Source organism: Mycobacterium sp. SMC-4 (genome assembly GCF_050205565.1).
Taxonomy (GTDB): domain Bacteria; phylum Actinomycetota; class Actinomycetes; order Mycobacteriales; family Mycobacteriaceae; genus Mycobacterium.
On sequence record NZ_JBNMQU010000005.1, the window covers coordinates 288,357 to 336,067 of the forward strand.

The following is a 47,711-nucleotide window of genomic DNA, read 5'->3' on the forward strand; positions in this document are numbered from 1 at the left end:
GCGCAGCGCAGTCTTCCGCGTCAGGCGGCGTCGAAGGTGACGAGGTCGATGTTGAGTCGGCCTTCGAGGAGGCTGAGTTTTCGGCGGACTGGTGGTCCGGGTAGTGGTGGGGCGGTGGAGTGGTAGACCGCGCCGGTGGGGGTGCGGAATACGGCGGTGTGTTCGCCGTTGTTGATTTCGGTACGGACGTGCCAGCCGGGAGCTTCTTTGGCGTAGTTGCAGGCTTCGCAGAGCCCTTCTCCATTGAGGGCGTTGGTCGGTCCGCCGTTGCGGGCGGGGGTGGCGTGGTCGTGGTGGCGGATGGGTGCGTTGCAGTACGGGGTACGGCAGGTCTGATCCCGTAATTCGATGAAGCGGGCCAGGCCTTTGGGGAAGATGCGCGCCTTCGACTCCATGGCGACCAGTTGTCCGGTGCCGGGGTGGTGGTAGAGGCGGCGCAGGGTGGCTTTGGTGTTCTCGTCGAGGGCGGCGTCGCGGATCAGTTTGCGTAGCACGGTGGCTGGGGCGGGGCCGTAGCCGGTGACCCAGCCGGGGCAGTCGTCCTCGCCGAACAGTGTGGTGTCGGCGAGCACCAGGTTCAGCGTCATCGGTATCGGCGCCTCTGCGGGTCGGCCGGTGACGCGTTGGTAGATGGTCTCGGCCATGATCTGGCCGCGTGGGCGGCCGTCGAAGGTCATGTCGGCTTCGCGCTTGCAGGCGGCGTAGATGCCCACGCTTTGGGCCATCGGCAGGCGCACGGTGACTTCGGCCATGGTGTCGGAGACCGGGCGCACCCGCACACCCGGGTCTTTGACAGCGCGGCGGCCGCGTTCGACGACTGCGGCGGCATCGAGGTGGGCGGTGATCTTTTTGGCTTCGGCTTCGACGCGGGCATCGCCCCAGCCGAGCAGCCTCGACGGATCACCGCAGAGCTGTTGGTCGAGTTGGCGGCGGTGCTCGAGGCTCAGGCAGGCTGATGCGCGCACGACCAGGGTGGCCCGCCATTCGGAGAGCACCCCGGATTCCAATGCCGCCAGGGTGTAGGGCATTTCGTGGACCAGGGCTTTGGCGAACCCGAGGTGCTGGCCGCCGCGCACCGGCGCCTCGCGGCGGGCCAGGGCGATCTCGGTGGTCAACCCCTTCCCGCGTTTGGCTTTGGGAACGTCGTCGGCGTCTTCACGGGCGGCGCGTTTGGCCGCCCACAACGCCGTGGCGCGGGCTTGCATCGCAGCCGCCCGGGCCTTGAGGGTCTCGAGACCTTCGACCACTGCACGCAGCTCAGCCTCGCCGGCAGCGTCCGAGACATCGAACAAACTTTCGAACACGCCACTGATGTTAATCAGCGCCACCGACAAGGATGGAGGACCTCGCTGTCGAGCCGGGTTCGAGCCGGCGGTAACTTTGCTCAATGCTCTCGATGACGACGTGCCGATGACGTGGGCGCTTCTGGGCTGCGCGATCGTGTGCGAGGTGGCGGCCACATTGTCTCTCAAAGGCTCACAAACGATGCCGGTTCTCTATGGCGTAGTCGTCGCCGGGTACATCGCCTCGTTCGTGTTCTTGGCGCTGGTCCTCCGGCGCGGGATGGCCTTGGGCGTCGCATACGGCATCTGGGGTGCAAGCGGGGTGGCGTTGACGGCACTTCTGTCGGCACTGCTCTTCGGGGAGGCCCTGACCGCCATGACGGGTATCGGTCTGGGCTTCATCATCGCCGGCGTTCTGCTCGTCGAGTCGGGGGCGCGCAATCACACCACCACCAACGGTCGATAGCGCATGGCCTACCTACTCCTGACCTCTGCGATCCTCACGGAAATCGTTGCCACCCTTGCACTTCGGGTCGCCGCAACCCGACGGCCGGTGTTCTACGTCGTCGTGATCATCGGTTACGTGGCGGCGTTCGCGATGCTCGCGGCATCGTTGCGCCACGGGATGCCGCTTGGAGTCGCTTACGGAATCTGGACGGCTGCCGGGGTGGCTCTGACGGCTGTCGCCTCGCGCGTGCTGTTCAGTGAACCGCTCACCGCCAAGATGGTCAGCGGCATCGCGCTCATCGGCGTCGGCGTCCTGCTCGTCGAAACTGGTGGCATGCACTGACGCGGCCCGTATTATCCGCAAACTTCGGCCCGACGCCACTTTGTTGCAACACGATTCGGCATCCATACGATCACCGTTGTATTGATCTGCTGTACTAATTTGCTGATCTTGTGCCAGCGTGTTTGCGTGCGCAGTCTTCGATCGGCTCGGGTGCTCGGTGCCGCGGCGATGTCGGCTGTACTCGTCGTCCTCGCGACCGTCCAAGCTCCCGTCGTCGTGGCCGCCGCGTGCCCAGACGTCGAGGTGGTCTTCGCCAGAGGGACAAGTTCGCGGGCGGGGCTCGGCAGCGTCGGCAAGGCGTTCGTCGATTCCCTGAAGTGGAAGCTGCTCGGCAAGAAGGTTTCGGTCTACGCCGTGAATTATCCCGCCAGCTGGAACTTTTCGAAGTCCACCTCTCAGGGCGCACTCGACGCCAACAAGCACGTGCAATACGTCGCAGGTATGTGTCCGGAGACGAAAATCGTCCTCGGCGGCATGTCCCAGGGCGCCGGCGTGATCGACCTCATTCTGATCGGCAACAGGACGATCTGGTTTTTCCGTCCGGCGCCGTTGCCCGATTCCATGGTCAAGCATGTCGCAGCGGTGGCCGTCTTCGGCAACCCGGCCCGCGACATCTACGGTGGCGGGCCGCTGACGTCAATGAGCCCGCTGTACGGACACAAGGCGATCGATTTGTGCGCAGACGGCGATCCGTATTGCTCCAGGGGGCGAAACTTCTTTGCCCACTTCGCCTATACGCGTAACGGTATGACGGATGAAGCCGCCACCTTCGCCGCGCGGCGAGTTCTGGGCAAAGACACCTGAGTTGCTCGTGACCGACGAGACTCTGCGCGGTATCGGTTGGACAACCATCCAACGGCGGTCGATCGCAGACAAGATACGTTCTGTCCGGGGCGGGGCAGGTGAAGGAGAGTCAAAGAAAAGTCATGGCACGCAACGCCTCTCGTAGCGCAACGACGGCCCTTGCAGCCGGCGTCGTGGGTCCCCTGCTGATCTGGTGCGGGCCTGTGGCGGCCGAACCCAGCCCGGGCGTGCCGTGCCTGGACCTTGTGCAGCACCTGGCAGCCGAGCCGCCCAGTATCCCGGATCCCCTCGGAACTGCCGCGAACGTCATCGACGGGATCGTCCCGACGCAACCGCCGAGCCTGCCGTCCATCCCGGTCGCAGAGGTGGCTCATGGCGTCGCCGCCATGGCGGCCCCCGGCCCGCTACCCGACGGCGTGGTGTCCGCAGCAGCGCTGGAGGCGGCGCCGCTCGTCCATGCCGCCGGAGGCCCGCCCGCACCGATGGCAGTCGCTCCCGTACCGGCCGCGCTTCCGCCGGTGCCCGCCGTGCTTCCGCCCGTGCCTGCGGTGCCCGCCGTGCTTCCGCCCGCGCCGGCAGTGTCTGCCGCGCCGGTCGCAGCTCCCGTCGTACCCGAGGCGCTCGTGGTTCCGCCCGCTCCAGCCGCGGAGGCGGCAGCGCCGGTCGTCGAGGCCGCTGCCCCCGCACCACCGGTCATCGAAGTTGCTCCCGCCGACGCCGTCGCTGCGCTGCCCGCTGAACCTGTTGTCCCACAGGCGGTTCCGGTGGCCGAGACCGATTCGGTCATCGAAGCAGGCGCGGTCATCGTCGACGAACAGGTGGCAGCCGTCGTACCCGAGGTCGCGCCGGTGTTGCACGCCGCAGGCGGGCCAGGCGTGGTCGCTGCACCCGGGCCGGTCGTTCCGGTGGTGCCTGCCGGAACTCCGGCCGTGCCGGTACCTGCCATACCTCTGGGCGACGTTCTTCCAGCCATACCGTTCCTGCCGGCGAAACTACCGATGCCGACTGACCTCGTCTGTGAGGGCACTGCCTGGTCGGCAGGCGTGGACGATGCCGAGGTGTCCGATGCCTCGTCTCCGGCGTCACGGCATGAGCAGTGGTGACTGCCCCCTCCAATGTCGTTGCTGCAAAGGGATGTACCCCTCGTCCCGCGCGGGCGGGACAGGTGAGGTTGACGTCACAGCACCTATCTCTTGCAGCAACGATGGCATCTTGGTGTGGTGATTCGTGCCCATGCCCGCGTGATACCGGGTTAATGTCTCGGGTGGCCTTTGAACTGACACTGGGAGGATATGGATGAGCGCCTATCAAACCGTGGTGGTTGGTACGGACGGATCTGATTCGTCGTTGCGTGCCGTCGACCGCGCGGGTCAGATTGCTGCCGGCGCGAACGCGAGGCTCGTCATCGCGACGGCCTACTTCCCGCAGGGCGAGGATCAGCGCGCCGCTGATGTGCTCAAGGACGAGGGCTACAAGATGTCGGGCAATGCCCCGATCTACGCGATCCTGCGCGAAGCCCGCGACCGCGCGAAGGCGGCCGGCGCACAGAACATCGAAGAGAAGGCTGTCGTCGGCGCACCCGTCGACGCGCTGGTCGACCTGGCCGAGGAGGTCAAAGCAGACCTCCTCGTCGTCGGCAACGTCGGGCTGAGCACGATCGCGGGGCGCCTGTTGGGATCTGTGCCGGCGAACGTGGCGCGGCGGTCCAAGACGGACGTGCTCATCGTGCACACGTCCTGATCGAAGATCTGAGCGGAAGGACCCTGGGTCGGTGACCGACCCAGGGTCCTTCGCTATCAGGTGTTGGAGGCCTTCGCGATGGCGGTGATGGCGGCGTCCAGCGTGGCGTTGAACTCCTCGTCACTCTGCTGGGCGGTCAGGCCCTCGGTGAGCGCGCGCGAGAAGCTCGCGATCACACCCTGGTTGGCGGCCAGCTTCTCGCAGGCCTCCTCCCGGCTGTAACCGCCCGACAGGGCCACCACACGCAGAACCTTCGGATGGTCGACCAGCTCTCGGTACAGGTTGGTCTCCGTCGGCAACGTCAGCTTGAGCATGACGGCCTGATCGTCATCGAGGCTGTTGACACCCTTGAGCAGGGCGGCCTTCAGCTGCTCTTCGGCCTTCGCCTTCTCCGGGCTGTGGATGTCGACCTCGGGTTCGATGATCGGTACCAGGCCCGCGCCGAGGATCTGTCGACCGATCTCGAACTGCTGGTCGACCACGGCTTCGAGACCGTCGCCGGGCAGCTTGATGACCGAACGCATCTTGGTGCCGAAGACGCCCTTGTCCCGCGCTCGGCCCAGCAGGTCGTCGAGGCCCGGGATGGGCTTCATCACCTGTGCGCCGTCCTTCTCCTCGGCAAGCCCTTTGTCGACCTTCAGGAACGGCACGATCTTCTTGACATCCCACAGGTACTCGGCGGTGGGCCGGCCCTCGACCTCACGGTCCATCGTGTCCTCGAACAGGATGGCGCCGAGAACGCGCTCGCCGTCGAAGCTCGGGCTGGTGATGATGCGGGTGCGCATCTCGTGCACGAGGTCGAACATCTCCGCATCGCTGGAGTACGCATCCTCGGCGATGCCGTAGAGCTTCAGCGCCTTGGGCGTGCTGCCGCCGCTCTGATCGAGCGCGGCAATGAAGCCGGCACCGCTCTGCGCCTTCTTGAACTGATCGCTACTCATGTTCCCTTCCTGACTACCTCGTCACCATTGACTCACCAGCCACGCTCGCGCCATTCGCCCAGATGCGGGCGCTCGGTCCCGAGTGTGGTGTCGTCGCCGTGTCCTGGATACACCACGGTCTGATCTGCGAACACATCGAACACCCTGCTGGTGACATCACCCAGCAGCTGCTCGAAGTCGCCTTCTTTCCAGGTCTTTCCGACGCCGCCGGGAAACAGGCAGTCGCCGGTGAACAGATGCACCCGGTCGTCGGTCGCCGGGCCGCTCAACGCCAATGCCACCGAGCCGGGGGTGTGCCCGCGGAGATGGATGACGTCGAAGCGCAGCGCCCCGATATCGACAGTGTCTCCGCCGGTCAGCACCGTGTCCGGAGCGACGGGCAGAGGTCCGGCGTCCAGCGGGTGCGCAGCGGTGGGCGCCCCGGTCGAGCGCACCACCTCTTCCAGCGCCAGCCAGTGGTCCTGGTGCTGATGGCTGGTCACGATCAGAGACAGTTTGGGCGCGTGCTCCTCGATCAGGCTCAACAAGATCGCCGGATCGTTGGCCGCGTCGATGAGCAAGGTCTCACCCGTCTGGGAACAGGTCACCAGGTACGCGTTGTTGTCCATGGGGCCCACCGACACCTTGATGATCGACGCACCGGGAAGGGTGCGTCGGGCCGCAGTCTGCGGCTCGACGTGGCCCGTGTAGTTGTCGTCGACTGTCGTCATGATCGTCACGTTACTTTGCCTGGTAAAGCGCGTGGAGACACCATCGGTGAAACGTGATGGAACCGTCGGCGGGCAACGTGTCGGCGGGCTTGTCGGTGGGCACACCTAGCATGGTTTCTGAATTGCGTCCCGGTTGCACTCCGGACGCTATGGGCATGACTTGAAAGGACATCGTTGGCTGACCGCCTGATTGTCAAGGGTGCCCGGGAGCACAACCTTCGTGGCGTCGATCTGGACCTGCCGCGCGACGCGATGATCGTGTTCACCGGGCTCTCGGGCTCCGGTAAATCATCGCTGGCGTTCGACACCATCTTCGCCGAAGGGCAGCGCCGCTACGTCGAGTCGTTGTCGGCATACGCTCGCCAGTTCCTCGGGCAGATGGACAAACCCGACGTCGACTTCATCGAAGGGCTCTCGCCCGCGGTGTCGATCGACCAGAAGTCCACCAACCGCAACCCGCGGTCCACGGTGGGCACCATCACCGAGGTTTACGACTACCTGCGCCTGCTGTACGCCCGCGCGGGCACGCCGCACTGCCCTGTCTGCGGCGAGCGCATCGCCCGGCAGACGCCGCAGCAGATCGTCGACCAGGTCCTGGCCATGGACGAAGGACTGCGCTTCCAGGTTCTCGCGCCGGTGGTGCGCACCCGCAAGGGCGAGTTCGTCGACCTCTTCGAGAAGCTCAACACGCAGGGCTACAGCCGTGTGCGGGTCGACGGGGTGGTGCACTCGCTGACGGACCCGCCGAAGCTCAAGAAGCAGGAGAAGCACGACATCGAGGTGGTCGTCGACCGCCTGACCGTCAAGTCCAGCGCCAAGCAGCGGCTGACCGACTCGGTGGAGACGGCGCTGAACCTCGCCGACGGCATCGTCGTCCTCGAGTTCGTCGACCGCGACGACGACCATCCGCACCGCGAACAGCGGTTCTCGGAAAAGCTGGCCTGCCCGAACGGGCACCCGCTGGCCGTCGACGATCTCGAGCCGCGTTCGTTCTCGTTCAACTCGCCGTACGGCGCATGTCCTGAATGTCTGGGCCTCGGCATCAAGAAAGAGGTCGACGCGGACCTGGTCATCCCGGACCCCGACCTCACCCTCGCCGAGGGCGCGATCGCACCATGGGCGATGGGGCACACCGCCGAGTACTTCACCCGGATGCTGTCCGGTCTCGGCGACCAACTCGGCTTCGATGTGAACACGCCGTGGAAGAAGCTCCCCGCCAAGGCTCGGCGCGCCATTCTCGAGGGCTGCGACGAGCAGGTCCATGTGCGCTACAAGAACCGCTACGGGCGCACCCGGTCGTACTACGCGGACTTCGAAGGCGTGATGGCCTACCTGCATCGCCGCATGGAGCAGACCGACTCCGAGCAGATGAAAGAGCGGCTCGAGGGCTACATGCGCGACGTGCCGTGCCCCGAATGCGACGGCACCCGGCTCAAGCCCGAGATCCTCGCCGTGACGATGACGGCCGGATCCTTCGGTGCCAAGTCCATCGCCGAAGTCGCCGAGTTGTCCATCGCCGAGTGCGCCCAGTTCCTCAACGCGCTGACGCTCGGGCCGCGGGAAGCCGCGATCGCGGGGCAGGTTCTCAAGGAGATCCAGTCGCGGCTGGGCTTCCTGCTCGACGTCGGACTCGATTACCTCTCGCTGTCTCGTGCGGCGGGCACGCTGTCAGGTGGTGAGGCGCAACGCATCCGGTTGGCCACCCAGATCGGGTCGGGACTGGTCGGGGTGCTCTACGTCCTCGACGAGCCCTCCATCGGGCTGCACCAGCGCGACAACCGCCGGTTGATCGACACGCTGGTGCGGTTGCGCGACCTCGGCAACACCCTGATCGTGGTCGAGCACGACCTCGACACCATCGCCCATGCCGACTGGGTGGTCGACATCGGCCCAGCAGCCGGTGAACACGGCGGTCAGATCGTGCACAGCGGAACCTACGCCGACCTCCTGAAGAACCCGGAATCCATTACGGGCGCCTATCTTTCGGGCAAGGAGGAAATCGAGGTCCCCGCGATGCGGCGGGTCGTCGACAAGAAGCGTCAGTTGACCGTCGTCGGTGCGCGCGAGCACAACCTGCGCGGCATCGATGTCGCGTTCCCGCTCGGCGTGCTCACCTCGGTGACGGGTGTGTCGGGCTCGGGGAAGTCCACTCTGGTCAACGACATCCTCGCATCGGTGCTGGCGAACAAGCTCAACGGCGCGCGGTTGGTGCCGGGTCGTCACACCCGGATCAACGGACTCGACCAGCTGGACAAGCTGGTGCGGGTCGACCAGTCGCCGATCGGGCGGACCCCGCGGTCGAACCCGGCCACCTACACCGGGGTGTTCGACAAGATCCGCACGCTGTTCGCCGCCACCACCGAGGCCAAGGTCCGCGGCTACCAGCCCGGCCGGTTCTCGTTCAACGTCAAAGGCGGCCGCTGCGAGGCGTGCTCGGGCGACGGCACCATCAAAATCGAGATGAACTTCCTGCCGGACGTGTACGTCCCGTGCGAGGTCTGCCACGGCGCGCGGTACAACCGCGAAACCCTCGAGGTGCACTACAAGGGCAAGACCATCGCCGAGGTGCTGGACATGTCGATCGAAGAGGCCGCGGAGTTCTTCGCGCCCATCAGTTCGATTCACCGGTACCTCAAGACGCTGGTCGACGTCGGACTCGGGTACGTGCGACTCGGGCAGCCGGCACCGACGCTGTCGGGTGGCGAGGCTCAACGCGTGAAGCTGGCTTCCGAACTGCAGAAGCGTTCGACAGGACGGACCATCTACATCCTCGACGAGCCCACCACAGGTCTACACTTCGAGGACATCCGCAAGCTGCTCACCGTCATCAACGGCCTTGTGGACAAAGGCAATACGGTCATCGTCATCGAACACAACCTCGATGTCATCAAGACTTCCGACTGGATCATCGACATGGGTCCCGAGGGCGGATCTGGCGGTGGCACCGTGGTGGCGACCGGTACTCCGGAGGAAGTCGCGGCCAGCCCCGACAGCTACACCGGCCACTTCCTGGCCGAGACGTTGGGGATGGCTCGGCCGACGCTGAAGTCGAAGCCGAAGTCGCGTAGCCGCAACAAGGTCAGCGCCTGAAGTCGGGTCATCTGCAGGCCGGCGACGGGAACCGCGGATTCACCCGCACCCCAGCCAACCATTCGGTCAGCGCGTCGGCTTGCCGCGAAAGCGCGGTGCGCGCACGGCCGTTGATGTCTTCGAGCAGCAGCAATTCCACCCGCCCGTCGGTGTCCTGCCGCCATGCGCCGACGATGCGGCCGTCCACCCACACCGTCGGACCCGCGTTGCCGTTGCGGTCGAACACCGCCTCGCGATGTTCGCCCAGATACCAGTCGCGGTCGAACCAGCCCATCGTGGTCACGTCCAATCCTGGCAGCAGCGCACACCACGGCTCCGCAGCGGAACCGGGATCTTCGTCACCGGGCAGCACGTAGCCGGCCGTCCCCTCCATGTCGACCTCGACGGCCTCCACGTCGGCCAGCGCCTGCCGCGCCCAGCCGAGGGTGTTGCCGAACCACCATTTGACGTCGGTCACCGTCGCCGGTCCGAACGTCCACAGCCACCGCCGGACCAATTCAGCGCGGGCCTGCTCGGGGCCGACCGGGTCAGCCGGAGGCAGCCACTGCTCGGCGGACACCCACCGCGGTCGTGACGCGGTCCAGCCGCCGTCGTTGGGTCCACGGGCGATCACGCCGCGGGCGGCCAGGACCGTCAGCACCCGTGGCGCCAGGTGCGCCTGCCCGCCGTACGACTTACCGGGTGCGGGGTCGTGTGTTCCGGCCAACTCCGGCAGCGTCTCCCGAAGTTGACGCGCCGTGGAGGGTCCCTGTCGCTGCAGATGGCCCACGACCGCCGCGGCCGCGGTCTCCAGCCAGGCCGCCCCGTCGCCCCCCACCCCCGATTTCTCGACGTCGGCGACAAGTCGACGCGTCTCGTTGGCCGCCACCCGGTCGCTGGCCGCCACCTGCACCGCAGCGAAATCCTCCGCGCGGATCGTCCACAGCGTCCGGCGCATCGCAAGCTGCTTGACCAGTGAACGCCGTTCGTAGAGAGCGTCATTCAGATCCGAGACCGCGAATCCGGGCAGTCGCGCCCACAGCGACAGATACGGCGTGGCCGGGTCAGTCCCATGCAGGCCCACCAGCGAACCGGTCACCGACTCGACCGACGCGCCGGTGGTGGCGGCGTCAGGAACCAGATGATGGCGCCGGGCCAGCCGGGCGCGTCGCTGCTCCACCGTGAATCGCTGCACGGCACGACGGTAGCCGTGGGGACCGACAGGACATGGCCTGTTACCGATCACCTTCGGACATCGACTTACGGATCTGGGCGAGCTTCTCGGCGGCTGCACGCTGCCGCGCGTCGTACTGCTCCTCGACGCCGCGGCCCTCCGGCGTCTCGGAGGCCAGTTCTGCCGATCCGATCGCGGTACCGAAGCGGGTCTCGATCTTCTCGCGCACCGCATCGAACGTCGGTACCCCGTCGGCGGTGTAACCGGTCTCTTCCGGCGGGACCGGTTGGGGCTGGGGTGTCACTTCCTCGGGCATGAAACCACGCTACTGCGCACGCGCTACCGCGGCTTGGCCAGCGGGAACGGCAGCGTCTCGCGGATCGAGCGTCCCGTGATCAACATGACCACCCGGTCGACGCCCATACCGAGACCGCCCGTCGGAGGCATGGCGTACTCCATGGCCTGAAGGAAGTCCTCGTCGAGCTCCATGGCTTCCGGATCACCGCCGGCGGCCAGCAGCGACTGCTCCTGCAGGCGCCGCCGCTGCTCCACCGGATCGGTGAGCTCGCTGTAGGCGGTGCCCAGCTCGACGCCCCAGGCGACCAGGTCCCACCGTTCCGCGACACCGGCGATGCTGCGATGCGGCCGGGTCAGCGGCGAGACCGAGGTCGGGAAGTCCTTGTAGAACGTCGGCTCCTGGGTCTGGTCCTCGACAAGGTGCTCGTAGAGCTCGAGCACCACCGCTCCGGCGTCCCAGTGCGTCAGGTACCCGACTCCGACCGCGTCGCACAGTCGGCGCAGCGTCGCGAGGTCGGTGTCGGGGCCGATGTGCTCGCCGAGCGCCTCTGACACCGCGTCGTGGACCGTCTTGACCGCCCACTGCCCGGAGATGTCGACCGGTTCGAGGACACCGTCGTCGCGTGGACGCAGGAACACCTGGGCGCCGTTGGCGGCCAGCGCCGCGTTCTGGATCAGTTCCCGACAGCCGTCGATCCAGACGTGGTAATCAGCGTGCGCCTGATAGGCCTCCAGCAACGTGAACTCGGGATTGTGGCTGAAGTCGACACCTTCGTTGCGGAACGCGCGGCCCAATTCGAAGACGCGCTCGACACCACCGACGCACAACCGCTTCAGATACAGCTCCGGCGCAATGCGCAGATAGAGGTCCAGGTCGTAGGCGTTGATGTGGGTCAGGAACGGGCGGGCATTGGCGCCGCCGTGGATCTGCTGCAGGATCGGCGTCTCGACTTCGAGAAAGCCCTTGCCCACCAGTGTTTCCCGGATGGCGTGCAGGACACCGCTGCGGGCTCTGATCAGGTCGCGGGCATCGGTGTTGACGGCCAGGTCGACGTAGCGGGCGCGCACCCGGGCCTCCTGATCGGTCAGCCCCTTCCACTTGTCCGGCAGGGGGCGCAGGCACTTGCCGATCAGGCGCCACCGGGTCGACAGCAGCGACCAGACCCCGGATCGGCTGTGGCCCATCGTCCCCGTGGCCTCGACGAGGTCCCCGAGATCGATCGCGCCGGTGAAATCCGCGGCTGTGCCGTCGGCGAGCAACGAGTTGTCGAGCACCAGCTGGATTTCGCCCGACCAGTCCCGCAGCTGTACGAACAAGACGCCGCCGTAGTCGCGCAGCCGTAACACCCGACCGGCGACCGTGACGACCGTGCCATCCGGTGAGGCGAGGGCTTGCGCCACGGTGTGACTCGGCGGCGCACCGACGGGATAGGCATCGATCCCGTTGTCCTGCAACGTCTTCAGCTTTGCCATCCGGACCCGAACCTGTTCGGGCAGCCGTGGGGTGTGGTCGCCGGGGGACTGGTCGTGGATCGTCGTGGCGTCCGGTGCGGTGCCGTCGCTGTGCAGCATGCCAGTGGCCACCAGAGCGCCCGGCGCCGACACGTGCCGACCCGTGTGGGGTTGTTCGTGGCGCCGCGAGAACGGCAGCACCAGAAAGCCTTCGGCGATCACCGACGCGACGCCGACACGCGGCAGCTCGCGGGTGTCCTCGTAGCAGGCGTACCGCGGCACCCACTCCGGCTGGTACTTCATGTTGGACCGGTACAGCGTCTCGAGTTGCCACCACCGGGAGAAGAACACCAACAGCCAACGCCACAACCGCGCGACCGGGCCGGCGCCCAGCTGGGCACCCTGTTCGAAGGCCGAGCGGAACATCGCGAAGTTCAGCGACACCCGCGTGATACCGATGTCCTCGGCCTGCAGACACAGCTCACTGACCATCAACTCGACGGTGCCGTTGGGGGATTGAGGGGAGCGTCTCATCAGGTCGAGCGACGCCCCGGTGGTGCCCCACGGCACCAGGGACAGCATCGCCACGACGTCGTCGCCGACGACCGCCTCGACCAGCAGACAGTCGCCGTCTGCGGGGTCGCCGAGCCGACCCAACGCCATGGAGAAGCCGCGCTCGTCGGCGGTGTCCCGCCATTCGTCGGCGCGCCGGATCACGGCGGCCATCTCGTCGTCGCTCAACATGCGGTGCCGACGTACCCGGACCTCGACACCGGCCCGCCGGGCGCGGGTGACGGCTTGCCGCACCGCCCGCATGTCCGGCCCGGAAAGTCGGAAGTCGTTGGTGTGCAGGATCGCTTCGTCACCGAGCTGCAGCGCACTGAGCCCGGCGCCGCTGAACGCCTGGGCTCCGACCGCCGAAGCTCCCATGACTCCCGGTGCCCACCCGTAGCGCTGACACAGCTGCAGCCACGCGTCGATCGCAGACGGCCACGCCGTCGGATCGCCGACCGGGTCGCCGCTGGCCAGACACACCCCGACCTCGACGCGGTAGGTGACCGCGGCGCGCCCGTTGGCGGCGAACACGACCGCCTTGTCCCGGCGCGTGGCGAAGTAGCCCAGCGAATCGTTCTTGCCGAACGCCTCGAGCAGACCGCGAATCGCCGACTCGTCCTCTCCGGTGAGGGCGTTGGCCGCGCGCTGCGACTGGAACAGCACGATCGCCGCGGTCATCAGCGCCAGTGCGCCGAACAGCCCGAGCAGGGCATTGACGAACACGTGCGGTTCGCCGCTGAACGAGTCCGCGTCGACGCCGGCGAAGGCGCTGACCCTGTTCAGGGCGTACCAGAAGCGGTACGGGCGTGCCAGCGTTCCGGGAAACACCTCCAGCAATGCCCAGCCGACGAGGGTCCCCAGCCCCATCCCGGCGACCAGCACCAGCGCGGCCTTCAGGAGCGCACCGCGCCGCACCCTGGCCCAGAACTGCCGACGGGCCAAGAGCAGGAACACGATCGCGGCGAGGTGGAAGCTCAGGCCGATCAGCTCTCCGACCTGCTGTGGCCCGCTATCCGCGGCTCTGAACAGTCCGTCGACGTTCCAGATGCCGGCACCGACGAAGTAGCCGACGAGGATCCACCACGCGATCCGTTTACGGGCGGCCAGCGCGGCAGCCAGCAACGCCAACACGAACGCCCACGCGAAACTGGTGTCGGGAAAGTTGAAGATGTAGTCGTCGACGAACTCGCGCGGCACCCTGATCACCGACCGCACGAGCGGTGAGATGCTCGCCAACAGTGACAGCGTCGCGATGACGCCGACAATCCAGCCGGCCGCAGTCGGCACCCATCGATACCTGGACGACGTCGGGCGTGCCGGGGCGGCCGTGATGTGTGTCATAGGCCGCGACACTATTCGCGAAGTCGGCTCGAAGCCCGGCTACCAGACCGGGCCGGTGTACTTCTCCCCGGGACCTTTGCCCGGCTCGTCGGGGGCCGCGCTGGATTCGCGGAAGGCGAGCTGCAGGGTCTTGAGTCCGTCCCGGACCGGTCCGGCGTGCGGGCCGAGATACTCGGCGGACGCGGTGACGAGCCCGGCCAGAGCCGTGATCAGGCGTCGGGCCTCGTCGAGGTCGCGGTGAGGGCTGTCGTCGGGGTCCTCAGCGGACAGTCCGAGCTTCTCGGCGGCCGCGCTCATCAGCATCACGGCGGCCCGGGTGATCACCTCGACGGCGGGGACGTCGGCGAGTTCGCGGACGGGTGGCGGGTCCGCCGATTCGGCGTGTGCAGGAACATCGGTCATAGCTGCTAGACTTGCACGCGCGACCGCCCCGGCGAACGCTGGGCGCACAAGTGGAGTCCCGCTCCCACCGCTGGCCGATGATGATCCAAGGTACAGCGGTCCGGTCACAGGCATCCTGTGATGCCTGTCCTGGTCGGCACCGGGCCCTGCATGACGCAGGGCTTCCTGCTCTTGGTAGCAGCGTGCCGTGGCGTGGGGACTCCTGAGGACAGAAACATAGGAGGCCCCATCAGCACTGAGACCCGCGTCAACGAGCGCATTCGCGTACCTGAGGTTCGCCTGATCGGACCAGGCGGTGAACAGGTAGGCATCGTGCGCATCGAAGATGCCCTCCGCGTCGCCGCGGATGCTGATCTCGATCTCGTCGAAGTAGCTCCGAACGCCAGACCACCGGTCTGCAAGATCATGGACTACGGCAAGTACAAGTACGAGACAGCCCAGAAGGCGCGCGAGTCTCGCAAGAACCAGCAGCAGACCGTCGTCAAAGAGCAGAAGCTGCGTCCCAAGATCGACCCGCACGACTACGAGACCAAAAAGGGTCACGTCATCCGCTTCCTGGAGGCGGGGTCGAAGGTCAAGGTGACGATCATGTTCCGCGGACGCGAGCAGTCGCGGCCGGAACTGGGCTTCCGCCTCCTGCAGCGCCTGGGTGCCGACGTGGCCGAGTACGGCTTCGTCGAGACGTCCGCCAAGCAGGACGGACGCAACATGACGATGGTGCTGGCCCCGCACCGCGGCGCGAAGACTCGTGCCAAGGCGGCGCATGATGCCGACACGCCGTCCCGTGGATCCGGAGACGCGCAGGCCGACAACCAGACCGACTCACAGAACTAGAGGAAACATGCCCAAGGCGAAGACCCACAGCGGCGCTTCGAAGCGGTTCCGCAAGACCGGGACCGGAAAGATCGTGCGCCAGAAGGCCAACCGTAGGCACCTGCTGGAGCACAAGCCGTCCACCCGCACGCGTCGGCTCGCCGGCCGCACCACGGTGTCGGGCAATGACACCAAGCGCATCTCCAAGATGCTGAACGGCTGACGGCCACACTCCGCCAAAGCCGTCGTGACGGATAGTCCAGACGGCTCGAACTGACCCGTACGAGATAGGAACAACCCATGGCACGCGTGAAGCGCGCAGTCAACGCGCAGAAGAAGCGGCGCACAATCCTCAAGGCTTCCAAGGGCTACCGGGGCCAGCGGTCGCGCCTGTACCGCAAGGCCAAGGAGCAGCAGCTGCACTCCCTGACCTATGCCTACCGCGACCGCAAGGCGCGCAAGGGCGACTTCCGCAAGCTGTGGATCACCCGTATCAACGCCGCGGCTCGGGCCAACGGCATCACCTACAACCGGTTGATCCAGGGCCTCAAGGCCGCCGGGGTGGAGGTCGACCGCAAGAACCTCGCCGAGATCGCGGTCAGCGACGCCGCCGCGTTCACCGCGTTGGTCGAGGTCGCCAAGGCCGCGTTGCCCGAGGATGTCAACGCCCCGTCGGGCGAGGCTGCCTGACCCTCACCGAGCGATCTGCCCGGGTGGTCGCAGCGGTCAAGCTGCACCGCCACACCGGGCGCCGCCGCGCCGCACGCTTCCTCGCCGAGGGTCCCAACCTCGTCGAGGCAGCGTTGCGGCGCGGACTTGTTTCAGAGGTCTTCGCGACCGAGACCGCCGCGGAGCGCTTCGACGCGTTGCTGCGCGACGCGCCCGTCGAACTGGTCACCGAGCGCGCCGCAAAAGCGCTGTCGGACACGGTGACACCGGTCGGTCTGGTCGCGGTGTGCTCGATGCCTGAGGTGGACTTGACCACCGTGCTCGCCGGATCCCCGAAGCTGGTCGCCGTACCGGTCGGCACCTCCGAACCCGGCAACGCCGGCACGATCATCCGGGTCGCCGATGCGATGGGTGCTGACGCGGTCGTACTTGCCGGACCCAGCGTCGACCCGTACAACGGCAAATGCCTGCGCGCCTCGGCGGGGAGCATCTTCTCGATACCGGTGGTCAGCGAGGCCGACCCCGACGCCGTCATCACGCAGCTGCGTACGGCCGGAATGCAGGTCATGGCAACCGTTCTCGACGGCGACGTGAGTCTCGATGATGCCGACCTGGCGCCGCGGACCGCGTGGCTGTTCGGTTCGGAAGCCCACGGCCTGCCGACCGCCCTGGCCCACGCCGCCGACCACCGGGTCCACATACCGATGGCAGGCGGCGCCGAGAGTCTGAACATCGCCTCGGCTGCCGCGATCTGTCTGTACCAGAGCGCCCGGGCGCACCGACGCGCCGGTCGTTGATCGCTGCTCACAGCATGCCTGCTGCAATTAGCTGAATTCGCTGGCGCACGTGAGATTTCCGTGCGGAGGGGCCGCGCAAGTCGCCGAACCCGTGGCGCCGGGGCACCCGGAGCTTTCGTTCCTGGGGAACGAATAGCATCCGAACATGCTGTATGGCAGCATTTTTGGCTTGCCAGCAAACGGGTGCTGAGGCGCGTCGATTGCCCGTGGATTTGCTGGCTGTCCGCTTCAACTGGTGCGCGGCACGGTGTCGAACATGGGGTACGCTGATGAAAAATTAGCCCGCGCATATTCAGCGAATGGGCTGGGGGATCGGTTGTGGCAGGGGGAGCCATGAAGCGTCTGGTTGTGTTCATCAGTGCTGTTCTCGTCGGGTTCTCGCCCGGCATCGCTCACGGCGCCACCGCGCTGCTCATGGGGGGAGTGGGGCCTTTCTCCCAACTCGACGAGACGCAGATGGTCACGGCGCTCGGAGGCCATTTCGCCGAATACGACCAGCGGATCAGCGTGCCGTTTCGAGGTTGGGCGACCTTGCCCGTCGCCATCGAGGCTGGTGCTGACAGCATGGTGTCCGCGATCGTCGCCACGCCTGGCCCGAAGACGATCGGTGGAGTGTCCAAGAGCGCGCCGGTGATCGACGAGGTCCTGCGCCGCCTGATGGAGGATCCGAACCGGCCGCCGCGCGAAGAGCTCGACGCCGTGATCTACGGGTACCCGAACCCCACGGAGCTGGCCCGCAGCGGTGTCCAGTACCGTCCGTTGCCCGAGACTCCTTACGACATTCTGCTCGTCAAAGCTCAATACGACGGTGTCGCCGACTGGCCCGACAATCCGCTGAACTTCCTGGCTGTCCTCAACGCTTTGATGGGCATGGGTCAACTGCATGTCGAAGCGGCGTTCTTCGACATCGACGATGTCCCGAGAATCGCTCCGTACTACACCCAGACCACCAACTCGCTCGGCGGAACCACGACGAGCATCCTGATCCCGACGCCGATCCTGCCGCTGCTGCGGCCGCTCGCGCCCAACGGCGTCGAGACGGACTTCGTCCGGTTCCTCGACTCGGTGTTGCGGCCGGTCATCGATCGGGCCTACAACCGTCCCGCAGTACCGCCATCGGCTTCACAGCGGAGTGCGGTCGGACCGGACCTCGCGGCGCAGGACGCCAGTGGCCAGTCGGTGACCACGACGGTGTCGTCCACCTCCGAAGACGGAAGCATCTCTGCCGCAAGAGAAGTCGCGGTTCCTCGCGTCAAGCGCCGCGAGCTGCGCGACACTGCGCCGCTGGAGTCGCGGGTAGCGACCCGCAGTGCCGACGAGGCCGAGTCATCACCGACGGTTCGGCCCGGGCGCGCCACCGATGACGAACCCGAGAAGTCCGAGAAGACGCGCGGCCCGCGTCCGCAGCGCACGGACCGCGACCGGCGGGCGGCTAGCTGAGCAACCCGCGCGCCACGTGGGTGATCTGCACTTCGTTACTGCCGGCGTAGATCATCAGCGATTTCGCGTCGCGGGCAAGTTGTTCCACGCGGTACTCCGTCATGTACCCGTTGCCGCCGAACAACTGAACGGCCTCCATGGCCACGTCGGTGGCGGCCTGCGAGCAGTACCACTTGATCGCCGACGCCTCCGCCAGAGAGACCGGCTTTCCGGCTTCGGACGCCTCGATGACGCGGAACAGCATGTTGCGCACGTTCATTCGCGCAACCTCCATGTTGGCCAACTTCAGCTGGATCAACTGGAACTGACCGATCTCCTTGCCCCAGAGCGTGCGTGACTTCGCATAGTCGACGCTCAGCCGCAGGCACTCCTCGATGACGCCGAGCGCCATCGCCGCGACACCGATCCGCTCGGCCGAGAAGCTGGATCGGGCGCTGTCCCGGCCGTCGCCGGCGCTGTTGTCCTCGGTCTCGCCGAGCAGTCGGTCCTTGCCCAGCCGGACGTCGTTGAAGAACAGCTCGCCGGTGCGCGACGAGTGGATGCCCATCTTGTGGAACGGCTTGGACTGGACGAAGCCCTCCATGCCCTTGTCGAGCACGAAGGTCAGGACCTTGCGGTCGCGTTTGTCGACAGACGGATCGCCCTCGTCCAACTTGGCGTACACCACGACGACGTCGGCGTCGGGACCGTTGGTGATGAAGGTCTTCTGTCCGTTGAGGATGTAGTCGTCACCATCTCGCGTGACATAGGACTTCATGCCGCCGAACGCATCGGAGCCCGAGTCGGGTTCGGTGATGGCCCACGCGCCGATCTTGTCGTAGGTCACCAGATCAGGAAGCCAACGCTCCTGCTGCGCCAGCGTGCCGCGGCTCATGATGGTCGGGACGGTCAGTCCGAGGCTGACGCCCATCCCGGTGACGACTCCCATGCTCACTCGGCACAGCTCGCTGATGAGCACGAAACCCATTCCCGGCGAACCGCCGCCGCCGAACATGCCGCCGGAGCTCTTGGAGGCCGACTCGTCTCCGGCGCGGAGCCGGTCCAGCCGCTTGTTCAGTGACTCCCGCGCCATGTCGGCAATGCCGAAGGCGGCGAACAACTTTCGGACGATGGGGTAGGGCTCCATCTCGCCGCTTTCCAGCGCATCGAGGTGGGGGCGGATTTCCTTGTCCACGAACTCGCGGACAGCGTCGCGCACGGCGATATCGACGTCAGACCATTCCAGCATGCGTTCAGGCTGCCTTATCGCCCTTCGACGACTTCACACCGGCTAGCGAAAACGTGGTGTGCAGCAGCGACCCGACCCGGTCGAGCAGCGACTTGTGGGGCGGGATGTAGTGGGTGGGGACGTGCCGATGGTCGCGGGGCGGGGCCATGAACGACGGCGCCTCCACCAGCGGCGCGTCCGGTGCGATCTTGCCCTCCGCGCGGCGATAGGCGGCCACCGCACGCGGATGCAGCCGGATCTCGTCCGGCACGGCGACGAAGGCCAACTCCACGAACTTGCCGAACAACCGCAGCAGGATCTCGTCGCCGGGCGTCCACCGCATGCCCGCCTTCTCCCGAACGGCCGGGTCGAACACCCCGGCTGCGATCCACCGCTGCGCGCCGACCATCGGTTTGAACAACTGATCCCACACTGGTGTCGGCATCAGGACGAACTTCGGCTTCGGAATCCGCATCGAGAAGATGTCGAGCGTGGCCTGATTGATCTCGAGCTCTTCGCGGCACTTACGATCCCAGTACTCGCAGAACTCTTCCCACGATTCCGGGACGGGACGCATGCTCATGCCGTACATGCGGTACCACTGCACGTGCTCGTCGAACAGCTGACGTTTTTCGGCCTCGGTGAGTCCACCGCAGAAGTACTCCGCGGTCTTGATGATCAACATGAAGAACGTCGCGTGCGCCCAGTAGAACGTCTCGGGGTTCAGCGCGTGATACCGCCGGCCTTCGCCGTCGGTGCCTTTGATGGTCTTGTGGTAGCTGCGGATCTGCGCCCCGGTCTGCGCGGCCCGGTCGCCGTCGTAGACCACGCCCATGATCGGGTACACCGAGCGCGCCACCCGCTGCAACGGCTCACGCAGCAGGATCGAATGGTCTTCGACGCCGGCGCCGAGTTCGGGATACATGTTCTGGATCGCGCCGATCCACACCCCGAGTATGCCGGTGCGCACGTCGCCGAAGTATTTCCACGTCAGCGAATCCGGCCCCAGCGGGTTGTCGACGGATGAGGTTGCCATCTCCGATGATCGCATCTCTCCAAGCTACTGTTGACAACGGTCGTTGTCCACGAAAAGAGTGGCCTGCCTCACAGGTGTTATGCACCCTCCACAGCCGCGGCACATCGCTGTGACCAGCTTGTTCATTGCCTTCGTGCGGCTGGTTTAGGCTGAGCGGCGTGGATGACGACCCGTCGGATGCGCAGACAGGCGGCCAGCCACCGGGGCCGCTCGCGTGGATCAGGAATGTCAACCACCACTCCGGGGCGGTCTCCCTGCTCCGGCGTGCCCGCAAAGCACTGCCGGGTGATCCAGAGTTCGGCGATCCGCTCTCGGTGGCCGGCGTCGGTGGGCCTGCCGCTGCAGCCAGAGCCGCCGACCGCCTGCTCGAACGCGACGCGGTCACCCGCGAGGTCAGTCTCGGGGCACTGCAGGTGTGGCAGGCGTTGACCGAACGGGTTTCCGGTCGGCCGGCCAACGCCGAGGTCACCCTCGTGTTCACCGACCTGGTCGGATTCTCCTCGTGGTCCCTGACCGCCGGAGACGAAGCCACCCTGCGGCTGTTGCGGCGGATCGCCGCGGTGGTCGAACCGCCGTTGCTCGCCTCCGGTGGCCACATCGTCAAACGGATGGGCGACGGGCTGATGGCGGTGTTCACCGACCCGACCACGGCGGTGCGCTCCGTGCTGAGCGCACGCGAGGCGGTCAAGAACCTCGACGTCGACGGCTACTCACCGCGGATGCGCGTCGGCATCCACACCGGCCGCCCGCAGCGCATCGGTTCGGACTGGCTGGGAATCGACGTCAACCTCGCGGCGCGAGTCATGGAGCGTGCCACGCGCGGCGAGTTGGTGGTTTCGCAGGCCACGCTGGAACGCATCCCGCCGGAGAAGTTCGACGCTCTCGGGGTCACCGCACGCAAGCTGCGGCGGCAGGTGTTCGCACACAAGGCCGACGGAGTGCCCGCCGACTTCACGATGTACCGGCTCAAACCCATCGACGTGTCCTAGAGGCACGCGGCCGACGAAGTGCGCTCGGCGGCATCGCCTATGATCGCCGGGTGGCTGATCAGCCAGTAGACCTCTCAGACGATGCGCTGGCCGAAGCGGTCAGCGCAGCCAAGCGTGCGTTCGCCCAGGCTGCGAACCTCGATGACCTCGCGCGCGCCAAGACCGAACACCTCGGTGACCGCTCGCCGGTGGCGGTGGCACGCCAATCCTTGGGGACACTGCCCAAGGCCGAGCGCGCCGACGCCGGCAAGCGCGTCAACGTCGCGCGCACCGAGACACAGCAGGCCTATGACGAACGACTCGCCCAACTCCGGGCCGAGCGGGACGCCGCGGTGCTGGTCGCCGAGCGCATCGACGTCACGCTTCCGTCGACGCGTCAGCCGGTCGGCGCGCGTCACCCGATCACCATCCTCGCCGAGAACATCGCCGACACCTTCGTCGCGATGGGCTGGGAGCTGGCCGAGGGGCCGGAGGTCGAAACCGAGCAGTTCAACTTCGACGCCTTGAACTTCCCGCCCGACCATCCGGCCCGCAGCGAGCAGGACACCTTCCATGTCGCACCGGACGGGTCCCGGCAGGTGCTGCGCACCCACACGTCCCCGGTGCAGATCCGCGCGCTGCTCGAACGAGAGCTGCCGGTCTACATCATCTCGATCGGGCGAACCTTCCGTACCGACGAACTCGACGCCACTCACACCCCGGTCTTCCATCAGGTCGAGGGTCTGGCTGTGGACAAGGGCCTGACCATGGCGCACCTGCGCGGCACGCTCGACGCGTTCGCGCGCGCCCAATTCGGGCCCCAGGGCCGCACCCGCTTCCGTCCGCACTTCTTCCCGTTCACCGAGCCGTCGGCAGAGGTCGACATCTGGTTTCCGAACAAGAAGGGCGGGCCCGGCTGGGTGGAATGGGGTGGTTGCGGCATGGTCAACCCGAATGTGTTGCGCGCCTGCGGTATCGACCCCGACGTCTATTCAGGTTTCGCCTTCGGCATGGGATTGGAGCGCACCCTGCAGTTCCGCAACGGCATCCCCGACATGCGAGACATGGTCGAGGGTGATGTCCGGTTCTCTCTCCCGTTCGGGGTGGACGCCTGATGCGCCTTCCCTACAGCTGGCTGCGCGACGTGGTCCAGGCCGGTGCCCCCGGCTGGGACGTGCCGGCCGACGAGCTCGAGCAGACTTTCATCCGCATCGGCCACGAGGTCGAGGACGTCATCCGACTCGGTCCCGTCACCGGTCCGCTGACCGTCGGCCGGGTCGAGCAGATCGAGGAACTGACCGAGTTCAAGAAGCCAATCCGTGCGGTGAAGGTGGACGCCGGAGAGTCCGAGCTCCGCGACATCGTCTGCGGTGCAACGAACTTCGCCGTCGGCGACCTCGTCGTCGTCGCGCTGCCCGGCACCGTCCTGCCGGGCGACTTCACGATCGCCACCCGCAAGACCTACGGGCGCGTTTCCGACGGCATGATCTGCTCGGCATCGGAACTCAACCTCGGTACCGATCACTCCGGGATCCTGGTGTTGCCGGCCGGCACCGCCGAACCGGGTGCTTCGGCCGTCGAGGTCCTCGGCCTCGACGACGTGGTGTTCGACCTCGCAGTCACCCCGGACCGCGGTTACTGCCTGTCGGTGCGCGGGATGGCTCGCGAGATCGCCAACGCCTACGACCTCGACTACATAGATCCGGCCTACGATCCGGGTCGAGCCGCGCCGCTGCCCGTGGACGGTGAGGCGTTGCCCGTGACCATCGACAGCGGCACCGGCGTGCTGCGGTTCGGGCTGCGTCCGGTGACCGGTATCGACCCGAAAGCCGTGTCCCCGTGGTGGCTTCAGCGACGGCTGTTGCTCAGCGGGATCCGGGCGATCTCGCCGGCGGTGGACGTGACGAACTACGTGATGCTCGAACTCGGGCATCCGATGCACGCGCACGACCGGTCGCTGATCACCGGCGGATTCCGCGTCCGCTTCGCCGAACCGGGGGAGACCGTGGTCACCCTCGACGACGTCGAGCGCAAACTCGATCCGGCCGACGTGTTGATCGTCGACGACGTCGCCACCGCCGCGATCGGCGGCGTCATGGGCGCCGGCACCACCGAGGTGCGTGAGAGCACCACCGATGTGCTGCTCGAAGCCGCGGTGTGGGACCCGGCTGCGGTGTCGCGCACACAGCGGCGGCTGCGGCTGGCCAGCGAAGCGGGTCGTCGCTATGAGCGCACCGTGGATCCGGCGGTGTCGGTGGCCGCGCTCGACCGCTGCGCCACGCTGCTGGCCGAGATCGCCAGTGGCACAGTTGGATCCGGTCTCACCGACTGGCGCGGGGAGCCGGCGCGGGACAACTGGTCGCCGCCGGCCGTCACGATCCCCGTCGACCTGCCCGATCGCACCGCCGGTGTGGCCTACCCACCCGGGACCACCGAGAAGCGGCTGCGCCAGATCGGCGCCGAGGTGACGGTCGACGGCGATCGGCTCGCCGTCACACCGCCGAGCTGGCGCCCGGACATGCGGCAGCCCGCCGACCTCGTCGAAGAGGTGATGCGACTGGAGGGCCTGGACGTCATCCCGTCGGTGCTTCCCGCTGCGCCCGCCGGCCGGGGCCTGACCGCTGTCCAGAAGCGGCGTCGCGCGATCGGCAAGTCGTTGGCGCTCGGCGGATATGTCGAGATCCTGCCCACGCCGTTCCTGCCGGCCGGGATCTTCGATCAGTGGGGGCTCTCTGCCGACGACCCGCGCCGCAACACCACGCGGGTGCTCAACCCGCTCGAGGCGGACCGTCCGAACTTGGCTACGACGCTGTTGCCGGGGTTGCTGGAGGCGTTGTCCCGCAACGTGTCCCGCGGTGCGGTTGACACCGCGCTGTTCGCGATCGCCCAGGTGGTGGAGCCGACGAGCCAGACCCGGGCCGTCGACCGCATCCCGACAGACCGCCGGCCCACCGACGACGAGATCGCGATCCTGGACGCGTCGCTGCCGCACCAGCCGCAACATGTCGCCGCGGTACTGACCGGTCTGCGCGAGCCCGCCGGCCCCTGGGGCCCGGGCCGCCGCGTGGAGGCCGCCGACGCGTTCGAGGCCGTTCGCATCGTCGGGCGCGCGGCCGGTGTGGACTTCACGTTCCGTGCCGCGGAGTACCTGCCGTGGCATCCGGGGCGATGCGCGCAGGTGCTCATCGGCGACCAGATCGTCGGCCACGCCGGACAGCTGCACCCGGCCGTGGTCGAACGGTCGGGGTTGCCGAAGGGAACCTGCGCGGTCGAGCTCGATCTCGACGCCGTGCCGATCGTCGAGCGGTTGCCTGTGCCGAGCGTGTCACCGTTCCCCGCCGTGTTCCAAGATGTCGCGCTCGTCGTCGACGACGACGTCCCGGCGCAGAGCGTGATCGACGCCGTCCGGTCGGGAGCGGGTGCGCTCCTGGAAGACGCGCGGCTGTTCGACGTCTACACCGGCCCGCAGGTTGGTGAGGGTCGGAAGTCCCTGGCGCTGGCGTTGCGGTTCCGCGCACCGGACCGCACGCTGACCGAGGACGAGGCCAGCGCGGTCCGGGAGGCCGCAGTGGCGGCAGCGGTTGACGCGGTCGGGGCTGTTCAGCGGCGCTGAGCAGACAGGATTCCGGTTGCGCCCTCGGGAAGGTCGTAGCCGGCCGCCGCGGCGTGGGCACGCGCTTGCGCCAGATGGTTTCCTGCAGTAGCGATATCGCCGCGGCAACGCGCCAACAGCGCACGCAACCGGAATTGCGGAACCTTGTGCAGGGCGAAGCCCCGGTCGGCCGGGGTGGCGGCCAGATACTCGATCGCAGTCGCGGCTTCCTCCCAGTCGCCTTCGGCCGAACGCGCCAGCAGCGCTTCGACCAGCACCGTGGTGGCCACTCCCAGGGACAGCACCTCACCAGCAGCGCTCATATCTCGAATACAGCTGCGCACCAACTCGATTGCACCCGGGACATCGCCGCGCTGCGCCATCCGGCGAGCGAGCGCTGGACGCGCCAGCGTCATGGCGTTCATCGTGAACCTGCGCCGGTCGGTGCTCTCGCGAGCTTTGGTCAACAGCTCGACGGCCTCGTCGCCGGGAACGTCTCCGTAGACCAGGACGAGTCCTCTGGCGACCCGGGCGGTCGTGAGCGTGAGCTCGTCACCTGCCTGTTCGGCGAGCTGCAGTGCCTCGGCGGTCTCGCGCATGGCCACCTCGTCGACTCGGCGCGCACCCACCGGTACCGAGAGGATGTACTTGTAGAGCACCGAGCTGACGCGGCTTGTCGGATCCAGGCCGGCCGACATTGCGATCGCGGTGTCACCGTCGGCGCGCCACCCCTGCACACCGGCGCACAGACGGTAGAGACCGCGCATCCGGATGGCGCTCACCAACGACGAACCGAACAGGACGCCTCGCTTGGTCCGGTCTGTGTCCGCAGAGTCGATCGCTCTCTGCACCAGCCGCAGCGCCTCGTCCAGATGACCTACTTCGGACCTGGCGTAGGTGACGGCCAACAGGAGCTCCGCCGTGATGTCCGTGTCCTCCGCGGTGTCGACGAGTGCCATCAGTTCGGGGACAAGGGCCAGCGCGTCTTGGTGGCGGTGCTGACCCGCCAACGCCATGACCATGCCGGCCATCCCGAGTCCGAGTGCCCGGCGGTCTCCGGAGGCTTCGCACAATTGCCGTAACTCGTCGAATCCGGCGTCCTCGATACAGCCCCCCGCACGGTGTGACTCGCTGCAGAGAATGGTCAGCACCGTCGTCAAGCACGCAGAGCGCTGCGGGTCCGAGGACGGCAACGCCGCGGCGGCCGCACGGGCCCGCTGCCACGCCTCCCAGGCGGCCGACCGGTCGCGGCTCCGCAACCACCGCCCGGCGCGCATGTGCCAATCGAAGGCGGTCCGCAGTTCGCCTGCTGCCTGCAGGTGCTCGGCGATCAGCGTTGCGTGGTGATCGGGCTGGTGCGAGTTCGCGCGTTCGATCGCAGAAGCCACCCGCCGATGCATCTCGTTGCGCACCGCTTTGAGCTGCGACTCATAGGCCACGGCACGGATCAACGGGTGCCGGAAGGCGATGTCGGCGGCCGCCTCCGACGAGGTGTGATCGAGGATTTCGGCGTCTCGTAGCTCGTTGATCGTGCTGGACACAGTCTCGTCGTCGTCGACGGCCACGACCTCACGGAGCAGATCAGAACCGAACCGTCCGCCGATCACCGCTGCGGCATAGAGGACCGACTTCGCCCGCGGCCGAAGTCGGTCGATCCTCGCGGCGATGGCCGCCTGCAGGGTGGGCGGCACGGAGATGTCCACGCTGTTCCCGCTGCTTCGGTAGTTCCCGCGCGGGCCTGCGACCACGCCGCGTTCCGCCAGATCCCGCACCATCTCGGTGATGAAGAACGGGTTGCCGCCTGCCGTCCGGACCACGCGGTCGGCCACGCGCCGGACTGAGGGATGGTCACCGAGCAGCTCGGTGGCCAGGGCGACGGCGGACAGCTCCGGCAGCGGCTGCAGCACGACAATCTCCGCCGCCACCCGTCTGAGGATCCCGGTGTATTCGGGCCGGTGAGTCACCAGCAACAGCGACCGGGTTCGTGGAACCGCCTCAGCCGCCGAGGCGAACAAGGCCTCGCTCGCCTCGTCGATCCAGTGCGCGTCCTCGATCACGTAAAGGGTGGGCGACCGTTGCGTCAGCAAGTCTGTGATCAAGAGGGCCAGTCGTCGCGCACGTGCCTCGGGTGTGATCTCCGGCAACGGTGACGCCGACGCGCGGATCCCTACGAGATCTTCGAGCAGGAGCAGATCGTCGGGATCGGCGCCGGCCATCTCGGAACGTAGCCGCGCGCGTGCCCGCTCGACCGGAACGTCGGCGGTGATCCCGAACATGGCCCGAAGGATTTGCGCTGCGGCGCTGAATGGCACAGCGCGGGTGTGGGACTCGCAGTAGGCGATGGGTACGGGCATCATTCGGCGGGCGGCCACTTCGATGAGCTCCCTGACGATGCGCGTCTTACCGATACCTGCGGGACCGACAACGCGTGCGACGACTCCGTGGGCGGCAGATGAACGATCCAGCAGCGCGACCAACGCGGCCAGTTCCGCGGAGCGTCCCGTCAGCGAGGTCTGCTGATCGGTTCGACGTCGCAGCGCGTCGGCGTCGACAGCCAGCAGGCGGCGGACGGTGATCGGGCCCTCCTGCCCCTTGACGCGGACCGTTTCCGGCTCGCCGAGGACGACGGAATTCTCGACCAGACGCGCGGTAGCGGCGCTGAGCATCACGCCGCCGGGAGGCGCAACCGACTCCATCCGCTGTGCCATCCCGACTTCCTCGCCGATCGTGGTGTAGCCCAGGGCGCCGGAACCGAGCACGCCGGCGATCACCTGACCGGAGTTCAGTCCGACCCGCACCTTCAGATCGATGCCGTCCCGAGCCAGCACCTCGACGGCTTGCGCGCGGACTTCGTCGATGAGGTGCAAGGCCGCGCGGCACCCCAGCACCGCATGATCCTCGAGAGCGTGCGGTACGCCGAAGACGGCCATCAAGCCGTCGCCGGTGAACTGGCTGACCACCCCTCCATAACTCCGAATCACTCCCGACGAGCGTCGCATCATCTCGGTCATGATTTCGCTGAGGCGCTCAGCACCTACTGACCTGGCGATATGCATGGAACGTACGACGTCGGCGAACAACACGGTGACCTGCTTGAATTCGGCGACGCCGGGTCTGGCAACCTTGAGGCCGCAGCTGTCGCAGAACACGGCACCATCGCGCAATTGCGTGCCGCAGTCACGGCAGGGTACTGATGCCATCGTCGCTCCTGCTGCGATCGAGGTGTCTGACGAGCAGGCGTAGGTGACAAATCTACGTCCGGAGCCGCGGCCACACTCTTCGAATAATGAATTTGCATGACACTGCATAACCATGCAGAATGTTCGCTTATGACTTCCGTCGCGGTCGCCGGTGCCAGCGGGTACGCCGGCGGCGAAATCCTGCGTCTGCTTCTCGGTCATCCTGCCTATACCGAGGGTCGACTGACCATCGGCGCCCTGACCGCAGCATCGAGCGCCGGCTCGCCGCTCGGGGACCACCACCCGCACCTGTGGCCACTGGCTGACCGCGTGCTCGAGCCGACCGAGATCGGCACCCTCGCCGGCCACGATGTGGTCTTCCTCGGACTGCCCCACGGCCATTCGGCGGCGCTGGCCGAACAGCTCGGCCCCGACACCCTCGTCATCGACTGCGGCGCCGACTTCCGCCTCACCGACCCCGACGCATGGCAGCGCTTCTACGGATCGGAGCACGCCGGCACCTGGCCCTATGGTCTGCCCGAACTGCCCGGCGGTCGGGACCAGCTGCGTAACACCAAGCGGGTCGCCGTGCCCGGCTGCTATCCGACCGCGGCGCTGCTGGCGCTGTGGCCGGCGCTGGCCGAGGGACTCGTCGAGCCCGCGGTCACCGTGATGGCCGTCAGCGGCACCTCCGGCGCCGGCCGCGCCGCCAAGGTGGACCTGCTCGGTTCGGAGGTCATCGGTTCGGCGCGGGCCTACAACGTCGGCGGAAAACACCGGCACACGCCCGAGATCGCGCAAGGCCTCAGCGCGGTGGCCGGGAGCCCGGTCCGGGTGTCCTTCACCCCGGTGCTGATCCCGACGTCGCGCGGCATCCTGGCCACCTGCACGGCGCCCACCACCAGCACGCTGTCCCAACTGCGCAACGCCTACGAAAAGGCTTACAGCAGTGAACCTTTCGTACACCTTCTGCCGGACGGGCAGCTGCCCAGGACCGGATCGGTGATCGGAAGCAACGCCGCCCAGGTGTCCGTGACCCTCGATGAAGACGCCCGGACCTTCGTCGCGATCGCCGCGATCGACAACCTGGCCAAAGGCACCGGAGGGGCCGCCGTGCAGTCGATGAACCTTGCGCTCGGCTGGCCCGAGACCGCCGGCCTCTCGGTGGTCGGGGTCGCACCGTGACCGACGTCAAACTGCTGCGCACCCAGGGCGTCACCGCCCCGGCCGGCTTCCGCGCCACCGGCATCTCCGCCGGCATCAAGGCCTCCGGAAACGCTGATCTGGCATTGGTGTTCAACGAGGGCCCCGACTACACCGCCGCCGGCGTGTTCACCCGCAACAAGGTCAAGGCTGCGCCCGTGCTGTGGTCGCAGCAGGTCCTCACCACCGGTCGGCTGCGGGCGGTCATCCTGAACTCCGGCGGCGCCAACGCGTGCACCGGCCCCGGCGGCTTCCAGGACACCCACGCCACCGCCGAAGCCGTCGCGGCCGCCCTGTCGGCCTGGGGCACCGAGACCGGCGCCATCGAGGTCGCGGTGTGCTCGACCGGACTGATCGGGGACCGCCTGCCGATGGACAAAGTCCTCGCCGGGGTCCGCGAGATCGTGCACGAACTGGCCGGCGGCCTCAACGGCGGCGAAGAAGCGGCCCGCGCCATCATGACCACCGACACCGTGCCCAAACAGGTTGCGCTGCACCACCCGGACAAGTGGACCGTCGGCGGGATGGCCAAAGGCGCAGGCATGCTTGCCCCGTCCCTGGCCACCATGCTCTGCGTCATCACCACCGACGCGGTGGCAGAACCGGCAGCGTTGCAGGCCGCTCTGAAGAACGCCGTGGCCCGGACCTTCGATCGCCTCGACGTCGACGGCAGCTCGTCGACCAACGACACGGTCCTACTGCTGAGCTCCGGTGCCAGCGAGGTCACGCCCGACCAGGACGACCTCGACGCCGCGCTGTTCGCCGTCTGCGACGACCTGTGTGCGCAACTGCAGGCCGACGCCGAAGGCGTCACCAAGCGTGTCGCGGTGACCGTCACCGGCGCGTTGACCGAGGACGACGCGGTGGTGGCCGCACGGGTGATCGCGCGCGACAGCCTGGTCAAGACCGCGCTGTTCGGCTCGGATCCCAACTGGGGCCGGGTGCTGGCCGCGGTGGGCATGGCGCCCGTCGAACTCGACGCCGACCGGATCACGGTGTCCTTCAACGGTTTCCCGGTCTGTGTGGACAGCGTCGGCACCCCCGGGGCTCGCGAGGCGGATCTGTCCGGTGAGGACATCGAGGTCACCGTCGACCTCGGCGTCGGGTCGGCGTCGGCGACGATCCGGACCACCGACCTGTCCCACGGGTATGTCGAAGAGAACTCGGCGTACAGCTCATGAGCCTGCAGACTCCGGACAAAGCCCGTGTCCTGGCCGACGCGCTGCCGTGGCTGAAGGCGCTGCACGGCAAGATCGTCGTGGTCAAATACGGCGGCAACGCGATGACCGACGACACCCTCAAAGCCGCGTTCGCCGACGACATGGTCTTCCTGCGCAACTGCGGAATCCAGCCCGTCGTCGTCCACGGTGGCGGCCCGCAGATCAGCGCCATGCTGAAAAAGCTCGGCATCGCAGGCGATTTCAAAGGCGGCTTCCGGGTCACCACCCCGGAAGTGCTCGACGTCGCCCGCATGGTGCTGTTCGGTCAGGTCGGCCGTGAACTGGTGAATCTGATCAACACCCACGGCCCGTACGCCGTGGGCATCACCGGCGAGGACGCCGGCCTGTTCACCGCGCAACGCCGGTCGGTCCTCGTCGAAGGCGTTCCCACCGACATCGGACTGGTCGGGGACGTCGCGCACGTGAACACCGACGCCGTCGTCGACCTCATCAAGGCCGGCCGCATCCCGGTGGTGTCGACGATCGCGCCCGATGCCGACGGAGTGGTCCACAACATCAACGCCGACACCGCGGCCGCCGCTCTGGCCGAGGCGCTGGGCGCCGAGAAACTGCTGATGCTCACCGACGTCGAAGGCCTGTACACCAACTGGCCCGACCGGGGTTCACTGGTCAGCGAGATCGACGCCGCCGCGCTGACCCAGCTGTTGCCGACGCTGGAGGCCGGGATGGTCCCCAAGATCGAGGCATGCCTGCGCGCGATCGGCGGCGGTGTGCCGAGCGCGCACGTCATCGACGGCCGCGTCGCACACTGCGTGCTGGTCGAGCTGCTCACCGACGAAGGCACCGGCACGAAGGTGGTGGGGAATTGACCGAGGACGCAACACTTCTGGACCGCTGGTCGGCGGTCATGATGAACAACTACGGGACGCCGCCGCTGGCGTTGGCCAGCGGCGAGGGCGTCACCGTCACCGACACCGACGGCAACACCTACATCGACCTGCTCGGCGGGATCGCCGTCAACGTGCTGGGGCACTGCCATCCCGCGGTCATCGAAGCGGTGCACCGCCAGATGAGCACCCTGGGCCACACGTCGAACCTGTATGCCACCGAACCCGGCATCGCGCTGGCCGAAGCTCTGGTGGATCACCTCGGTGCACCGGCGCGGGCGTTCTTCTGCAACTCCGGCACCGAGGCCAACGAGGTCGCCTTCAAGATCACCCGGCTCACCGGGAAGACGAAACTCGTTGCCGCGCAGAACGCATTCCACGGCCGCACGATGGGCTCGCTGGCAATCACCGGCCAACCGACCAAGCAGGCGCCGTTCGCGCCGCTGCCCGGCGACGTGACCTTCGTGCCCTATGGCGACACCGACGCCCTCGCGGCTGCGGTGGACTCCGACACCGCGGCCGTGTTCCTCGAACCGATCATGGGGGAGGGCGGCGTCGTCGTCCCGCCGCCGGGATACCTGGTCGCCGCCCGCGAGATCACCGCGGCCAACGGGGCGCTGCTCGTCCTCGACGAGGTACAGACCGGGGTGGGCCGCACCGGCACCTTCTACGCCCACCAGCACGACGGCATCACCCCCGATGTCGTCACGCTGGCCAAGGGTTTGGGCGGCGGACTGCCGATCGGCGCGTGCCTGGCCGTGGGCGGCACCGCCGAACTGCTCACCCCGGGCCTGCACGGCAGCACCTTCGGCGGGAACCCGGTGTGCACCGCCGCAGCGCTGGCCGTGCTGAAAGTCCTTGCCTCCGAGGGCCTGATCGAACGCGCCGATGTCCTCGGCAAAACGCTGGCCGACGGCATCGAGGCGCTCGACCATCCGCTGGTCGACCACGTCCGCGGTCGCGGGCTGCTGCGCGGTGTGGTGCTGACCGCCGCAGCGGCCAAGCCGGTAGAGACCGCCGCACGGCAGGCCGGCTTCCTGGTCAACGCCGCCGCGCCCGACATCGTGCGACTGGCGCCGCCGCTGGTGATCACCGAATCGCAGATCGAGGCGTTCGTGTCCGCACTTCCCGCCGTCCTCGATCAAGCCGAGGCAGAAACGAGAACGTCATGACCCGCCACTTCCTCCGTGACGACGACCTGTCGCCCGACGAGCAGGCCGAGGTACTCGCCCTGGCGGCCGAACTGAAGAAGGACCCGTTCAGCCGCCGGCCGCTGGAAGGGCCGCGCGGTGTCGCGGTGATCTTCGAGAAGAACTCGACCCGCACCCGGTTCTCGTTCGAGGTGGGCATCGCGCACCTCGGCGGGCACGCGGTCGTCGTCGACGGGCGTAGCACTCAACTCGGTCGCGAGGAGACCCTCGAGGACACCGGAGCGGTGCTGTCCCGGTACGTCGAGGCCATCGTGTGGCGCACGTTCGCCCAGGAACGGTTGACCGCGATGGCATCCGGCTCGACCGTCCCGATCGTCAACGCGCTCTCCGACGAGTTCCACCCGTGTCAGGTGCTCGCCGATCTGCAGACGCTGGCCGAGCGCAAGGGCGCCCTGGACGGGCTGCGGATGAGCTACTTCGGCGACGGCGCCAACAACATGGCCCATTCGTTGATGCTGGGCGGAGTCACCGCCGGGGTGCACGTCACCATCGCCGCGCCCCGCGGTTTCGAGCCGCACCCGATGTTCGTCGCGGCGGCCGAGGCCCGTGCCCGGCAGACCGGCGCGACGGTGACCGTGACCGACGATCCGTTGCGGGCAGCCGACGGTGCCGACGTGCTGGTGACCGATACCTGGACCTCGATGGGTCAGGAGAACGACGGCTTGGACCGGGTCCGCCCGTTCCGCCCGTTCCAGGTCAACTCCGAGTTGCTGGCCCGAGCGGACTCCGAAGCCGTTGTGCTGCATTGTCTCCCGGCGCACCGCGGAGACGAGATCACCGACGAGGTCATCGACGGCCCACAGAGCGCGGTGTGGGACGAGGCGGAGAACCGCCTGCACGCGCAGAAGGCGCTGCTGGTGTGGCTGTTGGAGAACCGGCAATGACGGCAGCGGCCACCCGTGCCGGACGGCAGGCCCGCATCGTGGCGCTGCTGTCGGAGCGGTCGGTGCGCAGCCAGGGTGAGCTCGCGGGCCTGCTGGCCGACGAAGGCATCGAGGTCACCCAGGCGACGCTGTCGCGGGATCTCGAAGAACTCGGCGCGGTCAAACTGCGCGGCGCCGACGGCGGAGTCGGCGTCTACGTCGTCCCCGAAGACGGCAGCCCGGTCCGCGGCGTCAGCGGCGGCACCGACCGGGTGACCCGTCTGCTCGGCGACCTGCTGGTCTCCACCGACTCCAGCGGCAACCTGGCGGTGCTGCGCACCCCTCCCGGCGCGGCGCACTACCTGGCCAGCGCGCTCGACCGCGCGGCGCTGCCGTACGTGGTCGGCACCATCGCCGGCGATGACACCATCCTGGTCGTCGCCCGCGAACCCATGACCGGAGCGGAACTGGCCGCCACGGTCGAAAACCTTTCCAAGAGCCTGTAGTCAACACGTAGTAGAAGGAGTTCCCTATGTCCGAGCGCGTCATCCTGGCGTATTCCGGCGGTCTGGACACCTCGGTGGCGATCAGCTGGATCGGCAAGGAGACCGGTCGCGAGGTGGTGGCCGTGGCCATCGACCTCGGGCAGGGCGGTGAGGACATGGAGGTCGTGCGGCAACGCGCATTGGACTGCGGCGCTGTCGAAGCGGTCGTCGTCGACGCCCGCGACGAGTTCGCCGAGCAGTACTGCCTGCCGGCGATCCAGTCCAACGCGCTCTACATGGACCGCTATCCGCTGGTGTCGGCGCTGAGCCGGCCGCTGATCGTCAAACACCTCGTCGACGCCGCCCGTGAACACGGTGGCGGCACCGTCGCCCACGGCTGCACCGGCAAGGGCAACGACCAGGTCCGCTTCGAAGTCGGATTCGCTTCGCTGGCACCGGATCTGCAGGTGCTCGCCCCGGTACGGGACTACGCATGGACCCGGGAGAAGGCGATCGCGTTCGCCGAGGAGAACGCCATCCCGATCAACGTCACCAAGCGCTCGCCGTTCTCGATCGACCAGAACGTGTGGGGGCGCGCGGTGGAGACCGGCTTCCTCGAGCACCTGTGGAACGCGCCCACCAAGGACGTCTACGACTACACCGAGGACCCGACGGTCAACTGGAGCAGCCCCGACGAGGTCATCATCGGCTTCGACAAGGGCGTGCCGGTGTCCATCGACGGCCGGCCGGTCACCGTCTTGCAGGCCATCGAGCAGCTCAACGCCCGCGCCGGTGCGCAGGGAGTCGGCCGCCTCGACGTCGTCGAGGACCGGCTCGTCGGGATCAAGAGCCGCGAGATCTACGAGGCTCCCGGGGCGATGGTGTTGATCACCGCGCACACCGAGCTCGAGCACGTCACGCTGGAGCGTGAGCTCGGCCGGTTCAAGCGCACCACCGACCAGAAGTGGGGCGAGCTGGTGTACGACGGCCTGTGGTTCTCGCCGTTGAAGTCCGCGCTGGAGTCGTTCGTCGCGCACACCCAGCAGCACGTCAGCGGCGAGGTCCGGCTGGTGCTGCACGGGGGCCACATCGCCGTCAACGGCCGCCGCAGCGCCGAGTCGCTCTACGACTTCAACCTGGCCACCTACGACGAAGGCGACACCTTCGATCAGTCGGCGGCCCGGGGCTTCGTCCAGATCCACGGGCTGTCGTCGAGCATCTCGGCGCGCCGGGACCTGGGTATCAAGTGACCGCCGGAATAGGGTGACCCGGTGAGCACGAACGAAGGGTCGCTGTGGGGCGGTCGGTTCAGCGACGGACCGTCTGAGGCACTGGCGGCGCTGAGCAAGAGCACCCATTTCGACTGGGCGCTGGCGCCCTACGACATCGCGGCTTCCAAAGCCCATGTGCGCGTGTTGTTCTCGGCCGGCCTGCTGACCGAGGAGCAGCGCGACGGGCTGCTCGTCGGCCTGGACAACCTGGCCACCGACGTCGCCGACGGCACCTTCGGCCCGCTGGTCTCCGACGAAGACGTCCACGGAGCGCTCGAGCGCGGACTGATCGACCGCGTCGGCGCCGACCTCGGCGGACGGCTGCGGGCCGGGCGGTCCCGCAACGATCAGGTCGCCACGCTGTTTCGGCTGTGGTTGCGCGACGCGATCCGCCGGGTCGCCTACGGTGTCCTGGAGGTGGTCTCGGCGCTGGCCACTCAGGCCGCCGCGCACCCGACGGCCATCATGCCCGGCAAGACGCACCTGCAGTCGGCCCAGCCGATCCTGTTGGCGCACCATCTGCTCGCCCACGCGCACCCGCTGCTGCGCGACGTGGACCGGCTCGCCGACGTCGACAAGCGCGCCGCCGTCTCACCGTACGGTTCGGGTGCGTTGGCCGGGTCGTCGCTCGGCCTGGACCCGGACGCCATCGCCGCCGAACTCGGTTTCACCGCAGCGGCGGACAATTCGATCGACGCGACCGCGGCGCGCGACTTCGCCGCTGAAGCAGCGTTCGTGTTCACGATGATCGGCGTGGATCTGTCCCGGCTCGCCGAGGACATCATCCTGTGGAGCACCACCGAATTCGGCTACGTGACCCTGCACGATTCCTGGTCGACCGGCAGCTCGATCATGCCGCAGAAGAAGAACCCCGACATCGCCGAACTGGCCCGCGGTAAGTCGGGCCGGCTGATCGGCAACCTGACCGGCCTGCTGGCCACGCTGAAAGCGCAACCGCTGGCCTACAACCGGGATCTACAGGAGGACAAGGAGCCGGTCTTCGACTCGGTGGCCCAACTCGAACTCCTGCTGCCGGCGATGGCCGGACTGGTCGGCACGCTGCGTTTCGACGTCGACAGGATGGCCGAACTCGCGCCCCTGGGATATACGTTGGCCACCGACGTCGCCGAATGGCTGGTGCGACGCGGTGTCCCGTTCCGGGTGGCACACGAGGCGGCCGGTGCGGCCGTGCGTGCGGCCGAGCAGCGGGGCGTGGGATTGGAAGACCTAGCCGACGCCGAGCTGGCCGACATCCACTCCGAGCTGACCCCGCAGGTGCGCGAGGTGCTGACCATCGAGGGGTCGGTGAACTCCCGGGACGCGCGCGGTGGTACCGCGCCGGTGCAGGTGGCCAAGCAACTGGGAGCGGTGCGTCAGGCCGCAGACGAGTTGCGACTGCGACTTCGCCGCTAGCATCGTCTGCGTGATGGCCGCCGAGCCGGGACAGCAGGTCCCCGTAGCCAGTCGGGGTCGTCGCGTCCGACGCTGGCTTGCCGCGCGCGGCCCCCGCCAATCGTGGACGGCGGGCCTGGTCGTGATTCTCGCGGTGGCAGCCCTGTTCGGTGGTCTGGACCGCGTCGAAACCGACGTGACGGCGTTCGCGCCGGGCGAGGAGTTCAGCGATGGGCAGTACACCGTCACTGTCGATCGCGCCCGTCTGGTCCCCGAGCTGACGACCTCGGGTTTCGGCTTGGCGCCGGAAAAACCCGGCGTGCGCTATCTCGGGGTGGTCGTCACCCTGCGTAACGACGGCACCGCCCCGGGACGAGTCGACCGTGAGCTGGAGCTGCGCGACGTGCCGAATGCGGAGTTCGTTGGCGTATCACGCATGATCGACGGGTCGCGGGCGATCACCCTGGGACCGGGACTCGAAGAGGAACTCGCCTACGTCTGGCGGGTGCCGGAAGGCGAACTGGTACCCGGCGACTCCATCACTGTGCGAGTGTGGCGCAAGTCCCTCCGGGAGGGCATGGTCGTCTACGGCGAGCACTACATCGACGACACCGACTACGGACAGATCGTCATCGACGTGCTGGGGCCGCGATGACCGCCCGGTCGAAGCGGCGCATGATGCTGCATGCCGTGGCGACCATTGCGGTGATCGCCGCCGCGGCGGGACTCTGGCATCACCTGCCCACACCGTCGGATGTCTACCGGCCCTTCGACGTCCGCGGCGACATCGGGGACCAGGTCAGCGGACGCGCGTTCGATCTCACAGTGACCGGCGTGCGGGTCGGCCAACAGACGCAGGCCCCGCGGAGCAGACCCGTGCCCGCAGTGGGTGAGTGGGTGCTGGTGGATGCGGACTTGCGCGCGACGAGCGAGGTCGTTGTGCCCCGCGCCGAACTGCTGGTCGGACCCAACACGTACATACCGTCCGACAGATTCCAGTTCGTTCAGCTCGGAGCAGCACTCGCGCCGCTGATCACCCAGCAGGGGTCGTGGGCCTTCGACGTCGATCCGGGTCTCTTGACTCCGGACGCTGACCTGACCTTGCGGGTGTGGTCCGGTGATGTCCGGTTCGATTCCCGCCTGGTCGTCGACATCCCGTTCTCTGATGCCGTGCGCGAACCGGGCGCGCTGCGGCTTTCGCGAACCCGGGAGAGTGCGTGAAACGACCCTCGAAGTTGTGGCAGCGCAACGTGATCGGCGCGGTGGTGACCGTCGCGTCGCTGGCCGCTGTGGTGGCCACGGATCTGGGACCGAAGTGGTCGCACTACCTGGGGACCGTCCACCCCGGCGCGGATGCGCCGCGGGGTGAGGACGTCACCGTCGACAGCCAGTCGTGGAAGCTCGGTGAGGTCCGACATCTCGGGCGCCGCGTCAAGCCACCCGGCTCCACGCTGCCCGCGGGCACTGTCGTCACGGTCGTCACCGTGCTGCGCGACGGAGCCCCCGGGCCGGAACTGGGTTGCGACGGGGTGCTCACCGACGGTCGCCATCGGTGGCGGGGCCAGCCGCCGATCCATTACGGTCTCAAGCCGGTCGCCGGCGCAGCACTGAACTGCGCCCGACCCGGACCGATCCAGTGGGCGTTCACGATCCCCGACGGTGTCGTGCCGACCGCGCTCGACGTCACGACGTACGACGGCTCGATACTGGTCCGGTTGCAGCTGTAGCCGAGGGGATGCGGTGCAGGCAGTAGCCCAGTGTCGCCGCGATCAGACAGATCCGCAGCGGCTCGACGATCAGGTGCGCGACGAGTTCCAGCGTCGGGATACCGGCAACCCAGAACTGTTGTGACTGCGGCCCGATCAGCCACGCCATCCCGCGCAACAGGTATCCGGAGCCGAGCTGCGCGCGGTAGAAGCTTCCGGCCATGTCCAGCCATGCCAGCCCGAGGTAGGCGAGCACGTACAGCGACAACGCGAACACGCCGCCGTGCAGCAGAATCCGCCCCGAATCCACGATCGGCTTGAACTTGCCCAGCTGCGAATCCAGATAACCGCGGACATCGCTGCGCCACTTGTCGGGGAGGCGCTGCCACCGGGACTGCACGCGCTGCTGGGTCTGCGCATGCCGCGACATCACCCGGTGGGCCCGTTCACCGGCGACCCGCTCGGCCAGGGCACGCCAGTCCGGGCTGGTCGAGACTCCGTAGACGATGCCGGCCACCGCCAGCCAGATCAGCGGAACCGCCGCCCCACCGAACACCGTGCCCAGAGCCCACATCGCGGTGTCCCACACCGCCTCCAGTGGGGCGAACGTGTCGAATACAGCTTCGCGGGTCTGGTTGAACCACACCACGATCCGCCGTTCGGCCAGCCAGCCGGCGGGGTTGAGCACGATACTCAAGCCCTGGTGGACCGAGAACGTCAACGCCAGGAACACCCACAGAGCGTCGACGTAGATGCGTACGACGATGAACCAGCGGGGGAGTTTCGCGCTGAATCGGGACAGCGCGAATCGGGCCAGCAGCGCAAGGCCGATCACCACCCAGGTCGTGGCGCCGACCGGCAGGTTCTCCGGATCCAGTTCGAGTTGACCGGGGTTGTTGATCGAGTCGGCGATCCGGTAGTCCAATGCCCGGACCTCGAAAGCCAGCCAGTCCTCCCGAAACATCTGCCACGCCAGGTAGATCGCGAAGAACGGCAGGATGACCGAGGCGAAAAGATCCACGCTGCGCAGCGATCGCCGCGGTAGATCGGCGATCCCCGGAATCGCGGGCCGCAGCACGAAGAACATCGCAACGTAGGAGCCGAGCCGGGCGATGCCAGCCAGCGGCATGATCAGTGACGCCCACAGGTCGTTGTTCCAGCCGGCCCACGCGGCCAACCAGATCGCGCCGTTGCGCCCGAGGAGTCCGAGCAGGTAACAGGCGGCCAGCTGCGGCCAGTAACGCAGGAACAGCGCGAACGGCCGCAGCACCCAGCTCACTGGCCGTCTTCCGCCAATTCCAACCACATCTCTTCCAAAGTCTCCTTCTTGGCGAGCAACTCGTTGAGTTCGGCGTTGAGCTCGCCGGCGCGCACATGGTCGGCGGCCGCCTCGGCCATCGTCTCGTGCAGCGACGCGATGCGGTCCTCGAGCTTGCCCAGCTGACTTTCGATGCGCGACATCTCTTTACCGGTGCGTCGATCGCGCGCGGCGGCGGACTCCGTACGCGTCTGGCCCCGCCCCGGTTCGGATTTGTCGGCGCGGTCCGCGGCGGCCCGGTCGGCGAGGTACTGCTCGACACCGCCGGGCAGCAGATCGCAGCGCCCGCCACCGGTCAGCGCATAGGTCACGTCGGTGACCCGCTCGAGGAAGTACCGGTCGTGGCTGACGACGATCAGGGTTCCGGGCCAACCATCCAGGTAGTCCTCGATCACCGTCAGGGTGTCGATGTCGAGGTCGTTGGTCGGTTCGTCGAGCAGCAACACGTTGGGTTCGTCGAGCAGCAGTCGCAGAAACTGCAAGCGGCGCCGCTCGCCGCCGGAGAGGTCCGCCACGCGGGTGGTCAGCTTGTCGCCGACGAAGCCGAAGTCCTTCAACAACGTGTCGGCGCTGATCTCCCGGCCGCCGGCCAGTTCGGTGATTCGCCGCCGATCCTCGACCGCCTCGAGCACCCGCTGGGACTCGTCGAGTTCCTTGACCGCCTGGCTCAGGTATCCGATACGCAGCGTCACGCCGCGTTTGACCCGTCCCGACGTGGGTTCGAGTTCACCGAGGAGCAGCCGCAGCACGGTGGTCTTGCCGGTGCCGTTGACCCCGACCAGGCCGATCCGCGCGCCCGGTCCGATCGACCAGTCGACACCGTCGAGCACGGTGCGCGGCGGATCGCCGACCTCGAGCCGGACCCGGTGCAGATCGAAGACGTCCTTGCCCAGCCGTGACGTCGCGAACTGTTGCAGCACAAGCGAATCGCGAGGAGGTGGCTCGTCGGCGATGAGTTCGTTGGCCGCCTGGATGCGGAACTTGGGTTTCGACGTACGCGCCGGTGGGCCGCGCCGCAACCACGCCAGTTCCTTGCGCATCAGGTTCTTTCGGCGTGCCTCGGTGCTGGCCGCCATCCGCATACGTTCCGCGCGGGCCAACACGTACGCCGCGTAGCCGCCGTCGTACGCATCGACGACCCCGTCGTGCACTTCCCAGGTCTTGGTGCAGACGGCGTCGAGGAACCAGCGGTCGTGGCTGACCACGACCAGTGCGCGCGCCGGACGGCTGGTCAGTTGCTGGGCCAGCCAGCCGATCACCTCGACGTCGAGGTGGTTGGTCGGCTCGTCCAGGATCACGACGTCGTGCGGGGCGATCAGCACTTCGGCCAGGGCCACCCGGCGACGTTCACCGCCCGACAGTGTGGTGACCGACGCGTCGAGGTCGACCCCTGCCAGCAGATGTTCGACGACCGAGCGGGTCTGGGCGTCGGCGGCCCACACGTGGTCAGCCTGGTCGCCGACGATCACCGACCGCACCGTCGCACCGGCGCCGAAGTCGTCGGCCTGGCGCAGATATCCCACCGACAGTCCCGAGGTGTGGGTCACCCGGCCGGAATCGGGTTCCTGTGTGCCGGTCAGGATTTTCAGGAGGGTCGACTTGCCGTCGCCGTTGCGGCCGACGACACCGATGGCGTCACCCTCCTCGACCCCGAGGCTGACGCCGTCGAGCAACGTGCGAGTGCCGTAGGAGACCGTCGCCCGTTCGGTGTTGATCAGGTTTGCCATCAGCGCCCGATGATAGGCGGCTGCTGTGCCATGATGTCGACGGCAGGTGGGGTGGACGACGGGCAAGGGAGCACACGTTGGTGGACCTCTCGGCGATTACCGGTCCGGTGGGCCGACTGGTGGCCACCGCGCAGAACGGTTTGGAGGTGCTGCGTTACGGCGGTCTGGAGACCGGTGCCGTGCCGTCGCCGTTCCAGCTCATCGAGAGTGTCCCGATGTACCGGCTGCGCCGCTACTTTCCGCCCGACACCCGGCCCGGCGCCAAACCGGCGGGCCCGCCGGTGTTGATGGTGCATCCGATGATGATGTCCGCCGACATGTGGGATGTCACGCGGGAGGACGGCGCGGTCGGCATCCTGCACCGCGCGGGGATCGACCCGTGGGTCATCGACTTCGGTTCGCCCGACAAGGTCGAGGGCGGCATGCAACGCACGCTCGCCGACCACGTGGTGGCATTGAGCGAAGCCATCGACACCGTCAAGACGGTGACGGGCCGCGACATCCACCTGGCCGGCTATTCGCAGGGCGGCATGTTCACCTACCAGACCGCGGCCTATCGCCGAAGCAAGGACATTGCGAGCATCGTCGCGTTCGGTGCGCCGGTCGACACACTGGCCGCACTGCCGATGAACCTGCCGGCCAGCTTGGCTCCGGCGGCCGCCGATTTCATGGCCGATCACGTCTTCAGTCGTATCGACATCCCGGGTTGGTTGGCGCGCACGGGATTTCAGATGCTCGACCCGATCAAGACCGCGCAGTCGCGCATCGAGTTCCTGCGTCAGCTGCACGACCGCGAGGCGTTGCTCCCGCGCGAGCAGCAGCGCAGGTTCCTGGCGTCGGAGGGGTGGATCGCGTGGTCGGGTCCGGCGATCTCCGAACTGCTCAAGCAGTTCATCGCGCACAACCGGATGATGACCGGCGGCTTCTCGATCCACGGTGACCTGGTCACGCTCTCCGACATCGAGTGCCCGATACTGGCGGTGGTCGGCGAGGTCGACGACATCGGCCAGCCGGCGTCGGTGCGCGGCATCAAACGCGCCGCACCCAAGGCCGACGTCTACGAATACTTGATCAGGGCAGGCCATTTCGGTCTGGTCGTCGGTTCCAAGGCGTCCTCCCAGACCTGGCCGACCGTCGCCGGGTGGGTGCGCTGGCTCGACGGTGCCGATTCCATGCCGGACGGGGTGGCGCCAATGGCATTGCAGCCCATCGAGAACGCCGAGACCGGTGTGTCGCTGACGTCTCGGCTGGCGCACAGCACTGCAGCCGCCACGGAGATGGCCTTCAGCCTGGCCCGCTCGGCGGCCGACGCCGTGGTGGCCGCGAACCGTTCGGCACGAACGTTGGCCGTCGAGACCGCCCGCACGCTGCCCCGGCTGGCGCGGCTCGGTCAGGTCAACGACCACACCCGGATCTCACTGGGTCGCATCATGAGCGAGCAGGCGCGCGACTTCCCCCAGGGCGAGGCGTTGCTGTTCGACGGCCGCGTCCACACCTATGAAGCGGTGGACCGCCGGGTCAACAACGTGGTGCGCGGACTCATCGAGGTCGGAGTTCGGCAGGGCGCACGGGTCGGTGTGCTGATGGAGACCCGGCCCAGCGCTCTCGTGGCGATCGCGGCGCTGTCGCGCCTCGGGGCCGTCGCGGTGATGCTGCCACCGGACGCCGACCTCGAAACGGCGGCACAACTGGGTGCCGTCACCGAGATCATCGCCGACCCGAGCAGTCTCGACGCGGCGCGCAAGCTCGACATGCGGGTGCTGGTTCTCGGCGGCGGTGAGTCCCGGGACCTGCACGTGCCGGCCGACGCCGACGTCGTCGACATGGAGCAGATCGATCCCGACCAGGTGGAGCTGCCCGGCTGGTACCGCCCCAATCCCGGGTTGGCGCGCGACCTGGCGTTCGTGGCGTTCAGCACCATCAGCGGTGAGTTGGTGGCACGGCAGATCACCAACTACCGGTGGGCGCTCTCGGCGTTCGGCACCGCGTCGGCTGCCAACCTGGGACGCAGCGACACGGTGTACTGCCTGACCCCGCTGCACCACCAGTCCGGCCTTTTGGTCAGCCTGGGCGGGGCCGTGGTCGGTGGTGCGCGCATCGCGCTGTCGCGCGAGCTGCGCCCGGACCGCTTCGTGCAGGAGATCCGCCAGTACGGCGTGACCGTCGTGTCCTACACCTGGGCGATGCTGCGCGAGGTCATCGACGACCCGGCGTTCTCCCTGACCGGCAACCACCCGGTGCGGCTGTTCATCGGTTCGGGCATGCCGGCGGGTCTGTGGAAGCGGGTCGTCGACGTGTTCGAGCCCGCCAACGTCGTGGAGTTCTTCGCCACCACCGACGGCCAGGCCGTGCTGGCCAACGTCAAAGGCGCCAAGATCGGCAGCAAGGGGCGACCGCTGCCCGGCGGCGGCGAGATTGCGCTCGCTGCCTACGACCCCGACGAAGATCTGATCCTCGAAGACGACCAGGGTTTCGTCCGCCGCGCCGACACCAACGAGATCGGTGTGCTGCTGGCCCGACCGCGCGGACCCGTCGACCCGTTGGCGTCGGTCAAGCGCGGTGTCTTTGCGCCGGCGGACACCTGGGTGTCGACGGAGTACTTGTTCCGTCGCGATGAAGACGGGGACTACTGGCTCGTCGACAACCGCGCCGCGGTCATCCACACCGAGCGCGGTCCGGTGTTCGCCGCGACGGTCAACGACGCGGTCGGGCGTCTCGGAGCCGTCGACATGGCGGTGACCTACGCCGTCGAGGCCAACGGCGAGACGATCGCGGTCACCGCACTGGCGCTGTGCCCGGGCAGCAGCGTCCCATCGGCCGATCTGAGTGAAGCGCTGGCCGATCTGCCGGTCGGCGAGGCACCCGACCTGGTTCATGTGGTCAGTGACATGACGCTGACCGCGACCTACCGTCCGCTGGCCGGGCCCCTGCAGGAGCAGGGCGTTCCCAAGCCGTCGCGTAACGCCTGGTATCGAGACCCCGATAGCAGTCGATACAAGCGTTTGACGGGGGCCGCTCGCAACGGGATCGCCGGCGAGCGGTCGTAGTGCCACCCGCAGGGCGCGCTGTTAGGCTCGCGCTGTCGACGAGGAGGGTTGATGTCATCTCAGAGCAGGCGCCGCGTCGCGGCGGCCGCGGCGGCCGCTGCAGCGTTTGCAGGCGTCCTGTCAGCGCCGACCGCGCTGGCTCAGCCGGCGCCACCGACCCAGCCGGCGCAACCCACGCCGTCCGCCCAGCAGGATGCGCCCCGCCGCGTCAACGCCGATCAGTTGCTGATGACGATCTCGCAGGAGTACCAGAGCGGGTCGGGCGGTGGGCAGGTCTCGAAGCTCATCGATCAGGCGATGACGCTGCGCATGCGTGGTTTCCGCCCTTCGATGGCGAACGCACAGGCCCTCGCATCGGCCCTCGACAAGCGTCCGAACCAGACCCCGCTGATCGAAGCCCTCCGCGCCACCATCGCCTACCAGCGCAAGCTGCAGATGCAGAGCGCCAACGTGCCGGCTCAGCAGCCCGGACCTCAAGGCCCTGTCGGGCCTCAGACCCCGGGTCAGCCCGGTCAGCCCGGGTGGGTCCCGGACAGCCCGATGCAGCAGGACACTCCCGTCTTCCCGATGCCGGGCCGTTGAGCGGATCCCGGCTCGACGAGAACCTGCTCGCGATCCTGGTCTGCCCGGAGGATCGCGGTTCGCTTCTCTACGTCGACGACTGTCTCTACAACCCACGCCTGCACCGCAAGTACCGCATCGAGGACGGCATCCCGGTCCTACTCGTCGACGAGGCAGTCGCCGTCGACGACGACGAGCATCGACGGCTGGTCGCCGCTGCGGGTGGGTGACTGATCAGGACGCCCTGGAGGTCGATCCGCTCACCGCGGCCCGACTGCTGCTGGGCTCCACGCTGGTCGGCCGAGAGGTCGAGGCGACGATCGTCGAGGTCGAAGCCTATGGCGGGCCGGCCGACGGGCCATGGCCGGACGCGGCAGCTCACTCCTTCCGCGGACCAGGCCTGCGCAACGCGGTGATGTTCGGCCCGCCCGGACGGCTCTACACCTACCGCAGCCACGGCATCCACGTGTGCGCCAACGTTTCCTGTGCGTCCGACGGCATCGCCGCCGCAGTACTGCTGCGCGCCGCGGTCATCGACCGGGGGATCGACGTCGCACATCGCCGGCGCGGCGAACACGTCAAAGAGGTCGCCCTCGCGCGTGGGCCCGGCAACCTCTGCTCCGCCCTGGGAATCACCATGGAAGACAATGGGATCGACGTCTTCGATCGCAGCTCGCCGGTCCGGCTCACGCTCAATGCGCTCAAAGTCGGTGAGTCCGGGCCCCGCGTCGGGGTGAGCAAGGCCGCCGACCGTCCATGGCGGATGTGGCTGCCTGGTCACCCCGAGGTGTCGGCTTACCGACGCAGTCCGCGGGCACCGGCTCCGGGGCTCAGTGACTGATGCGGGAAGATCGATGACGTGGGCAGCGACATTCTCGACGACTTGGAGTGGCGCGGGCTGATCGCCCAATCCACTGACCGTGACGCACTCGGGCAGGCCTTGGCCGACGGACCGGTGACCGTCTACTCCGGATTCGATCCGACGGCACCCAGCCTGCACGCCGGACACCTGATCCCGCTGCTGACGCTGCGCCGGTTCCAACAGGCCGGTCATCGACCGATCGTGCTCGCCGGTGGGGCGACCGGAATGATCGGTGACCCGCGTGAGGTCGGAGAACGCACCTTGCAGACGGCCGACACCGTCGCCGACTGGGCCGACCGGATTCGCGGCCAGCTCGAGCGATTCGTCGAGTTCGACGACTCGCCGACCTCCGCGGTGATCGCGAACAACCTGTCCTGGACCGCGGAGTTGTCGGCGATCGAGTTCCTGCGCGATGTCGGCAAGTACTTCTCGGTGAACGTGATGCTCGACCGGGACACCGTGCGGCGCCGGCTCGAGGGTGAAGGCATCTCCTACACCGAATTCAGCTACATGCTTCTGCAGGCCAACGACTACGTCGAGCTGCATCAGCGGCACGGTTGCACGCTGCAGGTCGGTGGCTCGGACCAGTGGGGCAACATCATCGCCGGGGTTCGACTGGTCCGGCAGAAGTGCGGCGCTTCGGTGCACGCGATGACCACGCCGCTGGTGACCGACTCCGAAGGCCGCAAGTTCGGGAAGTCGACCGGGGGCGGCAGCCTCTGGCTGGACCCCGAGATGACCAGCCCATATGCGTGGTACCAGTACTTCATCAACACGGCCGACGCCGACGTCGTCCGCTACCTGCGTTGGTTCACCTTTCTCGATGCGCAGGAGCTCGGCGAATTGGAGGCGGCGACTGCCGAACGCCCACACGAACGCGCCGCGCAGCGACGACTCGCGCGGGAACTGACCACGCTGGTGCACGGAGAAGCCGCCACCGCGTCGGTCGAGCACGCCAGTCAGGCGCTGTTCGGCCGAGGCGAGCTGACCAAGCTCGACGAGCCGACGTTGGCCGCGGCGCTGCGCGAAGCGTCGGTGGCCGAGCTTTCCCCCGGGGGACCGGAATCCATCATCGATCTCTTGGTGGCCACCGGGCTTTCGGCGAGCAAGGGCGCCGCCCGCCGCACGTTGGCCGAAGGCGGAGTCTCGGTGAACAACGTGAAAGTCACCACAGACGACTGGATTCCGGCTGACGCCGACTTCCTCCACGGCAAGTGGCTGGTGCTTCGACGCGGTAAGCGCAACATCGCCGGCATCGAACGTGTGGGCCGGGAACAACCGGACGGGACCGGGCGTTGACTCTCTACACGCCAGATCGACAACTGGTACGCCCGTCGGAAAACCATCCGAAAACGGCGTCCTAGCAGGCGATTTGACGGGGAGTTTCCACTGACGTAACTTATTCCACGTCGCCGCGACACGGCCTCCGGGCCGGGGAGCGCGGCAGACTCCCAGAGGGAAATCCACTTAGGTGGGTTCCTGATTGTCCGCAAGACCTCCAGCGGCTTAAATGCCGGTGGTAAGTTGCGCGGCCAAGCGGGTGTGTTGTTTGAGAACTCAATAGTGTGTTTGGTGGTTTTTGTTTGTTGTTTTTTGCCGCGCCTCTTTTTCCCGTTTAGGGGTGTGGTTTTTTGGATGCCAGTTTTGGTGTCTTTTGTTTGGTTCGAATTTTTCTGAACGTTTTTGTTTGGAGAGTTTGATTCTGGCTCAGGACGAACGCTGGCGGCGTGCTTAACAC

42 protein-coding genes are annotated in these 47,711 nt (G+C 67.5%); 30 read left to right on the forward strand and 12 right to left on the reverse strand.

Annotation, left to right across the window (positions count from 1 at the left end; translation table 11 throughout):
- Positions 1-20: 20 nt before the first annotated feature.
- On the reverse strand, positions 21-1,304 hold the full coding sequence (locus ACQI46_RS11790; protein ID WP_427094162.1) for an HNH endonuclease: 1,284 nt from the start codon (positions 1,302-1,304) through the stop codon (positions 21-23).
- 106 nt (positions 1,305-1,410) lie between these two features.
- Between ACQI46_RS11790 and ACQI46_RS11795 the strand changes: the two genes are divergently transcribed.
- The 5 genes from ACQI46_RS11795 to ACQI46_RS11815 all read left to right on the forward strand — a co-directional run bounded on the left by ACQI46_RS11795 (position 1,411) and on the right by ACQI46_RS11815 (position 4,617).
- On the forward strand, positions 1,411-1,749 hold the full coding sequence (locus ACQI46_RS11795; RefSeq protein ID WP_427094163.1) for a DMT family transporter: 339 nt from the start codon (positions 1,411-1,413) through the stop codon (positions 1,747-1,749).
- 3 nt (positions 1,750-1,752) lie between these two features.
- The gene (locus ACQI46_RS11800; protein ID WP_427094164.1) at positions 1,753-2,073 is read left to right on the forward strand and encodes a DMT family transporter; all 321 of its coding nucleotides are present in this window, start codon (positions 1,753-1,755) and stop codon (positions 2,071-2,073) included.
- Positions 2,074-2,241: 168 nt separating this feature from the next.
- Positions 2,242-2,877: a cutinase family protein gene (locus ACQI46_RS11805; protein WP_427094226.1), complete on the forward strand. Its 636-nt coding sequence runs from the start codon at positions 2,242-2,244 to the stop codon at positions 2,875-2,877.
- Positions 2,878-2,999: 122 nt separating this feature from the next.
- Positions 3,000-3,980 carry a hypothetical protein gene (locus ACQI46_RS11810; protein WP_427094165.1) on the forward strand — a complete coding sequence of 327 codons (981 nt, stop codon included), beginning with the start codon at positions 3,000-3,002 and terminating at the stop codon, positions 3,978-3,980.
- A 193-nt stretch (positions 3,981-4,173) separates the two neighbouring features.
- Positions 4,174-4,617: a universal stress protein gene (locus ACQI46_RS11815; RefSeq protein WP_427094166.1), complete on the forward strand. Its 444-nt coding sequence runs from the start codon at positions 4,174-4,176 to the stop codon at positions 4,615-4,617.
- 56 nt (positions 4,618-4,673) lie between these two features.
- Here the strand turns inward: ACQI46_RS11815 and ACQI46_RS11820 are convergent, their stop codons facing one another.
- Together ACQI46_RS11820 and ACQI46_RS11825 are read right to left on the reverse strand one after the other, a co-directional pair.
- Positions 4,674-5,558 (reverse strand): fructose bisphosphate aldolase, encoded by an 885-nt coding sequence (locus ACQI46_RS11820; protein ID WP_427094167.1) that lies wholly within the window; start codon positions 5,556-5,558, stop codon positions 4,674-4,676.
- A gap of 32 nt (positions 5,559-5,590) precedes the next feature.
- Complete coding sequence (locus ACQI46_RS11825) at positions 5,591-6,268, reverse strand: MBL fold metallo-hydrolase (protein ID WP_427094168.1); 678 nt, start codon at positions 6,266-6,268, stop codon at positions 5,591-5,593.
- Between the two features lie 174 nt (positions 6,269-6,442).
- On the opposite strand from ACQI46_RS11825, the gene uvrA reads away from it, so the two are divergent.
- Positions 6,443-9,358: an excinuclease ABC subunit UvrA gene (uvrA, locus tag ACQI46_RS11830; protein ID WP_427094169.1), complete on the forward strand. Its 2,916-nt coding sequence runs from the start codon at positions 6,443-6,445 to the stop codon at positions 9,356-9,358.
- A 7-nt stretch (positions 9,359-9,365) separates the two neighbouring features.
- Here the strand turns inward: uvrA and ACQI46_RS11835 are convergent, their stop codons facing one another.
- Genes ACQI46_RS11835 through ACQI46_RS11850 form a run of 4 tightly spaced genes read right to left on the reverse strand, consistent with a single transcriptional unit; the run spans position 9,366 to position 14,558 of the window.
- Positions 9,366-10,532 carry a winged helix DNA-binding domain-containing protein gene (locus ACQI46_RS11835; protein WP_427094170.1) on the reverse strand — a complete coding sequence of 389 codons (1,167 nt, stop codon included), beginning with the start codon at positions 10,530-10,532 and terminating at the stop codon, positions 9,366-9,368.
- A gap of 40 nt (positions 10,533-10,572) precedes the next feature.
- A complete protein-coding gene (locus ACQI46_RS11840) occupies positions 10,573-10,827 on the reverse strand; it encodes a hypothetical protein (protein WP_427094171.1) in 255 nt (84 codons plus the stop codon).
- 23 nt (positions 10,828-10,850) lie between these two features.
- On the reverse strand, positions 10,851-14,156 hold the full coding sequence (lysX, locus tag ACQI46_RS11845; protein WP_427094172.1) for a bifunctional lysylphosphatidylglycerol synthetase/lysine--tRNA ligase LysX: 3,306 nt from the start codon (positions 14,154-14,156) through the stop codon (positions 10,851-10,853).
- 39 nt (positions 14,157-14,195) lie between these two features.
- Positions 14,196-14,558 (reverse strand): DUF1844 domain-containing protein, encoded by a 363-nt coding sequence (locus ACQI46_RS11850; protein WP_427094173.1) that lies wholly within the window; start codon positions 14,556-14,558, stop codon positions 14,196-14,198.
- A gap of 228 nt (positions 14,559-14,786) precedes the next feature.
- Here ACQI46_RS11850 and infC point away from each other — a divergent pair, with 228 nt between their 5' ends.
- The 5 genes from infC to ACQI46_RS11875 all read left to right on the forward strand — a co-directional run bounded on the left by infC (position 14,787) and on the right by ACQI46_RS11875 (position 18,277).
- Positions 14,787-15,392, forward strand: a complete 606-nt coding sequence (gene infC, locus ACQI46_RS11855; protein WP_427094227.1) for a translation initiation factor IF-3 — start codon at positions 14,787-14,789, stop codon at positions 15,390-15,392.
- Positions 15,393-15,399: 7 nt separating this feature from the next.
- A complete protein-coding gene (gene rpmI, locus ACQI46_RS11860; RefSeq protein ID WP_427094174.1) occupies positions 15,400-15,594 on the forward strand; it encodes a 50S ribosomal protein L35 in 195 nt (64 codons plus the stop codon).
- A gap of 77 nt (positions 15,595-15,671) precedes the next feature.
- Positions 15,672-16,061, forward strand: a complete 390-nt coding sequence (rplT, locus tag ACQI46_RS11865; protein ID WP_427094175.1) for a 50S ribosomal protein L20 — start codon at positions 15,672-15,674, stop codon at positions 16,059-16,061.
- 23 nt (positions 16,062-16,084) lie between these two features.
- Positions 16,085-16,837 (forward strand): TrmH family RNA methyltransferase, encoded by a 753-nt coding sequence (locus tag ACQI46_RS11870; RefSeq protein ID WP_427094176.1) that lies wholly within the window; start codon positions 16,085-16,087, stop codon positions 16,835-16,837.
- Between the two features lie 333 nt (positions 16,838-17,170).
- The gene (locus ACQI46_RS11875) at positions 17,171-18,277 is read left to right on the forward strand and encodes a PE-PPE domain-containing protein (protein ID WP_427094177.1); all 1,107 of its coding nucleotides are present in this window, start codon (positions 17,171-17,173) and stop codon (positions 18,275-18,277) included.
- On the opposite strand, the gene ACQI46_RS11880 is transcribed toward ACQI46_RS11875, so the two are convergent.
- The gene (locus ACQI46_RS11880; protein WP_427094178.1) at positions 18,270-19,505 is read right to left on the reverse strand and encodes an acyl-CoA dehydrogenase family protein; all 1,236 of its coding nucleotides are present in this window, start codon (positions 19,503-19,505) and stop codon (positions 18,270-18,272) included. The genes ACQI46_RS11875 and ACQI46_RS11880 overlap by 8 nt on opposite strands.
- 4 nt (positions 19,506-19,509) lie before the next feature.
- On the reverse strand, positions 19,510-20,520 hold the full coding sequence (locus tag ACQI46_RS11885) for an oxygenase MpaB family protein (RefSeq protein WP_427094179.1): 1,011 nt from the start codon (positions 20,518-20,520) through the stop codon (positions 19,510-19,512).
- Positions 20,521-20,678: 158 nt separating this feature from the next.
- Between ACQI46_RS11885 and ACQI46_RS11890 the strand changes: the two genes are divergently transcribed.
- From ACQI46_RS11890 to pheT, 3 genes are read left to right on the forward strand one after another with little or no spacing between them, the layout of a single operon-like run.
- A complete protein-coding gene (locus ACQI46_RS11890) occupies positions 20,679-21,509 on the forward strand; it encodes an adenylate/guanylate cyclase domain-containing protein (RefSeq protein WP_427094180.1) in 831 nt (276 codons plus the stop codon).
- Positions 21,510-21,559: 50 nt separating this feature from the next.
- Positions 21,560-22,603, forward strand: a complete 1,044-nt coding sequence (gene pheS / locus ACQI46_RS11895) for a phenylalanine--tRNA ligase subunit alpha (RefSeq protein ID WP_427094181.1) — start codon at positions 21,560-21,562, stop codon at positions 22,601-22,603.
- On the forward strand, positions 22,603-25,101 hold the full coding sequence (gene pheT / locus ACQI46_RS11900) for a phenylalanine--tRNA ligase subunit beta (protein ID WP_427094182.1): 2,499 nt from the start codon (positions 22,603-22,605) through the stop codon (positions 25,099-25,101). The genes pheS and pheT overlap by 1 nt, the downstream gene beginning before the upstream one ends.
- Here pheT and ACQI46_RS11905 read toward each other — a convergent pair.
- Positions 25,089-28,280 (reverse strand): adenylate/guanylate cyclase domain-containing protein, encoded by a 3,192-nt coding sequence (locus ACQI46_RS11905; protein WP_427094183.1) that lies wholly within the window; start codon positions 28,278-28,280, stop codon positions 25,089-25,091. The two genes, pheT and ACQI46_RS11905, sit on opposite strands and share 13 nt — an antisense overlap.
- Before the next feature lie 129 nt (positions 28,281-28,409).
- Between ACQI46_RS11905 and argC the strand changes: the two genes are divergently transcribed.
- Genes argC through ACQI46_RS11960 form a run of 11 tightly spaced genes read left to right on the forward strand, consistent with a single transcriptional unit; the run spans position 28,410 to position 38,479 of the window.
- Entirely contained in the window at positions 28,410-29,444 is a 1,035-nt protein-coding gene (argC, locus tag ACQI46_RS11910; protein ID WP_427094184.1) for an N-acetyl-gamma-glutamyl-phosphate reductase, read from the forward strand.
- Positions 29,441-30,643 carry a bifunctional glutamate N-acetyltransferase/amino-acid acetyltransferase ArgJ gene (gene argJ, locus ACQI46_RS11915; protein WP_427094185.1) on the forward strand — a complete coding sequence of 401 codons (1,203 nt, stop codon included), beginning with the start codon at positions 29,441-29,443 and terminating at the stop codon, positions 30,641-30,643. Before argC ends, argJ begins: the two co-directional genes overlap by 4 nt.
- On the forward strand, positions 30,640-31,512 hold the full coding sequence (argB, locus tag ACQI46_RS11920; RefSeq protein WP_427094186.1) for an acetylglutamate kinase: 873 nt from the start codon (positions 30,640-30,642) through the stop codon (positions 31,510-31,512). The genes argJ and argB overlap by 4 nt, the downstream gene beginning before the upstream one ends.
- Positions 31,452-32,702, forward strand: coding sequence for an acetylornithine transaminase (locus ACQI46_RS11925; RefSeq protein ID WP_427094228.1), 1,251 nt, complete (start codon positions 31,452-31,454; stop codon positions 32,700-32,702). Before argB ends, ACQI46_RS11925 begins: the two co-directional genes overlap by 61 nt.
- Positions 32,699-33,625, forward strand: coding sequence for an ornithine carbamoyltransferase (gene argF, locus ACQI46_RS11930; RefSeq protein ID WP_427094187.1), 927 nt, complete (start codon positions 32,699-32,701; stop codon positions 33,623-33,625). The genes ACQI46_RS11925 and argF overlap by 4 nt, the downstream gene beginning before the upstream one ends.
- Positions 33,622-34,110 (forward strand): arginine repressor, encoded by a 489-nt coding sequence (locus ACQI46_RS11935; RefSeq protein ID WP_427094188.1) that lies wholly within the window; start codon positions 33,622-33,624, stop codon positions 34,108-34,110. Before argF ends, ACQI46_RS11935 begins: the two co-directional genes overlap by 4 nt.
- 26 nt (positions 34,111-34,136) lie before the next feature.
- On the forward strand, positions 34,137-35,339 hold the full coding sequence (locus ACQI46_RS11940) for an argininosuccinate synthase (RefSeq protein ID WP_427094189.1): 1,203 nt from the start codon (positions 34,137-34,139) through the stop codon (positions 35,337-35,339).
- Positions 35,340-35,360: 21 nt separating this feature from the next.
- A complete protein-coding gene (argH, locus tag ACQI46_RS11945) occupies positions 35,361-36,773 on the forward strand; it encodes an argininosuccinate lyase (RefSeq protein WP_427094190.1) in 1,413 nt (470 codons plus the stop codon).
- Between the two features lie 13 nt (positions 36,774-36,786).
- Positions 36,787-37,407, forward strand: a complete 621-nt coding sequence (locus tag ACQI46_RS11950) for a hypothetical protein (protein ID WP_427094229.1) — start codon at positions 36,787-36,789, stop codon at positions 37,405-37,407.
- Positions 37,404-37,973, forward strand: coding sequence for a hypothetical protein (locus tag ACQI46_RS11955; protein WP_427094191.1), 570 nt, complete (start codon positions 37,404-37,406; stop codon positions 37,971-37,973). The genes ACQI46_RS11950 and ACQI46_RS11955 overlap by 4 nt, the downstream gene beginning before the upstream one ends.
- Positions 37,970-38,479 carry a hypothetical protein gene (locus ACQI46_RS11960; protein WP_427094192.1) on the forward strand — a complete coding sequence of 170 codons (510 nt, stop codon included), beginning with the start codon at positions 37,970-37,972 and terminating at the stop codon, positions 38,477-38,479. The genes ACQI46_RS11955 and ACQI46_RS11960 overlap by 4 nt, the downstream gene beginning before the upstream one ends.
- Here ACQI46_RS11960 and ACQI46_RS11965 read toward each other — a convergent pair.
- Together ACQI46_RS11965 and ACQI46_RS11970 are read right to left on the reverse strand one after the other, a co-directional pair.
- A complete protein-coding gene (locus tag ACQI46_RS11965) occupies positions 38,436-39,737 on the reverse strand; it encodes a hypothetical protein (RefSeq protein WP_427094193.1) in 1,302 nt (433 codons plus the stop codon). The two genes, ACQI46_RS11960 and ACQI46_RS11965, sit on opposite strands and share 44 nt — an antisense overlap.
- Positions 39,734-41,503, reverse strand: coding sequence for an ABC-F family ATP-binding cassette domain-containing protein (locus tag ACQI46_RS11970; RefSeq protein ID WP_427094194.1), 1,770 nt, complete (start codon positions 41,501-41,503; stop codon positions 39,734-39,736). The genes ACQI46_RS11965 and ACQI46_RS11970 overlap by 4 nt, the downstream gene beginning before the upstream one ends.
- Positions 41,504-41,580: 77 nt before the next feature.
- On the opposite strand from ACQI46_RS11970, the gene ACQI46_RS11975 reads away from it, so the two are divergent.
- Genes ACQI46_RS11975 through tyrS form a run of 5 tightly spaced genes read left to right on the forward strand, consistent with a single transcriptional unit; the run spans position 41,581 to position 47,272 of the window.
- Positions 41,581-44,550, forward strand: coding sequence for an acyl-CoA synthetase (locus tag ACQI46_RS11975; RefSeq protein ID WP_427094195.1), 2,970 nt, complete (start codon positions 41,581-41,583; stop codon positions 44,548-44,550).
- A gap of 51 nt (positions 44,551-44,601) precedes the next feature.
- Positions 44,602-45,132, forward strand: a complete 531-nt coding sequence (locus ACQI46_RS11980; protein ID WP_427094196.1) for a hypothetical protein — start codon at positions 44,602-44,604, stop codon at positions 45,130-45,132.
- A complete protein-coding gene (locus ACQI46_RS11985; protein ID WP_427094197.1) occupies positions 45,129-45,341 on the forward strand; it encodes a Trm112 family protein in 213 nt (70 codons plus the stop codon). Before ACQI46_RS11980 ends, ACQI46_RS11985 begins: the two co-directional genes overlap by 4 nt.
- Entirely contained in the window at positions 45,338-45,952 is a 615-nt protein-coding gene (locus ACQI46_RS11990; RefSeq protein ID WP_427094198.1) for a DNA-3-methyladenine glycosylase, read from the forward strand. Before ACQI46_RS11985 ends, ACQI46_RS11990 begins: the two co-directional genes overlap by 4 nt.
- An 18-nt stretch (positions 45,953-45,970) precedes the next feature.
- Entirely contained in the window at positions 45,971-47,272 is a 1,302-nt protein-coding gene (gene tyrS, locus ACQI46_RS11995) for a tyrosine--tRNA ligase (protein WP_427094199.1), read from the forward strand.
- Positions 47,273-47,711: the final 439 nt, after the last annotated feature.

Coding starts and splice junctions, on each gene's coding strand:
- ACQI46_RS11795 (WP_427094163.1), top strand. CDS start 1,411: ATGACGTGGGCGCTTCTGGGCTGCGCGATCGTGTGCGAGGTGGCGGCC.
- ACQI46_RS11800 (WP_427094164.1), top strand. CDS start 1,753: ATGGCCTACCTACTCCTGACCTCTGCGATCCTCACGGAAATCGTTGCC.
- ACQI46_RS11805 (WP_427094226.1), top strand. CDS start 2,242: ATGTCGGCTGTACTCGTCGTCCTCGCGACCGTCCAAGCTCCCGTCGTC.
- ACQI46_RS11810 (WP_427094165.1), top strand. CDS start 3,000: ATGGCACGCAACGCCTCTCGTAGCGCAACGACGGCCCTTGCAGCCGGC.
- ACQI46_RS11815 (WP_427094166.1), top strand. CDS start 4,174: ATGAGCGCCTATCAAACCGTGGTGGTTGGTACGGACGGATCTGATTCG.
- ACQI46_RS11820 (WP_427094167.1), bottom strand. CDS start 5,558: ATGAGTAGCGATCAGTTCAAGAAGGCGCAGAGCGGTGCCGGCTTCATT.
- ACQI46_RS11825 (WP_427094168.1), bottom strand. CDS start 6,268: ATGACGACAGTCGACGACAACTACACGGGCCACGTCGAGCCGCAGACT.
- ACQI46_RS11840 (WP_427094171.1), bottom strand. CDS start 10,827: ATGCCCGAGGAAGTGACACCCCAGCCCCAACCGGTCCCGCCGGAAGAG.
- lysX (WP_427094172.1), bottom strand. CDS start 14,156: ATGACACACATCACGGCCGCCCCGGCACGCCCGACGTCGTCCAGGTAT.
- ACQI46_RS11850 (WP_427094173.1), bottom strand. CDS start 14,558: ATGACCGATGTTCCTGCACACGCCGAATCGGCGGACCCGCCACCCGTC.
- rpmI (WP_427094174.1), top strand. CDS start 15,400: ATGCCCAAGGCGAAGACCCACAGCGGCGCTTCGAAGCGGTTCCGCAAG.
- rplT (WP_427094175.1), top strand. CDS start 15,672: ATGGCACGCGTGAAGCGCGCAGTCAACGCGCAGAAGAAGCGGCGCACA.
- ACQI46_RS11875 (WP_427094177.1), top strand. CDS start 17,171: ATGAAGCGTCTGGTTGTGTTCATCAGTGCTGTTCTCGTCGGGTTCTCG.
- ACQI46_RS11880 (WP_427094178.1), bottom strand. CDS start 19,505: ATGCTGGAATGGTCTGACGTCGATATCGCCGTGCGCGACGCTGTCCGC.
- ACQI46_RS11885 (WP_427094179.1), bottom strand. CDS start 20,520: ATGGCAACCTCATCCGTCGACAACCCGCTGGGGCCGGATTCGCTGACG.
- pheT (WP_427094182.1), top strand. CDS start 22,603: ATGCGCCTTCCCTACAGCTGGCTGCGCGACGTGGTCCAGGCCGGTGCC.
- ACQI46_RS11905 (WP_427094183.1), bottom strand. CDS start 28,280: ATGGCATCAGTACCCTGCCGTGACTGCGGCACGCAATTGCGCGATGGT.
- argC (WP_427094184.1), top strand. CDS start 28,410: ATGACTTCCGTCGCGGTCGCCGGTGCCAGCGGGTACGCCGGCGGCGAA.
- argB (WP_427094186.1), top strand. CDS start 30,640: ATGAGCCTGCAGACTCCGGACAAAGCCCGTGTCCTGGCCGACGCGCTG.
- argF (WP_427094187.1), top strand. CDS start 32,699: ATGACCCGCCACTTCCTCCGTGACGACGACCTGTCGCCCGACGAGCAG.
- ACQI46_RS11935 (WP_427094188.1), top strand. CDS start 33,622: ATGACGGCAGCGGCCACCCGTGCCGGACGGCAGGCCCGCATCGTGGCG.
- ACQI46_RS11940 (WP_427094189.1), top strand. CDS start 34,137: ATGTCCGAGCGCGTCATCCTGGCGTATTCCGGCGGTCTGGACACCTCG.
- ACQI46_RS11950 (WP_427094229.1), top strand. CDS start 36,787: ATGGCCGCCGAGCCGGGACAGCAGGTCCCCGTAGCCAGTCGGGGTCGT.
- ACQI46_RS11955 (WP_427094191.1), top strand. CDS start 37,404: ATGACCGCCCGGTCGAAGCGGCGCATGATGCTGCATGCCGTGGCGACC.
- ACQI46_RS11970 (WP_427094194.1), bottom strand. CDS start 41,503: ATGGCAAACCTGATCAACACCGAACGGGCGACGGTCTCCTACGGCACT.
- ACQI46_RS11980 (WP_427094196.1), top strand. CDS start 44,602: ATGTCATCTCAGAGCAGGCGCCGCGTCGCGGCGGCCGCGGCGGCCGCT.